The 57,671-nt window shown below is 43.6% G+C and carries 57 protein-coding genes, 1 tRNA gene and 3 pseudogenes (1 of these 61 only partly in view); 35 read left to right on the top strand and 26 right to left on the bottom strand.

The genetic code is table 11. The features are described 5' to 3' along the window. The 10 genes from CRENPOLYSF2_RS10270 to metG all read right to left on the bottom strand — a co-directional run. Positions 1-394 carry the beginning of a glycosyltransferase gene (locus tag CRENPOLYSF2_RS10270; protein ID WP_087143851.1) on the bottom strand. It extends 719 nt beyond the left edge of the window, so only the first 394 of its 1,113 coding nucleotides appear in the window; it begins with the start codon at positions 392-394; its stop codon lies beyond the left edge, outside the window. Then, entirely contained in the window at positions 394-1,527 is a 1,134-nt protein-coding gene (locus CRENPOLYSF2_RS10265; RefSeq protein WP_176371094.1) for an O-antigen ligase family protein, read from the bottom strand. The genes CRENPOLYSF2_RS10270 and CRENPOLYSF2_RS10265 overlap by 1 nt, the downstream gene beginning before the upstream one ends. 221 nt (positions 1,528-1,748) lie before the next feature. Next, the gene (locus CRENPOLYSF2_RS10260) at positions 1,749-2,999 is read right to left on the bottom strand and encodes a glycosyltransferase (protein WP_087143849.1); all 1,251 of its coding nucleotides are present in this window, start codon (positions 2,997-2,999) and stop codon (positions 1,749-1,751) included. 606 nt (positions 3,000-3,605) lie between these two features. Beyond that, entirely contained in the window at positions 3,606-4,196 is a 591-nt protein-coding gene (locus CRENPOLYSF2_RS10255) for an acyltransferase (RefSeq protein ID WP_087143848.1), read from the bottom strand. A 46-nt stretch (positions 4,197-4,242) separates the two neighbouring features. Beyond that, on the bottom strand, positions 4,243-5,703 hold the full coding sequence (locus CRENPOLYSF2_RS10250; RefSeq protein ID WP_087143847.1) for a lipopolysaccharide biosynthesis protein: 1,461 nt from the start codon (positions 5,701-5,703) through the stop codon (positions 4,243-4,245). Between the two features lie 187 nt (positions 5,704-5,890). Further along, a tRNA-Met gene (locus CRENPOLYSF2_RS10245) sits at positions 5,891-5,967 on the bottom strand. 52 nt (positions 5,968-6,019) lie between these two features. Continuing rightward, positions 6,020-7,111, bottom strand: coding sequence for a redox-regulated ATPase YchF (gene ychF / locus CRENPOLYSF2_RS10240; protein WP_087143846.1), 1,092 nt, complete (start codon positions 7,109-7,111; stop codon positions 6,020-6,022). A 103-nt stretch (positions 7,112-7,214) separates the two neighbouring features. Beyond that, positions 7,215-7,637, bottom strand: a complete 423-nt coding sequence (locus CRENPOLYSF2_RS10235) for a protein YgfX (RefSeq protein ID WP_087143845.1) — start codon at positions 7,635-7,637, stop codon at positions 7,215-7,217. 30 nt (positions 7,638-7,667) lie between these two features. Then, a complete protein-coding gene (locus CRENPOLYSF2_RS10230) occupies positions 7,668-8,681 on the bottom strand; it encodes a Gfo/Idh/MocA family protein (RefSeq protein ID WP_087143878.1) in 1,014 nt (337 codons plus the stop codon). Between the two features lie 75 nt (positions 8,682-8,756). Beyond that, positions 8,757-10,784, bottom strand: a complete 2,028-nt coding sequence (gene metG / locus CRENPOLYSF2_RS10225) for a methionine--tRNA ligase (RefSeq protein WP_087143844.1) — start codon at positions 10,782-10,784, stop codon at positions 8,757-8,759. A 263-nt stretch (positions 10,785-11,047) separates the two neighbouring features. Here metG and CRENPOLYSF2_RS10220 point away from each other — a divergent pair, with 263 nt between their 5' ends. From CRENPOLYSF2_RS10220 to CRENPOLYSF2_RS10150, 17 genes and pseudogenes are all read left to right on the top strand, one after another. Beyond that, complete coding sequence (locus CRENPOLYSF2_RS10220; protein WP_087143843.1) at positions 11,048-11,605, top strand: Uma2 family endonuclease; 558 nt, start codon at positions 11,048-11,050, stop codon at positions 11,603-11,605. A 531-nt stretch (positions 11,606-12,136) separates the two neighbouring features. Beyond that, entirely contained in the window at positions 12,137-12,817 is a 681-nt protein-coding gene (locus tag CRENPOLYSF2_RS10215; RefSeq protein WP_087143842.1) for a tectonin domain-containing protein, read from the top strand. 162 nt (positions 12,818-12,979) lie between these two features. Continuing rightward, on the top strand, positions 12,980-14,071 hold the full coding sequence (apbC, locus tag CRENPOLYSF2_RS10210) for an iron-sulfur cluster carrier protein ApbC (protein ID WP_087143841.1): 1,092 nt from the start codon (positions 12,980-12,982) through the stop codon (positions 14,069-14,071). 32 nt (positions 14,072-14,103) lie between these two features. Beyond that, on the top strand, positions 14,104-14,538 hold the full coding sequence (locus CRENPOLYSF2_RS10205) for a DUF29 domain-containing protein (protein ID WP_176371093.1): 435 nt from the start codon (positions 14,104-14,106) through the stop codon (positions 14,536-14,538). Positions 14,539-14,546: 8 nt separating this feature from the next. Then, positions 14,547-15,656 carry an agmatine deiminase family protein gene (locus CRENPOLYSF2_RS10200; protein WP_087143840.1) on the top strand — a complete coding sequence of 370 codons (1,110 nt, stop codon included), beginning with the start codon at positions 14,547-14,549 and terminating at the stop codon, positions 15,654-15,656. Between the two features lie 79 nt (positions 15,657-15,735). Next, positions 15,736-16,005, top strand: a complete 270-nt coding sequence (locus tag CRENPOLYSF2_RS10195) for an AbrB/MazE/SpoVT family DNA-binding domain-containing protein (protein WP_087143839.1) — start codon at positions 15,736-15,738, stop codon at positions 16,003-16,005. Beyond that, positions 16,005-16,352 (top strand): type II toxin-antitoxin system PemK/MazF family toxin, encoded by a 348-nt coding sequence (locus CRENPOLYSF2_RS10190; RefSeq protein ID WP_087143838.1) that lies wholly within the window; start codon positions 16,005-16,007, stop codon positions 16,350-16,352. The genes CRENPOLYSF2_RS10195 and CRENPOLYSF2_RS10190 overlap by 1 nt, the downstream gene beginning before the upstream one ends. Before the next feature lie 199 nt (positions 16,353-16,551). Beyond that, positions 16,552-17,115 (top strand): DUF5625 family protein, encoded by a 564-nt coding sequence (locus CRENPOLYSF2_RS10185; RefSeq protein ID WP_087143837.1) that lies wholly within the window; start codon positions 16,552-16,554, stop codon positions 17,113-17,115. A gap of 17 nt (positions 17,116-17,132) precedes the next feature. Further along, on the top strand, positions 17,133-18,167 hold the full coding sequence (locus tag CRENPOLYSF2_RS18550; protein ID WP_140396843.1) for a calcium-binding protein: 1,035 nt from the start codon (positions 17,133-17,135) through the stop codon (positions 18,165-18,167). 47 nt (positions 18,168-18,214) lie between these two features. Next, a pseudogene (locus CRENPOLYSF2_RS19220) lies at positions 18,215-18,562 on the top strand (dCTP deaminase); the annotation flags it as partial. A 9-nt stretch (positions 18,563-18,571) separates the two neighbouring features. Then, positions 18,572-19,675: pseudogene (locus CRENPOLYSF2_RS19215) on the top strand (hypothetical protein); the annotation flags it as partial. Beyond that, positions 19,676-19,900: pseudogene (locus CRENPOLYSF2_RS19210) on the top strand (dCTP deaminase); the annotation flags it as partial. Between the two features lie 11 nt (positions 19,901-19,911). Then, entirely contained in the window at positions 19,912-20,463 is a 552-nt protein-coding gene (rsxB, locus tag CRENPOLYSF2_RS10170) for an electron transport complex subunit RsxB (RefSeq protein WP_245807973.1), read from the top strand. Beyond that, a complete protein-coding gene (gene nth, locus CRENPOLYSF2_RS10165) occupies positions 20,460-21,095 on the top strand; it encodes an endonuclease III (protein ID WP_087143834.1) in 636 nt (211 codons plus the stop codon). Before rsxB ends, nth begins: the two co-directional genes overlap by 4 nt. 148 nt (positions 21,096-21,243) lie before the next feature. Then, on the top strand, positions 21,244-21,882 hold the full coding sequence (locus CRENPOLYSF2_RS19205) for a hypothetical protein (protein ID WP_245807972.1): 639 nt from the start codon (positions 21,244-21,246) through the stop codon (positions 21,880-21,882). Positions 21,883-21,975: 93 nt separating this feature from the next. Beyond that, complete coding sequence (locus tag CRENPOLYSF2_RS10155; protein ID WP_087143833.1) at positions 21,976-22,827, top strand: HvfB family MNIO-type RiPP peptide maturase; 852 nt, start codon at positions 21,976-21,978, stop codon at positions 22,825-22,827. Then, positions 22,808-23,608, top strand: coding sequence for an HvfC family RiPP maturation protein (locus CRENPOLYSF2_RS10150; RefSeq protein ID WP_087143832.1), 801 nt, complete (start codon positions 22,808-22,810; stop codon positions 23,606-23,608). Before CRENPOLYSF2_RS10155 ends, CRENPOLYSF2_RS10150 begins: the two co-directional genes overlap by 20 nt. A 21-nt stretch (positions 23,609-23,629) precedes the next feature. Here the strand turns inward: CRENPOLYSF2_RS10150 and CRENPOLYSF2_RS10145 are convergent, their stop codons facing one another. Beyond that, positions 23,630-24,124, bottom strand: coding sequence for a hypothetical protein (locus CRENPOLYSF2_RS10145; protein WP_176371092.1), 495 nt, complete (start codon positions 24,122-24,124; stop codon positions 23,630-23,632). A 214-nt stretch (positions 24,125-24,338) separates the two neighbouring features. Between CRENPOLYSF2_RS10145 and purE the strand changes: the two genes are divergently transcribed. Beyond that, positions 24,339-24,836, top strand: a complete 498-nt coding sequence (gene purE / locus CRENPOLYSF2_RS10140) for a 5-(carboxyamino)imidazole ribonucleotide mutase (protein WP_087143831.1) — start codon at positions 24,339-24,341, stop codon at positions 24,834-24,836. Continuing rightward, entirely contained in the window at positions 24,833-25,927 is a 1,095-nt protein-coding gene (locus CRENPOLYSF2_RS10135; RefSeq protein WP_087143830.1) for a 5-(carboxyamino)imidazole ribonucleotide synthase, read from the top strand. Before purE ends, CRENPOLYSF2_RS10135 begins: the two co-directional genes overlap by 4 nt. Positions 25,928-26,055: 128 nt before the next feature. Here the strand turns inward: CRENPOLYSF2_RS10135 and CRENPOLYSF2_RS10130 are convergent, their stop codons facing one another. Both CRENPOLYSF2_RS10130 and mobB read right to left on the bottom strand, forming a co-directional pair. Continuing rightward, entirely contained in the window at positions 26,056-26,829 is a 774-nt protein-coding gene (locus tag CRENPOLYSF2_RS10130) for a metal-dependent hydrolase (RefSeq protein WP_087143829.1), read from the bottom strand. A 284-nt stretch (positions 26,830-27,113) separates the two neighbouring features. Beyond that, positions 27,114-27,641: a molybdopterin-guanine dinucleotide biosynthesis protein B gene (gene mobB, locus CRENPOLYSF2_RS10125; protein ID WP_087143828.1), complete on the bottom strand. Its 528-nt coding sequence runs from the start codon at positions 27,639-27,641 to the stop codon at positions 27,114-27,116. A 105-nt stretch (positions 27,642-27,746) separates the two neighbouring features. Here mobB and CRENPOLYSF2_RS10120 point away from each other — a divergent pair, with 105 nt between their 5' ends. From CRENPOLYSF2_RS10120 to rpoS, 3 genes are read left to right on the top strand one after another with little or no spacing between them, the layout of a single operon-like run. After that, complete coding sequence (locus CRENPOLYSF2_RS10120; RefSeq protein ID WP_087143827.1) at positions 27,747-28,250, top strand: DnaJ domain-containing protein; 504 nt, start codon at positions 27,747-27,749, stop codon at positions 28,248-28,250. Between the two features lie 47 nt (positions 28,251-28,297). Beyond that, on the top strand, positions 28,298-29,263 hold the full coding sequence (locus CRENPOLYSF2_RS19200) for a murein hydrolase activator EnvC family protein (RefSeq protein WP_245807971.1): 966 nt from the start codon (positions 28,298-28,300) through the stop codon (positions 29,261-29,263). Positions 29,264-29,308: 45 nt separating this feature from the next. Continuing rightward, complete coding sequence (gene rpoS / locus CRENPOLYSF2_RS10110) at positions 29,309-30,274, top strand: RNA polymerase sigma factor RpoS (RefSeq protein ID WP_087143826.1); 966 nt, start codon at positions 29,309-29,311, stop codon at positions 30,272-30,274. Positions 30,275-30,401: 127 nt separating this feature from the next. On the opposite strand, the gene CRENPOLYSF2_RS10105 is transcribed toward rpoS, so the two are convergent. Both CRENPOLYSF2_RS10105 and CRENPOLYSF2_RS10100 read right to left on the bottom strand, forming a co-directional pair. Continuing rightward, the gene (locus CRENPOLYSF2_RS10105; protein ID WP_087143825.1) at positions 30,402-31,265 is read right to left on the bottom strand and encodes a carbon-nitrogen hydrolase family protein; all 864 of its coding nucleotides are present in this window, start codon (positions 31,263-31,265) and stop codon (positions 30,402-30,404) included. Beyond that, entirely contained in the window at positions 31,255-31,854 is a 600-nt protein-coding gene (locus CRENPOLYSF2_RS10100) for a GNAT family N-acetyltransferase (protein ID WP_087143824.1), read from the bottom strand. The genes CRENPOLYSF2_RS10105 and CRENPOLYSF2_RS10100 overlap by 11 nt, the downstream gene beginning before the upstream one ends. Before the next feature lie 367 nt (positions 31,855-32,221). On the opposite strand from CRENPOLYSF2_RS10100, the gene CRENPOLYSF2_RS10095 reads away from it, so the two are divergent. Further along, entirely contained in the window at positions 32,222-32,671 is a 450-nt protein-coding gene (locus tag CRENPOLYSF2_RS10095; RefSeq protein ID WP_087143823.1) for a hypothetical protein, read from the top strand. A gap of 83 nt (positions 32,672-32,754) precedes the next feature. On the opposite strand, the gene CRENPOLYSF2_RS10090 is transcribed toward CRENPOLYSF2_RS10095, so the two are convergent. The 6 genes from CRENPOLYSF2_RS10090 to CRENPOLYSF2_RS10065 all read right to left on the bottom strand — a co-directional run bounded on the left by CRENPOLYSF2_RS10090 (position 32,755) and on the right by CRENPOLYSF2_RS10065 (position 38,748). After that, positions 32,755-33,852 carry a GNAT family N-acetyltransferase/peptidase C39 family protein gene (locus tag CRENPOLYSF2_RS10090; RefSeq protein WP_087143822.1) on the bottom strand — a complete coding sequence of 366 codons (1,098 nt, stop codon included), beginning with the start codon at positions 33,850-33,852 and terminating at the stop codon, positions 32,755-32,757. Beyond that, entirely contained in the window at positions 33,849-34,949 is a 1,101-nt protein-coding gene (locus CRENPOLYSF2_RS10085) for a DUF2817 domain-containing protein (protein ID WP_087143821.1), read from the bottom strand. Before CRENPOLYSF2_RS10085 ends, CRENPOLYSF2_RS10090 begins: the two co-directional genes overlap by 4 nt. Before the next feature lie 3 nt (positions 34,950-34,952). Next, positions 34,953-36,626, bottom strand: coding sequence for a formate--tetrahydrofolate ligase (locus CRENPOLYSF2_RS10080; RefSeq protein ID WP_087143820.1), 1,674 nt, complete (start codon positions 36,624-36,626; stop codon positions 34,953-34,955). A gap of 616 nt (positions 36,627-37,242) precedes the next feature. Further along, positions 37,243-37,650 carry a type II toxin-antitoxin system VapC family toxin gene (locus CRENPOLYSF2_RS10075; protein WP_087143819.1) on the bottom strand — a complete coding sequence of 136 codons (408 nt, stop codon included), beginning with the start codon at positions 37,648-37,650 and terminating at the stop codon, positions 37,243-37,245. After that, complete coding sequence (locus CRENPOLYSF2_RS10070) at positions 37,650-37,874, bottom strand: AbrB/MazE/SpoVT family DNA-binding domain-containing protein (RefSeq protein ID WP_217884093.1); 225 nt, start codon at positions 37,872-37,874, stop codon at positions 37,650-37,652. The genes CRENPOLYSF2_RS10075 and CRENPOLYSF2_RS10070 overlap by 1 nt, the downstream gene beginning before the upstream one ends. A 151-nt stretch (positions 37,875-38,025) precedes the next feature. After that, complete coding sequence (locus tag CRENPOLYSF2_RS10065) at positions 38,026-38,748, bottom strand: TSUP family transporter (protein WP_087143817.1); 723 nt, start codon at positions 38,746-38,748, stop codon at positions 38,026-38,028. A gap of 305 nt (positions 38,749-39,053) precedes the next feature. On the opposite strand from CRENPOLYSF2_RS10065, the gene CRENPOLYSF2_RS10060 reads away from it, so the two are divergent. Beyond that, positions 39,054-39,539, top strand: a complete 486-nt coding sequence (locus CRENPOLYSF2_RS10060; protein WP_087143816.1) for an AMIN-like domain-containing (lipo)protein — start codon at positions 39,054-39,056, stop codon at positions 39,537-39,539. Between the two features lie 198 nt (positions 39,540-39,737). Beyond that, positions 39,738-39,875 carry a hypothetical protein gene (locus CRENPOLYSF2_RS18835; protein WP_176371091.1) on the top strand — a complete coding sequence of 46 codons (138 nt, stop codon included), beginning with the start codon at positions 39,738-39,740 and terminating at the stop codon, positions 39,873-39,875. Between the two features lie 69 nt (positions 39,876-39,944). On the opposite strand, the gene CRENPOLYSF2_RS10055 is transcribed toward CRENPOLYSF2_RS18835, so the two are convergent. Beyond that, on the bottom strand, positions 39,945-40,370 hold the full coding sequence (locus CRENPOLYSF2_RS10055; RefSeq protein ID WP_245807970.1) for a hypothetical protein: 426 nt from the start codon (positions 40,368-40,370) through the stop codon (positions 39,945-39,947). Between the two features lie 322 nt (positions 40,371-40,692). Between CRENPOLYSF2_RS10055 and CRENPOLYSF2_RS10050 the strand changes: the two genes are divergently transcribed. Together CRENPOLYSF2_RS10050 and CRENPOLYSF2_RS10045 are read left to right on the top strand one after the other, a co-directional pair. Then, positions 40,693-41,397, top strand: a complete 705-nt coding sequence (locus CRENPOLYSF2_RS10050; RefSeq protein WP_087143815.1) for a phosphatase PAP2 family protein — start codon at positions 40,693-40,695, stop codon at positions 41,395-41,397. A 151-nt stretch (positions 41,398-41,548) separates the two neighbouring features. Further along, on the top strand, positions 41,549-41,953 hold the full coding sequence (locus tag CRENPOLYSF2_RS10045) for a DUF4332 domain-containing protein (protein ID WP_087143814.1): 405 nt from the start codon (positions 41,549-41,551) through the stop codon (positions 41,951-41,953). Positions 41,954-42,031: 78 nt separating this feature from the next. Here the strand turns inward: CRENPOLYSF2_RS10045 and CRENPOLYSF2_RS10040 are convergent, their stop codons facing one another. Next, positions 42,032-42,568, bottom strand: a complete 537-nt coding sequence (locus CRENPOLYSF2_RS10040; protein ID WP_087143813.1) for a hypothetical protein — start codon at positions 42,566-42,568, stop codon at positions 42,032-42,034. A gap of 139 nt (positions 42,569-42,707) precedes the next feature. Here CRENPOLYSF2_RS10040 and CRENPOLYSF2_RS10035 point away from each other — a divergent pair, with 139 nt between their 5' ends. From CRENPOLYSF2_RS10035 to CRENPOLYSF2_RS10020, 4 genes are all read left to right on the top strand, one after another. Next, complete coding sequence (locus CRENPOLYSF2_RS10035; RefSeq protein WP_087143873.1) at positions 42,708-44,312, top strand: NAD(P)/FAD-dependent oxidoreductase; 1,605 nt, start codon at positions 42,708-42,710, stop codon at positions 44,310-44,312. Between the two features lie 147 nt (positions 44,313-44,459). Further along, positions 44,460-45,005 (top strand): ATP-dependent protease subunit HslV, encoded by a 546-nt coding sequence (hslV, locus tag CRENPOLYSF2_RS10030; RefSeq protein WP_087143812.1) that lies wholly within the window; start codon positions 44,460-44,462, stop codon positions 45,003-45,005. 5 nt (positions 45,006-45,010) lie between these two features. Beyond that, a complete protein-coding gene (gene hslU / locus CRENPOLYSF2_RS10025; RefSeq protein WP_087143811.1) occupies positions 45,011-46,336 on the top strand; it encodes an ATP-dependent protease ATPase subunit HslU in 1,326 nt (441 codons plus the stop codon). Positions 46,337-46,500: 164 nt separating this feature from the next. Continuing rightward, on the top strand, positions 46,501-48,510 hold the full coding sequence (locus tag CRENPOLYSF2_RS10020; protein WP_087143810.1) for an acyltransferase family protein: 2,010 nt from the start codon (positions 46,501-46,503) through the stop codon (positions 48,508-48,510). Between the two features lie 105 nt (positions 48,511-48,615). Here CRENPOLYSF2_RS10020 and CRENPOLYSF2_RS18830 read toward each other — a convergent pair whose 3' ends face one another. The 3 genes from CRENPOLYSF2_RS18830 to accA all read right to left on the bottom strand — a co-directional run bounded on the left by CRENPOLYSF2_RS18830 (position 48,616) and on the right by accA (position 51,755). Continuing rightward, positions 48,616-49,107 carry a hypothetical protein gene (locus CRENPOLYSF2_RS18830; RefSeq protein WP_087143809.1) on the bottom strand — a complete coding sequence of 164 codons (492 nt, stop codon included), beginning with the start codon at positions 49,105-49,107 and terminating at the stop codon, positions 48,616-48,618. A gap of 359 nt (positions 49,108-49,466) precedes the next feature. After that, positions 49,467-50,483, bottom strand: a complete 1,017-nt coding sequence (truD, locus tag CRENPOLYSF2_RS10005; protein ID WP_087143807.1) for a tRNA pseudouridine(13) synthase TruD — start codon at positions 50,481-50,483, stop codon at positions 49,467-49,469. A gap of 303 nt (positions 50,484-50,786) precedes the next feature. Further along, the gene (accA, locus tag CRENPOLYSF2_RS10000; RefSeq protein ID WP_087143806.1) at positions 50,787-51,755 is read right to left on the bottom strand and encodes an acetyl-CoA carboxylase carboxyl transferase subunit alpha; all 969 of its coding nucleotides are present in this window, start codon (positions 51,753-51,755) and stop codon (positions 50,787-50,789) included. Positions 51,756-52,034: 279 nt separating this feature from the next. Between accA and gnd the strand changes: the two genes are divergently transcribed. The 4 genes from gnd to CRENPOLYSF2_RS09980 all read left to right on the top strand — a co-directional run bounded on the left by gnd (position 52,035) and on the right by CRENPOLYSF2_RS09980 (position 57,568). Then, positions 52,035-53,018, top strand: coding sequence for a phosphogluconate dehydrogenase (NAD(+)-dependent, decarboxylating) (gnd, locus tag CRENPOLYSF2_RS09995; protein ID WP_087143805.1), 984 nt, complete (start codon positions 52,035-52,037; stop codon positions 53,016-53,018). A 199-nt stretch (positions 53,019-53,217) separates the two neighbouring features. Beyond that, positions 53,218-54,849 (top strand): glucose-6-phosphate isomerase, encoded by a 1,632-nt coding sequence (locus CRENPOLYSF2_RS09990; protein ID WP_087143804.1) that lies wholly within the window; start codon positions 53,218-53,220, stop codon positions 54,847-54,849. 47 nt (positions 54,850-54,896) lie between these two features. Continuing rightward, positions 54,897-56,441, top strand: a complete 1,545-nt coding sequence (gene zwf / locus CRENPOLYSF2_RS09985; RefSeq protein ID WP_087143803.1) for a glucose-6-phosphate dehydrogenase — start codon at positions 54,897-54,899, stop codon at positions 56,439-56,441. Next, positions 56,438-57,568, top strand: coding sequence for a glucose-6-phosphate dehydrogenase assembly protein OpcA (locus CRENPOLYSF2_RS09980; protein ID WP_176371090.1), 1,131 nt, complete (start codon positions 56,438-56,440; stop codon positions 57,566-57,568). Before zwf ends, CRENPOLYSF2_RS09980 begins: the two co-directional genes overlap by 4 nt. Positions 57,569-57,671: the final 103 nt, after the last annotated feature.

Here is a 57,671-nt window from a genome sequence, read left to right as displayed (position 1 = left end):
ACCAGCGATGCAAACAGGACGCATTAGGAAAATCAAATACATCACCGCCCCATACCGATAATACCAAGGGATGAAAGCCACTCAACGCACCCAATAAACCATAACTGGTGGCAAAATGCGCGTGTACAATATCGGGTTTAAAGTCTTTAATGGCTTGTTTAAGCATGGGCAGCGCCTGTAAATAACGCAATTTCTGATAACTGCCGTGCTTGGTTCGTATAATCTGGGTGTCAATACCCAATGAAATAAGCTTAACATTGGGGTAGTCCGCATAAGTATCTGGTGGACAAGCATTTAAACCAAACAAACACACCTCAACACCCGATGCCGCCAGTGAGCGCACCCACTTAATGGTGTGCGGATTCAGTGAAGCCGACAATAGCAAAACGCGCATTATGTTATTTCCATTGTGTTTTTATGTGGCAGAGATTCATTCTCAACAAACCACGCCATTGGATAGGGATTATACCAAAGATTGATTAAAGCCAATGCCATGCCAAACATAATCCACATAGGTAAATGGTATATAACAGAACTTGCCGAAATACAGGCCACACTAAAAATAGCAAAAGAAACCAACAAAGCCCCTGCCTGATATTTAAAAAAATCGGATGTCGTTGTTATATAAATAAAAAATAATTTAAAACACATTGTCAGATACCATGCAACAAAGCACAGGAAAAATCCCACACCTGATTCAACCAGTATCTCTATCCAAAAATTATGCATGGCAGAGATTTCACCTTCAGCACCATTACCGCCTTTGCTTTCCTGAACCGCTTGATTACCACCACCACCAACCCCAAGTCCACCGCTAGCGTACAGCGCATCCAGACCATTTTTTATTAAACCTTGTCTGATTGACACACTATTATCGTCTTTTTTACTGTCGTTACTGGCATAATCCATTAACACATCAGCCGTATACGCAAACTCCACAACCCGCATATTATCAGACCTTTTTAGTTTATCGATACTGGCGACCAATAAAAAAGAGGCCAGTATGCCAAACACAGCTAACACTAAAATGCGTCTAAAATCGGTGAGCGCCCAATACAAAACAATGCCAAAGACTGCGCCAATAAAAGCCCCGCGTGAGCCCGCCATAATAATAATCATCAATACCAGAGAAGTTCCCAGTATTTTAACCAGCAGACGAGGATAAAAAAGAAAAAAAGGTAAAATTGTTGCCATCACTACCGCCAAGTTGTTTGGATTGCCATGAAATGCAGTTGGCATATTTTTAAAATATGCCACAGTATCTGCTTCAAATAATTCAAAATCCGTTGCCTTTCTGTCAAATAGGGACGCATATTCTGAAAATGGCGAGGTCGGCAATCTAAAAGGAGTAAAAACTTCCAAAATGGCAATAACAACTTCTGCTAAAAAAACCCACTTGAGTGCATCATAGATCGATTGGTAGCTTTCTTCCGAAACAACACGCCCAACAATGACATAGACAATGGCAACACCAAGAATGATATAAACAAGATACTGCAACGTGTAGGACGGTTCAATTGACCACATCAAACCTAATGTATACCAACAAATCATCACTAAAAAAAAGTATGACGAAAGTATTTTGGGCTTGATAAAAAGTTGTTGTACACCACATAAATATAATATAACCGAAGTGCCGATTAGGAGCACCAGGCAAATATGAAACAAGTACATGTGTGAATAGCCACAACCAGATCCGAGCACCGCAGAGACCAAAAATAAATTAACCAGTGAATCCAATTGCCTTTTCATTGAATAAACAAGCTGTCAACGGCATTGATTTCAGCCTTCAATCGCTCATCCCATGACCATAATTTTGTAGCAGCGGTATTTTTTACGCCTTCAATAAGTTTTGCACGTAACTTATTGTCCTGAATGACATTAAACATATCTTTTGCCATTGCCGTTAAAAGAGTGTCATCTATATCGTAAATAAAACCATTGATGCCAGAACTTATCCAATCACCTGTATCGCCATTGTTAAGTGTAAATATAATTTTATTAGCAGATATCGCCTCAAGAAGTGGATTTCCGACGTTAGATGAATCATAGGTACTGATAAAATAATCCGCACACTCAAGATAATTTTTTACTACTGAATTTGAAACCGAACCCATAAAAAGAATATTCTCCGATAAACCTAAGTGTTTAGCCAAATCCTCAAGATTTTTTCTTTCCTGTCCCTCACCTAGAATCAAGCATTTAAATTTTTTTATGTTATGGCTATTTTTTAAAATAGAAAGTGTTTTTATCGTTTTATCAACACCTTTACAAGGAACGAGCCTAGAGACTGATATAAAAATGGGTTCTTCAGCTAATTGCAACGCATGCTTTATTTGTTGCACTTGCTCAGTTTCAGGCGTATGTCGATCCACCCCGTTTACCCAAAATTTTAAAGCACTTAAATTTCTTGATTTAATTTTTGTTAATATTTTATCTCCCTGCGTACCATCATTAGTCATGATACAGAGTTGAGAGGGTAACCAGAGTGCTAGAAATGTGTCGATATTGAAAAAAATTCGACGATATTGCTTAGCATTAAGCATTTCTTTTATATAAAAAACACCTTGGAACCTTGATATTTTCTTGGCATCTTGAGTCAACCTTAACAGCCTTAGCACATTCATTGCTAAAACGCCTTGCATTTCATAACCATAAACCACATCAACTTTTGTGGTTCGCAAGATTTTAGCGCCGTGCCACGCCAATTTAAATATAACCAATAAACTGATTAACCGTGTTAGCAGCAATAAAGGCACGCGCGAAGAAATGCGATCACGCAGCCCTTGCAATGGCCATTTAAAGCGATAGGCTTTTACGCCTGCACATTCAATGATATTTTCATAAAAATAATTGCCATGCCGTGACTCATCACGGCCAACGACATAATGTACATTCCAGCCAGCGTCAGCATAGGCTTCAGGGGTTTTTCTGATTACTTGTATGGATTTATCTTTAAAATCCAACGCGGAAAGAAACAATATGGTTTTTTTATTCATTTTTTAGCAGGTGGAATGACAGATTTTTTAAAGCCACAAGGGAGGTAAAAATTTTAAACTTGCACAGAAAAACTTATCATGTGCCAAGCTAGCATACAAAACAACAATACCAATCGATAAATTAATATTGAGCATTTTATGTTCTGCGTTTTATTTTAAAAAGTAGCTGAAATCAGCTATCAACTAAACTGGGATAAAATGTAAACTGGGTTGAGTATTATTATTTTTGTCGCGCTTTTAAGTTGATTTCTCTGAAAGCAATCATTTTTTTACTAAAACTGTTAGCTTCAGGCGCTTAAACCATCCCCATTAAATTTAAGTTATTTTTTGGCTTATTTCGACGCGTTAGCTGTGTCCTCGAGCATTTTTTTATAGCCCATATAACGATAAGTCTGGGTAAATCTAGCAACTTTAGTTGCGGTCAAATAACTTTGACCACTTTAGCAAGATTACTCGCTAACACGCAATAACCTCAACAAACGACTGATCAACCACCGCATATCGCAACCATGGTGTGATCACCTACTTGTATGGGCGCATCTGCGCTAGCAAAAATATAATTGCCCAATAAAGTATATCGGCAATAATAAATTTTCTTAAGCTGCGTCATACGCCTTCTGAATCGTTTAGTTTTTTGATGATTTTTGCAGGATTGCCGGCAATAAGCACATTACCTTCAGGAAAGCTTTTGGTGACCACAGATCCTGCCCCCACAACAGTGTGATCGCCCAGTATAACACCTGGCAAAATAACAGCATTCATGCCTATCCATGAATCTGCACCAATCACTACGTCTTTGCCGCGTTCGTGGGTTTTAAGATCCCCAATCCGGTGATTGGCAGTAATAATGCCAACGTTAGGTGCAATAAAGCAACCGCGCTTTAAGGTAATATGGCCACTAAAATTTTGAAAATATGTGCCTGGCGATTGAAAATTACCCAGATCATCGGGATGAAAAGTAATATTTTTTGGGTTGGAAATACAGGCGGTATACCCACATGGCCACGGGATATGGCGATTAAAACCCAGTATTTTTTGCCGCCAGATAGCACGTAAAACCCATCTTAAACCTATAAATGAATTATCAAAATGCCGACCTGTCAGGTATTTTCCATCATAAAAAAATTTTGCACCGCCTAGCAACACCGGCAAGATGAGTGCTTGATTAGCTTTAACTATGTTATGTAAATTAAACATTCCGTTGCTCCTTAAGCGTATCAACAGCCTCAAATAAGTAATTATTTTATAACGCCAATAATAACTGATAAAAAGATAGCAAGTATTTTTCAAAGTTATTAAAAATACTTATAACTGTCTGTGCAATAGAAAAATGCCCGCCATCCACCAGAAACCATAATAACGCCGCGTATTTTAAACACAGCGCTAAAACTATCGCTACTACTATTATCGGTACGGCGGCCTTTAACTCGTCATACAAACGCCGTACCGACACCTGAGAAATACGACAAAAAACCCCCAGACAAACCCAATAGAAAATAAAACCGGACAGCGCATAGCCTTCCGAAGCATATCCGTTAAATTGTACAGCACCCACGTACAGCAATGACACGCGCAGCATTAACCCAAACAACGTTAATACTAAAGCAGTGCGCTGATTAGCCGTAACGTGTAACGACATGGAAATAGGTGCAGCAAGAAATTGCAACACGAACCACGGGGTCATCCATGCCACCAGTTCACCGGCTCTTGCCCAGTGCAGACCAAACACAAAACCAAACACCGTGGGCGAAACAATGCCGATAAAAATCATCGGCCCAATGCCCACCTTAGCAAGCTTGCCAATGACATTGGCAGTAAAATCACCCAATGTGCCGTTTCTGTGCTCCTCTACCGCACGCGAAAAATACACTTGAGAAATGGATGCACCAATCAAGCTCATCGGCACTTGCATAACACGCATGGCCAGCATCAGGTAACCGGCTTCGGCATGGGTGGCCAAACTGGCAATTAAAATAATGGGGATTTGAATACCGGCTGAATTCGCTAAAGCTTCACACGCTGAATACTTAGGAAAGCGCGAATATTCACAAGCCACTGACTTTATCTGTGCATAACTGACATGTGCTAAAACCGCTTTATCGTCGTTGTAAGCACGTTTTGCTAAGCCTAAAACACCTGCACCATTGGTTACAATGTGCCCGACAATTAAACCTAACGCACCAAAACCGTACCAGCCCAAAGTGGCCTGCGTACTTACGCCGCAGAGCGCTTGTTCTATACGAGTACGGGCAATGCGAGTAAAGGCTTTTTTACGGGTTGCCCAAAACTGAAAAATCCCGTAACCACTGGTTGCCATAATAGCAATCGGCAATAACCACAGGTATTGCGCCAATAAAGGCGCTTGCATGAGCGTTGCGATTTCGGCAGAAAATAACGTGACCAGCACAATTGCCAATAGGCTTACCCCGCCCAGACACAGCACAGACAAGGCCAGTAGATTAGCGGCAATTTCATCACGTTCTGGTAAAGGAATAGCAATCTCATAGCGAAAACACGCGACAATTGAAATCATCCCGAACAACGCGACAAACACCGCCAGCACACCAAAATCAGCCGGAGAATAAAGCCGCGTCAATAACGGCAATGCCAATACATTAAGCGCTTGCGCCATTGCAGTACCGCCCACTAACGCCAATACGCTACGCGCAAAACTGCTGTTAAGTAGGGTTTTTAATGGTTGCATGCCGTGTCGATACAAAAATGTCCACAATAGGTTGTTAACTTACGCCGCTAAAACACAGGTTGAAATACGCCAACCTTATTTAACCAAAGCGTATTACATACCCAGATTTATAATGTTATTACTGATTGTGTGATTGTATACAAAAACTATAAAACGTGAGATAGATACAGTGTATTAATATCTAGAATGGTGGCGATGGGTGGATTTGAACCACCGACCCCGGGGTTATGAATCCCGTGCTCTAACCAACTGAGCTACATCGCCATAGACAGGCCTTTATGAAGAACCGGAATTATAAATAGCCACTCTTAATTTGTCAAACATTGAATCTAAAATGCATGACATCGCCATCTTTTACAATATAGTCTTTGCCTTCTAAACGCCACTTTCCGGCATCTTTTGCGCCTTGCTCACCTTTGTAACTTAAAAAATCTTGATAAGCGATAACTTCCGCACGAATAAAGCCGCGTTCAAAATCGGTGTGGATTACGCCGGCCGATTGCGGTGCGGTTGCACCCACCGGAATTGTCCATGCTCGAACTTCTTTAACACCGGCGGTAAAATAAGTCGCCAAGTTTAATAAGCTATAACCGGCTCTGACAACGCGATTTAACCCTGGCTCTGCAAGCCCCAAATCATCTAAAAATTCTTTCTTCTCATCATCATCTAACTGGGCAATTTCCGCTTCTATCGCGGCACAAATAGGCACAACCATCGCGCCTTCTTGTGCGGCATGGGCTTGTACTTTATCCAGCAAAGGATTATTTTCAAAGCCATCATCTTGCACATTAGCAATGTACATAACCGGTTTAATCGTCAACAAACACAAATCTCGCACCAGCAATTTTTCTTCATCGCTTAAATCTAACGCGCGTGCAGGCTGTCCTGCATCCAACTGGGTAAAAATACGTTCAAGTACAGATTTTTTCAGTAACTCGTCTTTATTACCCGATTTAGATAATTTGGTGGCGCGTAATAAGGCTTTTTCAACCGAAGCCATATCGGCTAATGCCAATTCAGTATTAATTACTTCTATATCAGAAATAGGGTCGATTTTTCCAGCAACGTGGATAACATTATCATCATCAAAACAACGTACCACATGCGCAATAGCATCGGTTTCGCGGATATTAGCCAAAAATTGATTCCCTAAACCCTCACCTTTAGACGCACCGGCCACTAAACCTGCAATATCAACAAACTCAATTGTGGTGGGCAAAATACGTTCTGGCTTCACAATTTCCGAAAGCGCCTCTAATCGGCTATCAGGTACGGGTACAACGCCAACATTTGGATCAATCGTGCAAAACGGGTAGTTTTCTGCCGCAATTTTCGCTTTAGTGAGCGCATTAAATAAGGTCGATTTGCCAACATTCGGTAAACCAACAATTCCGCAATACAATGCCATAGAGTTCTCTGGGTGACGTTCATGATAAAAAACAGGGGGCAGCGAGATTATTCAGCTGATTAAGGCGGTGGATTATACAAGTTATACCTGTAATCTAAAAAGTTCATTTTGTGCGTGTGATTTTTAATCGCACCACACATTGCCGAAAATCGTCATTTGTCAGTGCGTCATTAAATAAGGCTAAATAGCCTTTTTTCGCCGAGTTATAGCGAAAATGCAAAAAAATAGCAAAAGGTGTTAATACCGTTGAATCAAGAATCTGGATGGCTTCAAATTGGCCATTAACCAATATTTGCCAGCCGAAAAAATCGCTGTGCCGAATAGTCCAGCACTCATGGGCTAGACGTTTACTGATAAATAGATAATAACCCGCCACCGCCAAAGCCAAGCCAGTTTTAACAACAAGCGGCAAGGCATTTATCAAACACGCAATGACTGCAAGTATATGCACCACAACAAGACCGTACTTTAATCGCTGAGAAGGTACAATTGCCAGTGTCAACTGCGCTTGGATTTTTTTTGGCATCTGACTATCACTCTGTTTAACAGCAAGCGTTTACATTATCTCAATGCGTCGGCCTTGCGCCGATGATTGCATTGCAGCGACCAAAATTTTGCAATTGTCTTTAGCATCTTGTAATGACAGCGCGGGAGTTTTGCCGTTTAACACGCAATCACTAAAATGCTCAATTTCCAGTGTGAAATGGTTTTGTGCAACCATGCGTTCCTCAGCTTGCCGACCATCTTCTGTCCACCAAGAGATAACCGGCACATCACCAGGCAATTGCCAGACCACATGGCATTTTATGCCACCTTTCGTGCCGGTAATTTCGTATTCGCAGCGCCGTGCCCGTTCAAAACTGAAATCAAAATGTGCGAACTTTCCTGCACCGTAATCAATAATGCCAGAACTGCCCATATCTGCGCCGCTTTCGGTGTAGCTTGACATCATAGTTACCGCACTTGGCAACTGATCAAAAAACATTCTGGCAGAATGAATGGCATAACACCCAATATCCCATAACGCACCACCACCATTTTCAATATTTTCGGTCAATCGGTACATACGTGCTGGTCGCATCATAAACGAATAACTGGCGCGTACCGTGCGTATCTCGCCAATTAGACCGACACGTATCAAATCCAAAACCCGTTTATGTTGCGAATGAAAGCGATACATAAAGCCTTCCATCACCGTTACATTATGCTGTTTGGCAGCGGCTTCTATTGCATCAATATCCGCAACCGACAGCGCCATCGGCTTTTCACACAAAACGTGCTTGCCTTTGGCAATCGCTTTTAATGTCCATTCAGCGTGTTCATGATTACCCAACGGCAAGTAAACCGCATCGACATCCGCATCGTCCAGCAAAGCGTCGAGATTGTCGTAAGTACAAACGTTTTGGGATTGCGGGGCATATTTAGCTAAAGTTTCAGCCGCAGCGCCTGGCCGACGACTGGCGATAGCCACTAACACGGAATTGCTGGCTTCTACAATAGCAGGCAATAAACGCTCGTTAACCCGCGCCGCACCCAAAATACCCCAACGCAATTTTTTATCTTGATTCATGGCTGTACCCGTTTCCATTTAATTATTGGTATCACTATAAATTTTCGTGACTTTCGTGGACAATACTTATAAAAATCAATTAACGCGCAAACCAGCTACTGCACCCGCATCAGGGCTTAACAACCAAATATCTTTTTCACCAGGCCCTGCCGCCAACACCATACCTTCTGATAGTCCAAAGCGCATTTTACGCGGCGCTAAATTGGCCACCACCAAGGTCAATTTACCCTCCAAATCAGCCGGTTCATACGCCGAACGAATACCCGATAAAATATTACGGGTTTCATCGCCAATATCCACGGTCAGTTGCAACAACTTATCGGAGCCTTCCACGTAACTGGCTTTAACAATCTTGGCAAGTCTCAAATCCAGCTTGGCAAAATCGTTAAATTCAATCGTCGGCGCTATCGGCTCAAAGCGCTTTTCAACAGCCGCGTGCTTATCCACAGTTTTTTCCAGGCTTTCTTTAGAATCTTCGATAATTGCCGCAATTTTGTCGGCTTCAACACGGATCATGAGCGGTGTAAAATCGTTAAGCGTGTGATTCAACAACGGCTGTAGCTCCGCTACCCAACCGGTTATTTCTGCATTTAAAAACAATTCGGCACCGGCTGCCAAACGTGGCGTAACCGGTTTTAAATACACCGCCAACAAACGGAACAAGTTGATGCCCATTGTGCAGACATCCTGTAATTCGGCATCCCTGCCCTGTTCTTTGGCTATCAACCAAGGTTTTTTCTCATCAATATACTGGTTGGCTTTATCGGCCAACGCCATGATCTCACGCATAGCCTTGCCGAATTCACGGGTTTCATAAAGCTCGGCGATTTGCACGTTAGCATTAACAAAGTCTTGGAATAAAGTCGGCTCAGAACAGGTCGCCGACAATTGGTTGGCAAAACGTTTAGCGATAAAGCCACTGCATCGGCTGGCAATATTCACGACTTTGCCGACCAAATCGGAATTAACCCGCTGGCTGAAATCGTCAAAATTAAGGTCGATGTCATCCACGCCCGCACTCAGCTTAGCGGCGAAATAATAGCGCAGGTATTCAGGGTTTAAATGATCCAGATAAGTACGTGCTTTAATAAACGTGCCGCGTGACTTGGACATTTTCTCGCCGTTCACCGTTAAAAAGCCATGTGCAAAAACCGCACTGGGTGTTCTAAAATCAGCACCTTGTAACATCGCTGGCCAAAATAAAGCGTGGAAGTAAATAATGTCTTTACCGATAAAATGGTATAGCTCAGCCGTACTGTCTTTCGCCCAGAAGCTGTCAAAATCCAGTCCCTGCCTATCGCACAGATTTTTAAAGCTGGCCATGTAACCTATCGGCGCATCCAGCCACACGTAAAAATATTTGCCCGGTGCATCAGGAATTTCAAAGCCAAAATACGGCGCATCGCGGGAAATATCCCATTGTTGCAAACCACCGTCCAGCCATTCACCCATTTTGTTGCGTACTTCGGGCTGCAAATGGCCAGTTGCGGTCGTCCAGTCTCTGAGCATCTCAGTAAAATCGGCCAAATTGAAAAAGTAATGTACCGAATCTTTCTCAACCGGCTTTGCACCAGAAATAGCCGATACCGCATTTTTTAATTCAGTCGGCGAATAAGTCGCACCGCACACTTCACAACCATCACCGTATTGATCCAACGCCCCACACTTGGGACATTCGCCTTTGATAAAACGATCCGACAAAAACATGTTTTTAACCGGATCATACGCCTGGGTAATAGTGCGTGAGCTAATATGCCCTGCATCGCGCAAACGTTGGTAGATTAATGCCGAAAAATCTTTGTTTTCTGGTGAATGCGTGCTGTGGTAATTGTCGAAGGCCACATCAAAGGCGGTGAAATCAGCCAGATGCTCTTTGCCCACCTGGGCGATCAAGTCTTCTGGACTAATGCCCAAGCTATCGGCTTTTAACATGATGGGCGTGCCGTGAGTGTCGTCGGCACAGACAAAGTGGCATTGGTGGCCGCGTTGTTTTTGAAAGCGTACCCAAATATCGGTCTGGATGTATTCGACCAAATGGCCAAGGTGGATGGGGCCGTTGGCATACGGCAAGGCGCTGGTGACGAGTATCTTTCTGTTGGACATAATAGCGATTATTGGCAATAAAAAATGTGGCTATTATGGCATAGACGATCGGTTACCGCCTTAGCCATGATGGCAAGTGTTCAATGGCTTGCTCATATACTATGCTGTGGCAATACAGGCAAAGAAGAGAACTCAATAACTAATAGAACGGCTATTGGTTTAAACATTACAATATCGAGTCTTAATGCGCTAAACAAGCGCTTGTTGTTAGGCTTGTTTTTGGCATAGAATTCTATCTTTAACCTAATGCAGTGAAGTGACCTATGGCTTATGCAGCGATTGTTGACCCCATGACAGCTGATGACTTTTTGAAATGGGAGGCTGAGCAGACTGAAAGACACGAATTTATTGATGGCGGAATCTTTGCGATGGTTGGGGTAACGCGCCAACACGCAACAGTGGCAGGTAATGTATTTGCACTACTTAAGCAGCATCTTAAAGCCACCCCGTGCCGTGTTTACATGGCCGACATGAAAGTAAAACTGCAAACAGTCAATACGTTTTTTTACCCTGATGTGTTTGTCACTTGTTCAGAAAAAGACCACCAAGCTGAGCTGTTTATGTCTGAGCCCCGTTTGATTGTTGAGGTGTTATCGGAGTCAACCGAAGCCTATGACCGTGGGGATAAGTTTGAGAAATATCGGCAGTTTGCGTCATTGCAGGAATATGTACTGATTAACCCGATTAAACGCAAAGTGGATAGCTTTCGCCTGGATAAAACGGGCCATTGGGTATTGTATGAATTTATTGGCCATGCGCCGATTGAATTTAGCAGTGTTGATCTGTTGCTAGACAGTGCGGTACTTTATGAAGATGTTTGAGGGTAACGGGATTCAGAAATAAATGGAGTAGGCATCAGAGCTGGGCTGCTGCCCCACAATTTAACACTTGCACAGTCATAAGCCTGCCTCAATGTAGATACTATTGTTGATACAGTAGAAATGTATAACCAACTTGGCTTTAGGACAGAAGAACCTTGGCTTTATGTCAAGGTAATAATACCTTCTTAACATGTGAGCTATTTCACAGACTTTGTATCAAAGTAATGTTAGAATCAAAGCATCTTCAATATCAATGTTGCTAATAACAATACCTTCGCTAGTTTTGGTCTAAATTCGATGAAGGTCAGCTTAGGCGGATATAGTAAAATCAAGAGCTTGGATATTTCTGAGGCCTCTTTCAACTGATTCTATCCGTTTGACGAAGGGTGTTGTAATAACGCTGTCTTTATTGAAGAATATTGGAGTCTTTTATAAGTTAACTAAGTTTTATATTTTGTTTTTCTATAGTGACTTTTAATCTCTCCCCCTCGCGTTGCTTTAATTATTCTCAGTATTCTGAGGAGGTAAAAAGTGTTTAAATTAATCAAAATCAACATTGCTTTGGCCATTCTTTTATTTATGTCATCATCCGCTTTCGGGTGGGTACAAACACCAGGAGCTGCTAGAGATGTAACAGATGGCTGGGTGATTGGAACGGGTACTGTAAGTGGGGGTTATAAGATCTACCGCTGGAATGGGGCGGGGTGGAGTCAAATGCCGGGTGGCGCGGTGCGCATTGGCGGCACTTACAACACCCCGTGGGTTGTCAATAATCTAAATCAAATCTACCGCTGGAATGGTTCAGGTTGGCAATCAATACCTGGCGCTGCCAAAGATGTGGCCGATGGCTGGGTACTTGGAACAGATACAACAGGCGGTGGCTACGGCATCTACCGTTGGAATGGAACAAGCTGGAACCACATGCCGGGTGGTGCGGTGCGTATTGGCGGCACTTACAGCACCCCGTGGGTTGTCAATAATCTAAATCAAATCTACCGCTGGAATGGTTCAGGTTGGCAACTGATGCCTGGTGCTGGCAAAGATATTGCCGATGGCTGGGTAATTGGAACAGGTGCTGAAAGTGGGGGTTATGGCATCTACCGTTGGAATGGAACGGGATGGACTAAAATTCCTGGTGGTGCTACGAGTATCGGAACCGCTGGCGGCACTCCATGGATTGTTAACAGCACCAAGAAAATTTATCGTTATTAGTTAAGGTGTAGGGTTGGTTGGGTTGCTTTATTAGCAACCCAACCAATAATAAACGCACATACCATTCATTAAGATTACCATTGCCAAACCGCCCACGCAGCAAAATTCCTGTAGAATAACGCCATCTAAAAAGCAGCGACTAACAGGTTTATTTAAGCAAACATGGCACACTTCGAAAAATCCCAAATAGAAAACCTCCTCAAATCCGTTATCGACCCAAATCATGGTTTAGACTTGGTCTCAGCAAAATCCGTTAAAGCGATTACCCTTGATGGTGCAAACGTCAGCGTGCGCCTGGAACTGGGCTACCCCGCCAACAGCACTATTGAGGCATTAACCGAAGCCGTTAAACAACAGTTGAAAACACTGCCAGATATTGGCAGTGTGTTTGTCGATATTAACGTTAAGATACTGTCCCACGCTGTGCAGCAAGCCTTAAAACCGCAGCCGAATGTAAAGAACATTATTGCTGTGGCCTCCGGCAAAGGCGGTGTCGGCAAATCGACTACGGCGGTGAATATTGCCCTGGCACTGATGGCAGAAGGTGCCACCGTAGGTATTCTGGATGCCGACATTTACGGCCCCAGTATCCCGACCATGTTGGGTATCAGCAATTACCCCACCAGTTTGGACAAAAAAACCATGATGCCCAATATGGCGCATGGCCTGCAAACCATGTCGATTGGTTATATGGTTCCGGCTGAACAGGCGATGATTTGGCGCGGCCCGATGGTCACTAATGCCTTGCTGCAATTGCTCAAGGAAACCAACTGGAGCGATGTCGATTACCTGATTATCGACTTGCCGCCCGGCACCGGTGATATTCAATTAACCTTGTCGCAACAAATTCCCGTCAGTGGTGCGATTATCGTCACCACCCCACAAGATATTGCCCTGATTGACGCACAACGCGGTTTGGCGATGTTCCAGAAAGTCAACGTGCCGGTATTGGGTATCGTAGAAAACATGAGCCTGCATATTTGCAGCAACTGCGGCCATGAAGAGGCTATTTTTGGTTCTGGCGGCGGTGCAGCAATGGCTGAGATTAACAAGGTTGAACTGTTAGGTTCGTTGCCATTGGATAGATCGATTCGTGAATATGCGGATTCTGGTGTGCCAACTGTAATCGCTGATCCTGATAGCCGTGCGGCGCAGATTTATAAGGAAATTGCACGTAAGACGGCGGCAAAATTAGCATTAAGGGCTAAGGATTTTACGACTAGATTCCCTACTATTGTGGTGCAGAATACCTAAAATATTTCTCTTGAAATCAAGTGGAGATTGTTATGAATTGGCAAGAACTCTCAGCGACATCGCATTATAAAACCGCGATTGCTATTCATCATGAATTACAACAAGGCCATCAAGAAGAGGCCAATAAAGGCTTACAGGCGTTAATAAACGCTTTGTCACGTTCAGAAAAACGGGTCTTAAAAAGCCAACTCATTCGATTAATGAAGCACATTATTAAATGGCAAACGCAGCCGGATTACCGTACAAGAAGCTGGATAGCCAGCATTCATAATGCCCGAGTTGAAATTAAAGATATTCAAGAAGAAACACCCAGCTTGAGTAATAAAATTATCGAGCAATTGTGGAATGATTGTTTAGCGTCAGCGATTGTAGAAGCTGAGGATGAAATGCGGCAGGATACAAAAATCGAAGCATTATCCTGGCAAGCCATTTTTGAACATAGCTATTGTTTAAACGAAAAAACATAAGAGCCTTCATGATCACAAGAAGAAAATTCGTGCAGACCAGCCTTTTACTGTCAGGGGGTTTATTGATTCGCCCAACTAGCGCTGCGACATCGTTAACATCAGCATCAACTGCAAATGACTGGTTTATGCCCGACGAATCTGAACCTCATACGCGAACATGGATGGCGTTTGGTGCCAGCCAAGCAATATGGGGCAAAAAACTGTTACCCGAAGTACAGCGTAATTTAGCTTTAATTGCACGCACTATCGCGCAATTTGAGCCGGTTTCTATGCTGGTCAGAAAAAGCGATTATGCACTGGCACGTAAGTTAGTGGGGGCATCGGTCACTCTTGTTATCGCACCTATGGACGATTTATGGATGCGTGATACAGGCGCGGTATTCGTCGTTACCGAAAAAGGTGATAAAGCGGCCATCAAATTCAATTTTAACGGTTGGGGCAACAAACAAGAACACACACAAGATATGCACATCGCCAGCTTTGTAGCCACACAAGCAGCGACCAAAATACTATCGACTAAATTGGTATTGGAAGGCGGCGGTATTGAGGTTGATGGCCAAGGTACCGCCATTATTACTGAAAGTTGTGTGCTCAATGCAAACCGTAATCCTGGTATTTCTAAAGTCAGCTGCGAAGCAGAGTTAAAACGCTTACTGGGTTTAGAAAAAATCATCTGGTTACCCGGCATTAAAGGCAAGGATATTACCGATGGCCATACAGATTTTTATGCACGCTTTGCTAAACCTGGCGTTGTAGTCGCGGGTTATGATGCAGATCCGCAATCTTTTGACCACGCCGTCACTAAAAAGCACCTTAACATCTTAAAAACCGCCACCGATGCTAACGGAAAACGCTTACACGTTGTAGTCATTGAAGGTCCAGCCACCATACGCCCAACGTATGAATCTAATGATTTTGCGGCGGGCTATATCAATTTTTACGTTTGTAACGGTGCAGTTATTGCGCCTGAATTTGGCGATAAAAAAGCAGATAATGCTGCCAAAACCAAATTGCAAACCTTATTCCCTAACCGAAAAATTGTACAGCTTAATATTGACGGCATTGCGGCGGGTGGCGGCGGTATTCATTGCACCACACAACAAGAGCCCAAAATTTAACAGACTGCTCACAAAACCTGTGTTTGATTGCAGCATAAAATTATACTAAAATGTAACTTTTACACAGGAAGTCTCTATTATGCCTACTGCAACGCTCCGTACTGTAGGTGGCTCGGTTGTTATGGCCATACCTAAACGATTGCTTGAATTGGTTCAGTTACAGGCCGGTTCTAAAGTTGAAATCCATGTTGAGCAAGGCCGCCTAGTCGTGATTCCGCAAACCAAAAAACGCTATACACTGGCCGAACTGGTCGCACAATGCGATCCATCGATACCTTTATCGACAGACGAACAAGACTGGCTTGACAGCTCTGCCTGTGGACTTGAATACGGCGCAGAAAAACACTGATGCGTATTCCAGCGCGAGGCGAAATATGGCTGGTTAATCTCAATCCGACCATAGGACAGGAACAACAAGGTACACGTCCCATTTTTGTGGTCTCAGAGCGGGAATTTAACAGCTTAGGTCTGTGTGTTATTTGTCCTATCACGCAAGGTGGACAACCATCACGCAACGCAGGTTTTGCTGTTTCCTTGCTAGGCATGAGTACTAAAACACAAGGTGTTGTGATGTGCAATCAACCAAGAACACTGGATATAAAAGCACGTAACGGCCACTTTGTTGAAAACTCGCCGGATTATCTTATTGATGAGGTAATGGCGCGTTTGCAGCCTATTTTTGAACACGGTATTTAAGAACCATTTAAGATTTAAGAAAGACTCTATGCTCTCAATATTTAGCCACAATTTAGCGTAAGCGTCTCAGAATTAAAGAAAGTTCCAAAGGAAATTGGCCCGTAAGACGGCGGCTAAATTGGCGTTAAGGGCTAAGGATTTTACGACGTGTTTTCCTAATATTGTCGTACAAAATACCTAAATAACCATAGGAATATAAATGCAAACACTTACCGTAAAGATTACTATGCACGCTTTTAATCAAAGTATGCAAAGTGCGGCCAATAAAAATACTATTATCATATTGATTTTGTTTATATGTTTAACTGGATGTTCATTTTTTACTTATAAAATAATAGATACCCCCATAGCCCTGCATAAAGCAGGTAATGTAATTGAAACTGATTTTAAAATAGAACAAGACGATAAAATAAGCCTTAAGTTACGCTTTTTTGTTAATGACCAACCTGGCGATCGTAATCGCTTGCTAGACTTTCTAGGGCGCGAAGCAGGAATCGGTTTTTCCGTTCCACAAACTGTTACTGTTCCGTTAAAAATAAAAATCATTAAATATACGGATGTTAAAAAATCAGTAATTTTAAATAAAACCTACACCACTACCGGATTGGTAAGCTCTGGAGAAACAACATTGGATCGACTAATTGACAAATTAAGCATTACATCAGGAAATTATCGAATACGAATAGAAACCATTAAAGATTTTCCTCAGTTAATTGATACAAAAGTCCAGTTCAAGCTTTATTACATTCGCGCCCCAAAATAACTATAAAAAAATAGAAAATGATAACACTTACAATAAAAATTGCTTCTAGCGGAACTATATATGACGGAAATGGCCAATCGGGAACTGGGTATATGTGGTTATCTTTAGACAAAGATGGAGCTAATGGCCCAGTAGCACCCGTTTCCATGGGTTACGGACTAGACGAAGGCTCGTTACTTCCAAGAGGCCAAATTTATACTGACGACGATCAAACGTATGCCTCAACATACTACACTGGCACAATAAGTATTAGTGCCACTCAATATGATCAACTAATTAATTTCAGAACAGCTCCTTCAAATTATGGATTCAATTCTTCTATCTACTCTGCTTGGAATAGTTGTATAGATTTTACATGGAAAGCATTGGAGGTTATCGGATTTAACCAAAGCGGATTTGAAGGAGATTTTTGGCCGACATGGAATGCTGATAACGCAGATTATGCTCTTTATACCTATCTATTTGGTGGATCAACCGGCTGGCAAGAAAGCTTATCATCACGCAGTGGTTATGATGTGATTTATGGCAGCAATGCCAATGATAATCTTCAAGCTCAAAGTAAAACCGATGCCATGTACGGAGGGTATGGCAATGACATTCTTACAGGCAACGCGGGCGCTGAGTATTTATCAGGAGGTGTTGGTGATGATACTTTAAAAGGCGGCGTAGGAACTGACACGCTAGTTGGTGGCACAGGCGCTGACAAACTACAGGGTGGTTTAGGTAATGATATTTTGACCGGTGGCACTGGAAAAGACATTTTCCAATTAACCACCCTTTCCAAAGACACAATCAAAGATTTTTCAATCGTCGATGACACGATTCAGCTTGAAAATAGCCTGTTTATCAAATTAACCGTAACCGGTATTTTAAGTGTGGCTAATTTTAAAATAGGTACAACCGCTGCCGATGCGAATGATTATGTTATTTACACCAGCAGCACTGGTGCTTTGTCTTACGATGCGGATGGCAATGGCGTGGGGGCAGCGGTGCAAATCGCAATATTAGGTACAAACTTAGCCATGACCAATGCAGATTTTGTTGTCATCTAATCTTTCCGCTTCGAAATAACCATTCAAAAACATATAAGTAACAACACATGAGCATCAAATCAGATAAATGGATACGCCGCATGGCGCAGCAAGGCATGATTGAACCGTTTGAAAGCGGCCAGGTACGAGATTCAGAAAAAGGAAAAGTAATTTCCTACGGCACATCCAGCTATGGCTACGATGTGCGCTGTTCCGATGAATTCAAAATTTTCACCAACATCAACTCGGCTATCGTAGACCCCAAAAACTTCGATCCCAACAGCTTTGTTGATGTGAAATCCGATGTTTGTATCATTCCACCCAATTCCTTTGCCTTGGCCAGAACCGTGGAATTCTTTCGTATTCCGCGTGATGTACTCACGATTTGCTTAGGTAAGAGCACGTATGCACGTTGCTTTAGTGGCAACACCCGCGTGGCCTTGCTGGATGGCACAGCGCCCACCCTGGAAGAAATGGCCAAACGCGCCGAACAGGGTGAAGTATTCTGGGGTTACAGCATCGGCCAATACGGGCAAATAATTGCCGCACTGATCGAAGCCCCACGCTACATTGGCCGTGACCAATTAATTGAAATTGAACTGGACTCAGGCGAAACCATTACTTGCACCCCTGATCATAAATTTTTAAACCGTGATGGCCGCATGGTCGAAGCCAGTAACTTGCGCCCAGGTTCATCATTAATGCCGCTTTATCGCAGTGTAAGACGCGGTTATGAAATGATCTACCAAACCTCCAATAACCGCATGTACCCAACCCATCGTTTGGCTGATGAATGGAATTTGCGCCACGGTGTCTATAACGACGAAATGGGCACACATCGCCACCATATCGACAACGAACGCCGCAACAATTACCCGTGGAACATTACCCGCATGGAAGCCAGTGAACATTTGCGCTACCACAACCAGCGTAATTACGGTGACGGTTTCGACGCACAAGAGCACGGTGATGCCATTAAAGCGGGGCTGCAACGTTTGGCACAACAACCACAATGGCGGGAAAACTTCAGCCAAGTGCAACAGCAACGCGCCTTAAATTTCTGGCATGACGAAAAATATGCCGCCATGCGGGAAAAAATCCTGGCACAACGCCAAAATCCGAGCGATGCTACCCGCTTTGCCCATTCACAAGCCACCTTAGCACGGTACGCTGATCCTCAAGCACGGGCACAACATTCAGAACTCATGCAACAAGCTTGGCGTAATGATGACACTCGACGCTTGAGGCAAGCGGAAATTGCCCGCCACATTAATTGCCGCGATGAAATTACTGCGGAAGTGGTGCGCGAGGCATTAGATAAAACCGGCTCCATACGCGGTGCAGCCAATTACCTACACTGTGACCGTAGCGTTTTTCGACGTTTTCCTGAGCAATTGGACAGCTTTCGTGGCACGGCAACACGTAACCACAAAGTTACTGCCGTTCGTCAGTTGGCAGGTGATCACGATGTCTATTGCTTAACAGTGCCAGAAGCCGGTAATTTTGCGCTAGAAGCCGGAGTTTTCGTTGCTAATTGCGGAATAATCGTCAATGTAACGCCTTTAGAGCCCGAATGGGAAGGCCATGTCACCCTGGAGTTTTCCAACACCACTACCCTACCCGCTAAAATATACGCCAACGAAGGCGTAGCGCAAATGCTGTTTTTCGGTAGTGATGAAGTTTGCGAAACTTCCTACAAAGATCGGGGCGGTAAATACCAGGGGCAAACCGGCGTGACCTTACCCAAAGCGTGATTGGATCATTTGTGCCTGATATTACCGTAGACCAAATCGATGCCCTGCTACCACAAACCCAATGTGGCCAATGCAGCTATAAAGGCTGCCGCCCTTATGCAGAAGCCATTGCAACCGGCGAGGCTGATATTAACCAATGTCCGCCAGGCGGTGATAAGGGCGTGCAAGCCATCGCCAATTTACTGGGGATGCCTGCTAAGCCACTGAACACGCAATTTGGCCAGCATAAACCCAAAAGCGTCGCCTTTATTATTGAAGCGGATTGTATTGGCTGTGTTAAGTGCATAACCGCCTGCCCTGTTGATGCCATATTGGGTGCGGCTAAATTTATGCACACTGTCATAACGAACGAATGCACCGGCTGCGAATTGTGCATAGAGCCATGCCCAATGGATTGCATCATCATGCTGCCCATAGAGGAAAAACCCGAACAAAAAACTGCCAAAAAACTGCATGCAAAGCAACGTTACGAGACACGCAACCTTCGCAAAGACAACGAAGCTTTAGAAAAAACTGAACGCATGCGGGCAAAAAAAGCCGCTTTGCTGAATTTAAAACCATGAACGCCGCCAAGCGCCTGGAAATATTTGAGCGTTTGGCAGAAGCTATGCCAGAACCGACCACAGAACTTAACTACAACACACCGTTTGAGTTATTAATTGCTGTGGTGCTATCAGCACAAGCCACCGATGTGGGCGTTAACAAGGCGACCGCGAAATTGTTCCCCGTTGCCAACACACCAGAAGCGATTTTAAAACTGGGTCTTGATGGTTTGAAAACCTATATCAAAACCATCGGCCTGTATAATAGCAAGGGCAAACACATCATCACCTTGTGCCAGCAACTATTGAATAACCACGCAGGACAAGTGCCCGATACGCGGGAGGCTTTGGAAAAGCTAGCCGGCGTGGGGCGCAAAACCGCCAATGTGATTTTAAACACCGCGTTTGGCCAACACACAATTGCTGTCGATACCCATATCTTCCGCGTCTCTAATCGTATGGGTATTGCGCCAGGCAAAAACGTGCTGGAAGTGGAGCGTAAATTGGAGAAATTTGTCCCTAAACAACATAAAAAAAACGCACACCATTTACTAATACTGCATGGCCGTTATACTTGCGTAGCAAGAAAACCCAAATGTCCAAATTGTATTATTGCAAATCTTTGTGAATTTAAAGACAAAACAATAATCTAGCGTCTGGACACCCGTATTTAGAACTTTTATACTACAGTTAGGGTATCGAAGTGAGCAGGAAGGATATTTTGTGCATAAAGGAACATTAATTACTGTTTGATGCTCTACGTACACTCAATTTTTACAATAAATAAAAAGGACAGCCTCTATGAAAAAATTAAACAAATCACCCTTAGCAGCAAGCATTAGCGCAGCATTTATTGCAACAATAGCTGCAACTGCAGTACACGCTGAAGCCAATCCCTTTGGCATGACTGAGCTGTCTTCTGGTTATATGCAAGTTGCCGAAGCCAAAGCCGATGAAATGAAATGCGGTGCGAGCATGAAAATGCCTGCTACACCGGCTACAAAAATGTCAGAAGGTACTTGCGCTGGCAGCAAAACAGCTGCACCGGCTGCTAAAGCTAAAGACGGTGCATGTGGCGAAGCAAAATGCGGCGCTATGATGAAAGACGGTAAAATGAAAGACGGCCTGGAAAAAGTCTGTGGTGCCATGATGAAAGGCAAAGAAGGCGCTTGTGGCGCTACCGCTGCGGGTGCGGCTACAAAAATGCCTGATGGTAAATGTGGCGCTCAATGTGGTGATGCCATGAAAGCCTGCCCCGATAAGAAAACCACAGAAGGCGCTTGTGGCGCAAAAATGAAAGGCTGTGAAGAAGGCATGCAAGGTTGTACTGACATGATAAAAGGCAAGGACGGTGCGTGTGGAGCTAATATGAAAGCACCTGCTGTAGCGGCTCCAGCAGCACCTGCCGCTGCTGCACCTGTAGTGCCAGAAAAAAAGTAATTGTTAACGCAAGACATAACCGTCAAGCTTAGCGCTTAGTTAAAAGGAGGGTGTAACAGCCCTCCCCTTTAAAAATCACATCAAGGTGTTCTCATGGACACAACCCGCTATTCCCTTTGTGGTGCCGGTTTAGGTTTACGGCGTTCTCTGTTAAATCAGCTAGTGAGTGATCCCCCCGCAGACATCGGTTTTTACGAAGTTGCGCCAGAAAACTGGATTCCTATTGGCGGTAAATTAGGCAAACAGTTTCGATCTATGACCGAACGCTTCGACTTCGTCTGTCACGGTTTATCCTTATCGCTAGGCAGCACCGACCCATTAGATGAAAATTTTGTCCGCGCGGTTAAGCAATTTCTAGCCGAGCATCAGATTAAACTTTACAGCGAACACTTAAGCTATTGCAGTAAAGACGGCCATTTGTATGACCTGATGCCCATCCCGTTTACAGCAGAAGCTGTCAGCCACGTTGCGGGGCGCATCAAACGCGTACAAGACATACTGGAGCAAAAAATCGCTATCGAAAACGTGTCGTATTACGCCGTCCCCAGCCATGAAATGACCGAGATTGATTTTTTCAACGCGGTAGTGGCCGAAGCCGATTGCAATATTTTGCTCGATTTGAACAATATTTACGTCAATAGTGTCAATCACGGTTACAAAGCTGAGGCCTTCTTAAAAGCCATCCCAGCACAGCGCATTGCCTATGCCCATATCGCAGGACATTATGTCGAAGCCAAAGATTTTTTAGTGGATACTCACGGTGCGGCGGTGGTCGATCCGGTCTGGGCATTATTGAAAAAAGCTTACCAGTTGTACGGTGTATTCCCGACACTGCTGGAGCGCGATTTTAATATTCCTGCAATGGATGAGCTATTACAAGAAGTCAACATCATCAACAACCTACAAAGCACCTGGACAAGACAGCATGAAAAACAGCTCGCCTAAGGTGGATTTTAAAGCCAAACAACAGGAATTTACCGCCTATATCCGCAATCCAAGCAGCAATCCGATTCCTTTAGGCCTCAAGAAAAACCGGATGCTGATGTATCGGGAGCTGTTTTTTAATAATGTTGAGGGTTTTCTGGTCGGTAATTTTCCGGTTATTCGGCGCTTACTGAATGATGAACAATGGTTAGCCTTGGCACAGGATTTTTTTGCTAACCATCACAGCACAACGCCATATTTTGTTGAAATACCAGAAGAGTTTATTAATTATTTACAAAACGAGCGGCACAACTTAGAAGATTTACCGTTTTTGCTGGAACTGGCACATTACGAATGGGTGGAAATGGCAGTATCCATCGCCAAAACTAGCATAATAGCCAATGCCGATGATTTAACCGACATCTTGAATAAAATATTACAAGTATCGCCACTGGCATGGCCGTTGGCGTATAGCTTTCCGGTACACAAAATTTCACCGCAGTTTATTCCATTGACAGCACCCACCCAACCAAGCTTTCTGGTGGTGTACCGCGATAAAAACGATGACGTACATTTTTTAGAAATTACCCCAGTCACCTATCGCTTATTGGAAATTGCGCAAGAAAATAACGGTGCAACAGTAGAGGCTTGCTTATTGCAGGTGGCACAAGAATCGCCAACTATCGCTGCCGAACAGATTATTAACACAGGTTTACAGATTCTGCACGAGTTGGCCAAGAAGAATATTGTGGCCATAACAGAACAAGTCTGTCAGGTTTTTAACCCCGACAGATTTGCTTAATGTATTATAAATTCGTACAGATTACTCTTTTAAACCGCCCTGTCCTTTGTAAGTAAAGCTTGGCTCAGCAGGCTTTGCTTTACCTTCTAAACATTTATACGCAGCACTTTTAAACTTAATAGCTAACGATTGGGGATCTTCATGCTCACCAACAAATTTTTCTGCTTCTTCGTCAGTTAAAGTTTTAGAGACTTCTTTGGTGATACATTCGCAATCTTTGGTAGCGCGCACCTCATCTTCCTCTTTATTAACAGAATTTTTAGTCTCACGCTCAACACATTGCGCGGTAAAATCGTGTTCAAATTTTAAGCGTTCCACTTCTGTCACAACCGTATCCGGCTTGACATCAAAGGTTTCGTATTCTTTTTTAGCCTCAGGTATAGCTTCAGGCTGTGCAACCGAAGTTTTTGCAGATGCAGGTGCGGGTGCTTTATCATCCGAACAACCGCTAACGCCTAACGTTATCACAGCACTGGTTAACACTATCATCAGCGATTTTTTTATCAATTTATTCATAGTTTTTCAGTATTGTAGTCATAAGATTTTTAAAATAAAACTGACGCTTATTGTATTACAACCCGAACCCAGGTACGCCATTCAATTGCTAAAATATTCCATAAAGCCACTGGTTTAAAGCATTTCACCCGCACTTTCAGCAAAAACTTAACAAACATACCCTGCCATTTATGCGATAATTTGGCGTTTTTACCGTTATCGTAAGGCTTAACAAATGACAGCACTGGTTGGCATTATTATGGGCTCCACATCAGATTGGGAGACAATGCGCTTTGCCGCTGAAACACTGGAGCAACTGGGTGTGCCACACAGCGTTGAAGTGGTTTCCGCACACCGCACTCCTGACAAATTATTTCACTATGCAGAAAGCGCACACAGCAAAGGTCTGGAAGTGATTATTGCAGGAGCCGGCGGCGCGGCGCATTTACCCGGTATGACCGCCGCCAAAACCACCCTGCCCGTTTTGGGCGTGCCAATTCAATCCAAAGCCTTAAACGGTATGGACTCGTTATTGTCTATCGTACAAATGCCGGCAGGGATTCCGGTGGGCACGCTGGCTATTGGCAAAGCCGGTGCTATCAATGCAGCCTTGCTGGCCACTGCCATTATCAGCAATAAACACCAACAATATCGCGCCGCCTTAGAAAATTTTCGTGCCACACAAACCGAAAATGTATTGGCACATGCTGATCCACGAGACGAGGTTTTATGATAGTTGGCATATTAGGGGCTGGGCAACTGGCCAGAATGATTGCTTTAGCAGGTTACCCTTTAGGTTTAAAATTTATCTTTCTTGACCCGTCCAAAGATGCCTGCGCCAATGGTTTAGGTGAGCATCTGTATGGCAACTATAACGACCCAAAATTATTGGAACAACTCGCCCAACGTGCCGATGTAGTCACTTATGAGTTTGAAAACGTCCCTGCCGATGTAGCCGGTTTTTTAGCCACGCACACCCAAGTACACCCGTCCCCTAAAGCCTTGGCGGTGGCACAAGATCGCTTGATTGAAAAAACCTTCTTCAATGACATAGACATCCCTACCTCACGGTATGCGCCAGTGGATAGCCTTGAAGAATTGCAAGCCGCCATGCCAACTATTGGCTGGCCTGCGATTTTAAAAAGCCGTACCCAAGGCTATGACGGCAAAGGCCAATCAGTATTAAAATCCGCCGATGATTTACCCGCTGCCTGGCAACTATTGGAAGGCGTACCAGCGATTGTTGAAGCATTTGTAGCGTTTAATCGCGAAATTTCTATTATCGCCGCACGTAATATTGCGGGCGACGTGGTGTTTTATCCCTTATCCGAAAACCTGCACCAAGGCGGTATTTTGCGGGTAGCAACGTGCTGCGAGCATGATCCGATGCAGCAACAAGCAGAAAGCTATGCGACGCGCTTACTCACCGCACTGGATTATGTCGGCGTGTTAGCGCTGGAATTATTTGAAGTGAATGGCCAGCTGATTGCCAATGAGTTTGCCCCGCGTGTTCATAACTCTGGCCACTGGACGATAGAAGGCGCAGAAACCAGTCAGTTTGAAAATCATTTACGGGCTATCGTTAACTTACCTTTGGGCGCAACGACTGCGGTGGGTAAATCAGCGATGGTTAATTTTATTGGTGGCTTGCCAGAAAGCGACAAGATAGCCGGTATTGCCCACGCACACTTACACTTATACGACAAAACACCCAGAAAAGGCCGTAAAGTGGCTCATGCTACCGCGCGGACTAAATCGTCCGAACATTTGGCGGAGATTGTTAAGCAATTAGTAGTATTGGCAGGTAAGGTAGACAACTCATAGGCATCATCGTAAAAACAGCATTGCCTGATAAAAGCCAACTTGTAACTGACTTTTATCAGGTGTAGCGTAAAACGCCTTCCTTCAGATGGGGATATAAGCGACCACACTTGGGTGAAACAGCCACAGCGTCATTTGCTGCGCTTAATGTTTTTAACCAACTTACTATTATCATCAGAATATTCCAAAAAATTCACAAACCAACGATTATCTCTAGGTAGCCATTTTTTTTGAAAATCCTGTTTTGCCAAAGCGCGGTTAAACAACATCCAATAATCTTTTACCGGTGGTGCATAATGTATTAAGCCTGCCGATATTAGCGCCATGAGGAAACTGGCTGCCAAATTTTCTCGGCTAAATAATTTAAGCGCCGTGCCAAAAGATTTTTTCATGCGTTTATTATGTAGATCTACGCTGTATAACTCATCCAGTGTTAAGTGTACCAAATAACCAATACTGATAAACGCCCCTGAATTCCACGCCATACGCGATGTATTGTGAAACACATAAAAAGCCGCATTAACTGCCAGCAAGCCCATAAAAACCACCGCCAGCAAAGAATGAAACGTACCACGGTGAATCGTCAGGCTGATAAACAATCTAAAAATCAGATGGCGAATGCCAAAATACACCGCCAACCAAATCGCAAATAGCTCAACAAAACTATATTGAGTCGCTAAATTAAACACCATCGCAAACGCGCAATACATTGACAAAAAGTAAAAAATCATCGTCAGTGGTGTTGATTTATCAGAATCAATATCCGGCAATAATCCTCCCAAAATACCCAATAAAAAATAGCTACCGGTTTCCCAAGGTTTAGCCAATTGCAACGTCAACAAGCTGATACTTGCCACGCCACTCATGGTAGTGGCAACGATTAAGTGAGTTTTAAAATTAGCCATATTAAAGCGGTAGTGAGCATGTTAAATACGACATTCGAGATAAATTTCAGTTGTCTTGGCGGGAAAATGGATAATTTTGTGCCGTAGCGTAAGGCGTTCATAATTGCCTTACATTACTTGCTATTGTAAAAGCTTTAGCCTCGATTTGCGTAGTTGAAACCTCGCCCACACAGATCAAAAATCTTTTAATTAACGCACTTTTAATAGTGATTAATTATAGACGGCCTGAAGTTAAAGCTTCATTTAATTTCCTCTCGGCTTACAAAACCTAGAGTCATCAGCCTTTAAATCATACCCACTCGGATTTGCTTCACAATAAATGCCGCTACTTGTTCTGGCTGATTAATATTTAATTGCACTAAAGACGCTGGAATAGCTAACTCGCAATCAGAAGCTATTGCAATAATATTGGCATCATTTAAATACAATAAAGGATGACCAAGCTCTGCGCGATGCAACTCAATCTTAGGAAACGTCTCTAACTTAAAACCTTCCACCAACATTAAATCCAACGCAGATTGATCAAATAGTTTCAGTTGATCATCTAATCTAGGTTCTTGTTCTGAGCTAATCTCAGTGATAATCGCGCGGCGATATTTAGATACTATCATAACCGGCGAAGCGCCAGCTTGCCGTAAACGGTAGCTGTCTTTGCCGGGCACATCAATATCAAAATTATGGTGAGCGTGCTTAATTAAGCCAACTCGTAAACCGTATTGCTTAAGTAGTGGAATAATTTGACTCAGTAAGGTGGTTTTGCCAACACCACTGTAAGCTGCAAAGCCTAAAATCGGCACAAGTGCGTGTTGCATGGTTAATACGATCTCATGGCAGTTACGTTGCCTGATATTCTAAGGTATTATTGTGCAAATCACGAGGACGCTGACCTTACTTAACCCATACCAGAGAAAGCAGCTATGCCTATTGTTCTGTTATTAGCACTAATACTCAGTTTTTTTACCGTGCGCTCGTTGGTAAAAGACCATCCTGCGCTTATTGCCAAGCACCTTAAAACCCTGCTGTACTGCCTGGCGGGTGGTGCATTGGCATTGTTAATGCTGACAGGACGTTTAAATTGGTTGTTTGCCTTAGTAGGGGTTACGATTGCCTCTGCATTTCGGTTAGCGCCGTTACTGTTACGCTACGCGCCACAACTGCATAACTTATGGTGGCAATTTAAAGCAGGCAAACCCAGCTCAAAACACCAGCAATCACAGCAACAAAATTATACGCATGCGTCCAAAAGCACTATGTCTGCCGAAGAAGCATACCAAGTGCTGGGGTTAAAAAACAACGCAACCGAGCAAGAAATTATTAGCGCCCACCGTAAACTAATACAAAAAATACATCCCGATCGCGGCGGCTCCGATTATTTGGCGGCGCAAATCAATTTAGCCAAAAAAATGCTCTTAAACAAATAAACCTTATGCGTATGTTTCTCAACTGGCCGCTTGTTATCCAAAGTGCGTTGCTCAGCATTTTTTTACAAGCGTGCGTAGAAAATCCAAGCTATGCCCCTGTCACTAACACGGGGCAATCGCTCTCAAATAATCAATTACCTCAATCTGAATTCACTATTGCACAAGACACTTCGGCGACTACTATTGAAAATCGTCTGTCAGAAACCACCCACATTCCCACTGAATCCAGTCGCTACCAAAATTTAGCAGCGGTAATCAACGAAAACCCTGCGCCAAGTAATAAAAAAATTACACACTCAAATGGCTATTATCAGCTTGCCAAAAAAAACACTATTTTATCCAAGCAACATTACCCGCAATTGGCCAGATGGCATAAGTCACCCACACCTCATGCAATACAAACAAGCCATACAATAAAACGACTTACGCATAATACCGCTGACACAGCGCCTATTTTAAAAAAAAACCTCAGCAGACACAGCGCATCAAACACAGATAAAAAAATAAAATATTCTTTTATTTCAGTACCTAATAATAAATCAACGCCTTTCTCAATCAAAAATCATACCCGCCAGCACGTTGCAAGCGTTATTAAATCCGAAGCGCTTAAAACAGCAACTATTTCAATTGATAACAAAAAGATGTTAAAGTTAGCATTTAAATGGCCTCTTAAAGGAGTAGTTGTAAAAAATTTCCAGCAATCTAAAAACAAGGGTATCGATATAGCTGGAAAAATTGGCCAACGAGTCTACGCCGCTGAAGCTGGCAAAGTTATTTATGGTGGCCCGTGGCTGGTCGGATTTGGTAATCTATTGATTATAAAACATAATCACATCTATTTAAGTGCGTATGCCAATAACAGTCAACTGCTTGTTAAAGAAGGACAAAGTGTAAATAAAGGTCAGATTATTGCACAAGTAGGCAGAACGCTATCCCAAAAAGCTGCCTTACATTTTGAAATACGAAAAAATGGAAAATCCGTAAACCCACTTAGACTTTTACCTCGCTTGTAATATAAGCGTCGCGCTAACTTAGACCGAATAGACCTGGAAGTAAAAATGATTGAAGAACTGATTGAGCCTTCTGATGACGATATGTTTGTAGCATTTGATGACCTAGCTTTTGATGATGATCTTGAAGTTGATCCCATTGAAGCACTGGATGTTAATACAATTAAGGCTCGAAATGACAGCAGTTTTGATGCGATGCGGATTTATTTTACCGAGCTAAGTCGCTCTAAACTACTGACAGCAGAACAGGAAAGAAGTTTCGGCAAAAGAGCCCTAGAAGGTGACAGCCAAGCCAGAAAAGTCATGATTGAAAGCAACTTACGCTTGGTTGTGAAAATTTCTCGGCGTTATTTAAACAGGGGCTTACCGCTGTTGGATTTAATTGAAGAAGGCAATTTAGGCTTGATTCGCGCCGTTGAAAAATTTGATCCAGACCGTGGTTTTAGATTTTCGACTTATGCCACCTGGTGGATAAGACAAACCATTGAGCGGGCAATTATGAATCAAACCCGCACTATCCGTTTGCCTATTCATATTGTTAAAGAAATGAATACCTATTTAAAAGCACAGCGGCATTTAGCGCAAATTTTAGATCATGACCCGACTTCTGAAGAAATTGCAGCACACCTTAACAAGCCAGTCAGTAAAGTTGAACAAATGCTTAAGCTTAACGAGCGCGTTACCTCTATTGATATTCCAACCAGCAAAGACCATGACCAACCCTTAGTTGACTCGATTTCTGATTTGGAAACCTCAACACCGACCGATAAAATACAGGTTGAAGACATACGCGGCAACATTGCCATGTGGGTATTTCAGTTACCCGAAAAACAACGTGAAGTTATCTGTCGGCGTTATGGCTTATGTGGTTATGAAGATTCTACCTTAGAACAAGTTGCCCAAGAATTGTCAGTAACACGCGAGCGCGTTCGGCAAATTCAGATGGATGGTTTAAAACGCTTGAAAGAAATTCTTGAATTTAATGGCTATTCTTTCGAATCCATTTTCAATTAAATGTAAACAACAGCACGGTTACAAAGTTAAGCAACAAGCTTTTTTACTTGAGAAGTTAGGATGAGAAAAAACCAATGGTTTAACGCCTCATCCTAAGCTTCTGGCTTTGAATGCCGTCCTATTTTGCCTAGACAAAAGCGTTTTGCAAAGGCCAATCGCGGTAATTAAACACTTGGCCTTGTTGTCTTACAGTTTGTATACTCTCCAGACAAATATCCGTGATAAGCCAACGCACCGCATTAAAATCTCCTGTAGCCAACACGCCATTATCAGGAAAGCATCGATCTACCGGCGTATAAACACCCGCTGCACCAACATTTACATCCACTGCTTCAGACCATTGTGCATTACCCACTAAAGGCGATTGCACCACATAACATTGATTTTCTAAAGCTCTGGCTTGACAGCCAATTTTAACGCGATAATAACCCGCCAGCGTGTCTGTACAACTGGGTACTAAAATCAAGTTAGCCCCCATCTCCACTTGTTTTCTGGCCAGCAACGGAAACTCGCTGTCATAACAAATATTAATAGCCATTTTACCGTATGCCGTATCAAAGCATTTTAACGCTGTGCCCGCTTGAATAAACCAGTGTTCATTCTCAAAACGCGTCATCATCAGCTTATCTTGATAATCAACACAGCCATCAGGCATTAATAAATAACCCCGATTGCGGTAAATACCAGGGGCAATCTGCACCGGAAACGTACCCGCTTGAATAATACACTGGTGTTGCATCGCCAAACGTTTAAATAATGCAAGATAATCGTTATGCACCGATTGCATAGCCACCAGCTGTTTACTCAATGATGAATAAATATCCTGACCAAATAACGAAGCCAATTCCATACTGGCATATTCGGGAAATACCAGTATTTTTGCACCTTGTTGTGTGGCTTCGGTTACCCAGCGCAGCACTTTGTTTTGGTATTGTTGCCAGTTAGTTAAAAAACTGATGTCATATTGAGCTGAGGCGATTTTAATGTGCATGTTTCAACCAAAAAGTCATAGGTTTTGCGGTTTCTTCCGTCTCGTCCAAATCTTTCCAAACATAGCTTGTTTTCAACTCTGGATGCTTAAAATAGCCGCGCTTATTCCAAAATTTATCGAGTGGCATGTAATCGTTAGGCCGACGCGGGTGATCAACAGGGCGCTCAACACAGCAAAAAGTCAGGTGTTTAAAGCCACCCAATTCTGCCGCATGGGCTTCGCGTTCTTCAAAAAAACGCACGCCCAATCCCAGGCCACGATACGCTTTATTAAGTACTGATTCACTGCAATAAAATACCTCATCGACAGCGTAAGCATTGTCAATAAACGGTTTTTTCAGCTCGTCGGTTTCAAATTTCATCGGAATAGCGGTGGACGCACCCACAATTTTGTCATCATCGAATGCCAAAACAATCACACTGTCGGGATGATCTATATAGGTTTGCAGGTATTTTTTTTCGTAGTCTAACGTACCGTCGTACAAATAAGGAAAGTCGCGGAATACCTCAATACGAAGGCGAGCAAGTTCAGGGATAAACGGCAATAATGCAGCACCGCTTTTTCTTTCGACACGTATGGCTTGAGTCATAAAGTGTAATTACCTCAGGAAAATCGGACTATTTTAACTGAAGCCACACAATTTTGGCAGCAAGGTTTACAGGTGAGGCCTGTATTTTTTAAGTAACCAAGATAAACCTCACAGAGAGATGATAAATAATAATACAAATAAAAATCAGTATCTTATATTAAAAATAGCGTACCACATATAAAGCCAATAGCGCCGTTTCATCTCACATTACTGAACTATAATTAAATCGCTCACTATCGCGAAAAATAAAATACAGAGACTATTAAGAACACAGGACTCTTGTATGTTTAAAAGACGTAAGTGAGCTACTTCAAGCATATGCGCCTTTACAGGGCAATGTTTCTCAACATTATGAGGCTGATATTTTATGAAAAAAAATTTGTGTATTAAAACGTTACTGGCGATCACTACCTTGTGTTTATCCACAACAGGTGTATTGGCCGCCGCTAATTTAAACGGCACCTGGAAGGGTATTGTTAACAAAGTGACAGATACCGCGTGCGCTGTACCTACTACAGCTGTGGTCAGCTTAAGTCAGTGTGGCGCAGCCAGCAATCTATTTAAAGGCACACTAAAAATGGGCACTAACACCATTAAAATCGTCGGTAGACTTGACTCTGAAAATAACTTTCGCGTTCAAGGCAGTGAATTTTCTCTCACATCGGCCAACATACAAACAGCTCTGATGATTGGAAAATTCATACCGGCAAGCTCTAAAATTCGCATCAACGAATTTCAATTTATAACATCTAAATCTGCTCTCACAGGCGGAAGTGGCTTAAATGAAATGTATGATGTCATTACCTTGTCAAAATAACGCCTTCAGCATGCTATAAGCAAAACAAAGCCTCAGCATTTTCGGATGCTGGGGCTTTTTTACACGCCATCATGCACATGAGATCACGACCCAATAATCACCGCTGTCCGTAACCGGTTCTTGCCAAAGCACGACATCCGCTCAAAAGCCTCTCGTGCTATCGGAATAAACTGACAATCCAGCTCATTTTGCCTACCCTCGTCAGGATCGGAATCGTGCATATATAAGCAATCATCATCAAAACCGCTCATCACCACCCAATGCGGGGCTTTTTTCTTATCTAAAGAAAAGGTACTGATTAAAATCAGCGGGATAGCACCGGCTTTAAAAACACTGATTAACTCATCTTGGGTGATATTGGCATAATGCACCGTAATGCCCTGCTCTACCGCCTCGCGCTTAAAGCAGCTATCCACCAGCTCAACCACCTGTTTTTTTTCATCATTGCGCACGCCATCAATAAACAACGTACCGACTTGGTTAATCCACACGTCTACCTGAAAGCCTCGACGCTTAGCCGCCAATGCCAAACCGAGTGGATGACAGCCGCCGTGCCCCGATGTCATAAAAATAGTGGTCGCTTCACGCCACAGATTAATTTCCTCTTCGCGTGAGGGTTGGTATGTTCTATCCAAACCGTGCATAGCCATCATTAACGCCGCAGGCCCACAGGTAAACGGTGTAGTTTGCCGTAACCAATGCACCGACCGATGTTGCAATACCCCAGGGTAACGTCGGATGCGTTTTTGATAACGCAAAGCATCCTTGTGATCTTCGTAATAATCGCGGTAAATACCGAATTTTTGAAAACCCAAGGCTTCGTACAATTGAATCGCAGGCGGATTATCAACACTGACTTCAAGGCGTAAGTAAAGCCTACCGCTATCACTGGCCGCTTGCTCGCCTGCCAGTATCAGCTGTTTAGCTATGCCCTGCCCCCTGTATTGTTGCAACACCGCCAGCGAGTAAACTCTAGCCAGCCGTGTACCAGGATGATAAATAATTAAGATATACCCAACGATACACGTAGCCATCTCCGCCACCAGTAAAGCCCGGTGCTCAGTAACCACCCAGTGGCGAAAACTGCGCCGACTAAGCTTATCCGTGTCAAAACAAGCATTTTCCAATGCGACTAAGCCTTCAATATCACCCAACAATGCTGGGCGAATTAAAGCTGTCATACACTCAAGCCACGTAATGCCTGGGTAAATACTTGCCGCGCACGAAACAATACCATCTCTTGCCAAGCTGGATCATTTGGGCAAAAATGCTGCCGCATCCGTTGACCGTGCGCCAATTGCGCGGCTTGATTAGTTTTTTGTGCCCACAATTGGTGATCTCGTAGTAACACATCAAACAATTGATCGGTAGGGTAAGTGCCAAACTCTAAGGTAATGTAACAACTGAATTCATTCATAATGCTGTGCCATATATAATCCTGCAAACCAGTTTTCGCTACCGAACTTGATGTGCCGAGTGCCGGTAAGGTCACGCAGTCGCCGTACCATCGCTTTGCTATCTGTGTAGCTGGGCTTTCCGGCGGGTGGTCACAAATAATTTCACCGTAGCCGTAAGCCCCCAAGCCACTGTGTAAGTCGATAACGGCGAGATTACGTTGTTGCAAGTCATAATGCTGAATAAGCTCCTCAGAGGCTAAACGGCCATGTGCGGGTTTGCTACCGCCGTAAAAAGGCCCAGAAGGATCATGATACTGCCCCCCACTGATAGCTTTTTCAAAAGCAACTCGCCCGTGTTTAGCTTCAAACTCACTGAACAAGCGCAATCTTTCGGCGCTATCATCGCAAAACAAGGCGGCTCGAAGCGCATCGTAATCAGGATTTTCTGGCAGTGACTGAGAAAAATCTACTGCATTGCGATTAAGATCAACCCCCTCTTCATCACAACGTCGTTGCCAAGCGTAACCCCACGGTGTCAGCGCATGAATTAACAACACCGCAACATACGGTGGCAAAATAAAATGCCCTGCCTTAAGTAACCGTAAAAAATCAATCTCTATTGCACTGCCGGTAGAGCCTTCAATGCCGTGCGTGCCGGCAATTATCACCAATACATTGGGCGCATCCACCGAGCCTATCCACACCGTATCAGTAATCAGTGTCTCACCGTCAGGCCCCACGCCCTCACAAGGATAGGCACGCCGTTGCTTAGGCAAGGTTAAGCGTTCAACTTGGGTTAGCCAATGCTGGCGCCCCAGTACGTAACTGGCAGGGAAAACACCTGTATAAATTTCTGCAACAGGTAAATTTATAGTAAACATAACTTAGAACAGTCCGGTAATTTTGCCCGTATCGTCAATATCAATACGCTCTGCGGCAGGTTGTTTGGGTAAGCCTGGCATAGTCATCATATCGCCTGCCACGGCGACAATAAAACCTGCACCATTCGCCAGCCTTACTTCACTGATTTCAAGCGTATGGCCAGATGGTGCGCCTTTTAATGCCGGATTAGTAGAAAACGACATTTGGGTTTTGGCAATACACACAGGAAACTTACCATAGTTTTCATCCCACACCTTAAGCTGGGCTTTAATTTTAGCATTAGCCGATATACCTGCCGCCCCGTAAAGCTTGGTGGCGATGGTTTCAATCTTATCCCATGCGCTTATATTGTCATCGTAAACAAACGTACAACCTGGCGCACGGTTATCGACAACAGTAATAATCTCTTGCGCCAGGCTTTGGGCACCCGCGCCGCCTTCTGCCCAATGTTTGGAGATGACACAATTTGCCCCCAATACTTTGCACTTGGCTTCCAGCAATGCCAGCTCAGCTTCAGTATCAAAAGTAAAGTGATTAACACACACCACACACGGTAAACCGTAATGCTGAGTAATATTATTATAATGCCGCTCCAGATTTTGGAAACCTTTTTCCACCGCCGCCACATTCTCAAGGTTTAAGTCTTCCTTGTTAACACCGCCGTGGAATTTTAACGCCCGAATGGTTGCAACCAACACTACTGCCGACGGCTTTAAATCTGCCATTCGGCATTTAATATCAATAAATTTTTCCGCCCCTAAATCGGCACCAAAACCGGCTTCGGTGACCACATAATCGGCAATTTTTAATGCGGTTTTGGTCGCGGTCACCGTGTTACAACCGTGAGCAATATTAGCAAACGGCCCGCCGTGGATAATAGCGATATTGTTTTCCAAAGTTTGCACTAGATTGGGCTTAATGGCATCTTTTAATAACGCCGCCATCGCACCTTGCGCCTGCAAATCACTGGCATATACCGGTGTGATTTTATCGGACTTATAACCAATAACGATCTTGCCCAAACGCACTTTAAGATCAGAGCGACTGGTCGCCAAACATAAAATCGCCATCACTTCGGAGGCAACCACAATATCATAACCATCTTCACGCAAATAGCCATTGGCGGCACCACCCATACCAACCACAATACTACGTAAAGCACGGTCATTCATATCGACCACGCGCTTCCATTGAATACGGCGTGGATCAATATCCAACGCATTACCGTGGTGGATATGATTGTCAATCAAAGCCGCCAGTAAGTTATGCGCTACACCGATGGCATGAAAGTCGCCCGTAAAATGCAGATTAATGTCTTCCATTGGCACCACTTGCGAATAACCACCGCCAGCAGCTCCGCCTTTAACACCAAAGCACGGGCCAAGCGATGGCTCGCGTAAACACATGATGGCTTTTTTACCAAGGCGATTTAAAGCATCACCCAAACCCACAGTGGTGGTGGTTTTGCCTTCTCCTGCCGGTGTCGGACTGATCGCGGTTACCAATATCAATTTGCCATCGGGCTTATCGGCTAAGCTGGCCACATATTCCAAAGACAATTTGGCTTTGTAATGACCGTAAGGATCTAAGTGTTCAGCATCAATGCCATATTGCTTTTTAGCTAGGCCGATAATCGGCTGCATACTTGCGTGTTGGGCGATTTCTATGTCAGACATGGTTTATACACATTTAATGGAAATAGTGAATGCGCTCAATGGTTATTTCTTCCCTATCAGATAGTCATCCAATGCACGGTAGGCAGAAAAATCGCATCATAACTGAGTCAATAGACGTTATGATTGAGCGCAGGTGCAATAATAATATGATCCTGTGGATCTTTATGATGTTCAGGTAAAGCAGCAACCTTGTCATCCAACGAATATCCCAATCTAGTACTTAGTCAATTTTATTTTGGCGAGTGTGAATTTTAAAAAACCATTCGTGGTGAGCTTGTCGAACCATGAACCACAAGTCTTTCGACAAGCTCAGGACGAACGGAGTATTTTATAGTACTCGACTAAGTACTAGGCTTTAAAAACCTCGTAGGTCTTTACAACATAAGACAGAACAAAATTGTAGGGTAGATTCGCCGCTAAGCAATCCGCCACAATACGTCTATTGAATATTGAAAGAGTGTTGATTGGCGGTTTTCTGGCGCGAAACCACCCTACAAGCTCTTTGCAATACCCGACAAAATAAAGTTGACTAAGTACTCGCCATTCAAGTTTGATTATTATCGATTGCACGAAATGAGTTGAATGTAATACTTGACCGTGCCGCACAAACAAAACTTTAAAATTTTATCCAATGCTCAATAAACCGAGTCAAGGTCTTTTTAATATACACGACATTCGGCAAGCCTTCAAAATGAGCATCACACGTAAGCAAGTCTGCATCATAGGCCAGTGCGGTGGCGTAAACAATGGCATCGGCGGTGGCAAGATGATATTGGCCTTGTAATTCGGTTGCTTGCAGGGCGATTTTGGTATCCAGCGCCACCACAAAACAACTTTGCGTATAAGCAATCACTTGGTCGGCCTCCGCCTCACCTACTTCACGGGTGAGCCATGTTCCAAGCTCCACCTGAATTAAACTGGGCACAATACACTGGCTCGCGTCAGGAAATTCGCTGGCAATCGCATGTTTAAGCGAACTACCAATCAGCCATTCTATCCATATTGAGGTATCAACAACACGCATCAAGATTTGTGGTGACGCTCTCTAACATGACTAATATCTGCACCTTCTGCAATGCCTTGCAGATCAATCAGGCTAGGAACAGGTATCATCAACATGCCTTTACCTTTGGGTATAAAAGCAAATTCCTGACCCGATTGCCAATCCTGATCTTCACAGACCGCTTTAGGGATAGCAATTTGATATTTGCTGGATAGCGTGGCGGTAGCAGGTGGCTTCATACTCATAATCATGGATGCTATTAATGTAAAAACATTACCAATCTGGACTAGGTAAACGATATTTTGGCCTAATAAGCCAAATCTTCAGCGTATTTTACCCAACTGACCTGTGTTTAGGAAATCATAGCGCGTTATTTTGACGCTTTCTACCCTAACGTCAAAAGGATTTAGCCAGCAACATAACGCCCGAAATAAGCAAAAACACCGCAAATAATTGGCTGTATTGGGCATTATCAATTTGCTTGTACAGCATTTCTTCAGTCAATAAAAATATCACGGTTCCTACCTGCATCAAGCTGACTTTGTCAAAATAGGACACACTAAATTCATTACCGCCCCATAATAAAGTCAACAATTGACACGTCGCCATGGTCGCAAGACTCGCGGCAGTGGTTACACGGGTTTTATCTTTAGGGTATTGTTTGCTATGCATAATAACGGTCAGCATCGAACCACCCAAATTACTCATACCATGCACCAAACCCATGATCATTAAATAAGGGCGCTCATAAGCCACGATTGATTTGACCGTACGTTCCAAAAAAGGTGAGAAGCTTTTTAAGGCCACCAGCACCAACAAAACACCCACGAAGGGGGTAATGTTGAGCTTAGTGGAAGTCACCAACGCTAAAAACAACACGACCAAGGGTGCGCTGTAAATCAGTATGTTTTTATAAAAAGCCACATCCAGCGCGTGATGATGTCTGAGTACCTGCAAGGTGCTGATGGTCAGTGAAATCGGCAATAACACACCCAATACATCAACAAAGCCATAGCCCAGCAACAATAATATCGGCGTACCGAATAATAATACGCCTACGCCAAAAATGGATTGAATAACAGATACAACAATAACAGTGAGTAGTATATCAACAGGCATTAAATTTTAATTAAAGTTTAAATGTAATTGTGGGATTTGGGGCATTTTGAACAGGGTAAAAAAATGCTACAAGATCATGCTTGATGCTTGCTAAGTATTGACAAAAATGTGCAATAGTTCACTGACATACTGTTTAAATAAGCCTATGCTGACCTAGCCCCTAATGTTTGAGCTTCTTAGTTTTCAAGACGATAACATGGTGGTTTTCACCTATTAATGCTGTCTTATTGCAGTTAAGCTTGTGCTGTTATGTAGACGACAAAAACAACTGCACCGTCCACCATGTCCACTAACAAGAGGCTTTTATGAAGACCAATATCTCTGGCTATTTCGGATTACTAACTGTGTTAATAAGCCTGTCCAATACCACCTTAGCTGCGCCATGCACAGCCTACAACACTATCACAAAGGTAACCAACACCAGTATCGGAAATTACGACTATGTTATTTTTAGCATTAAAAAATCGTCTGCTCCGGCTTACACCGTTAACAGTGTTACTCCGCCATTTTACTTTGACCCCAGTGGTAACGCCGTATCAGTGAATGGCAGTGCATTTAAAAAAATTCAGTTCACCGGTGTAGAATGGATGTGCTCTATCCCTGAAGTTTTCCAACTACCCAAAATACAAATCAAAGACATTAAACGCACCGGTCAATTTGAAGGCGTGATCAGCTACACTGTCGGTTACAGCAATATACCCCTGACACCACCGTCACAGTATATAACAACTTATAACTACAATGCGCCAGGGCCATTGTGGAAGGTGGTTATGAAATTCAAAAAAAATTAAATTTTTATCGCTTACGTACTTTGCATCACTGCTAGCAGTTAAAAAACACCCCTCTCTTGCTGGGCAAGGCAAGAGAGGGGCAATCAAATCACACACTTTTCAGCACAGTCACCTTATCGTTGGCAGTTGCCCGCGCAAATCGCGCTGGAACTTTATCGTACAATCCGCTTCAAACCAGAGACTACTTTTGGAGTAAACATGAAATATAAAGATTTTTTTATCGGTATGACTGTGATTGTTATTTTATATGCCGCTGGACGTTATTTATACCAAGGCCAAGAAGAATCTAATGCCTTTTACACAAAAGGCCATGCTGCCATAAAACACCACCGATAATACAGAATAAACTGAATAGCGATTCTGTAAAGTTGCGATAATTTTCGTTACATAAATTTTATCATTAACTTACAAAGACTTATATAATTTTAATGCTTCTGATAATAATGCAGTTGCTTGTTTAACATCGCCTGTTTTAGAGCTAATTTGGCCCTGAATAACAATTGCATTAGCTCGTTTTACAATGTCATCATTGCCGGTAATCAGCACACCTGAAATACGCGCCGCCTTAATTTGTAAGTTAGATGCCGCAAAATCGCTGTTATTCACATCAGCTATAGCACGTTCAATATGGGCAATGGTTTCATTAAGGCTAGGTAATGAACTGTTCACTGCATCTTCTGCATACGCTACCGAAGCAGACGCTCCTAAAGACATGGCTATCATCACAATTAATGCCGATTTTTTAATACAATTCATAATTTTTATAAAACCCTGAGTATAATTACCAGATAAAGTCTGGAAATAAATCATTGAAAAACGGATGCTTTTCAACTGCGATCATACAGTATTAACTGTAAAAGATAACGCCTTATTTAAAACATTTCTGCATGAGCACAATATACTTTTATCTTTAAAAATAACTAAATGAGGGGCTGTGTAAATTATTCTCTGCCACTTTGCCCTTATTTTTAAAAATACTTACGTTTTTCATACCAAGACACTTAATGCACTCGTGCCAAGTATCCATTTACAGTATCAGTTTTTTAGCTTACGCCGTAGCTAACAATAGGTATTTGTGCATATTGTCATAGCAAAGAATTTAATTGACTATAGCGCCAATCTTCCTATTTATGATTCTAGCATAGGCATCATTATGAATGTTTTTGATTTTAAAATAATATCTTATCTTAACCAATTTTCTCAGCACTCAGAAGTGATTGACAAGACTATTGAATTTTTATCAGGTGATCATTTATTAAAAGGCGGCGTTTTAATCACAATAATTTGGTGGGCATGGTTTAAAGACAAAGACACTTATTTACATAATCGCACACATATTATTTCTACTTTATTAAGCTGTATCATTGCCATTGCCATAGCACGCTTTTTGCAATTAACATTAGCGTTTCGTGCCAGACCTATGCATGAAGAAAGCTTACATTTTGTAGTGCCGCACGGTGTAATACAAACCAACTTAGATGGCTGGAGTTCATTTCCCAGCGATCACACGGCCTTATTTTTCGCGTTAGCAACAGGGATATGTTTTATCTCAAAAAAAATGGGTGCATTCGCACTTTTTTACACAACGGTATTTATTGCTTTGCCACGCATCTACTTGGGATTACATTACCCAACGGATATTATCGTCGGCGCGATTATAGGCATTAATACTGCTTTAATAATGAACACTTACTGCAACAATACAAAATACCTACACGCCATCGAGCAGTGGTCGTATTCAAAACCAGCTATTTTCTACCCGGTATTTTTTCTTCTAACGTATCAGATTGTTGATTTATTTGACAGCGTTAGAAAACTGGCAGAAAACGTGGCGAAATTTATTCATATTGTCATTTAAGGCGCTTTAAGCCCGTATGTTACCTTGTGCATCTGTCTATTAAATTTGCGACTTCTCTGTAAAATTAAGTTACTATTGAACCTCGCTGTATGGGTCTTCCCATACAAGCAACGCATTCAACGTTTATTTTATCAACAAGGAACTACACAACATGGCACAAATAGATATTATTGAAGGTATTGGCCCGCAATACGCCGAAAAACTTAAAGCAGCCGGCATTGCTTCAACAGATAAATTACTGGAAATGGGCGCGACAGCAAAAGGTCGCACCGAATTAACGTCACAAACCGGTATTAGCGCAAAATTAATCCTAACGTGGGTTAATCACGCGGATTTGTTTCGCATTAATGGTGTAGATGAGCATTTTGCAGAATTACTAGAGGCTGCTGGCGTAGATACCGTACCTGAGTTGGCACAAAGAAAAGCCGACAACCTACAGCTGGCACTGGCTAAAACCAATGAAGAAAAAAAGCTGGCTAAAACCACACCATCACTCATCCAAGTAACTGAATGGGTTACACAAGCAAAAACTTTGCCTAAAGTTGTTCAGCATTAAGAAACTACGCCACTATTAAATCAAAGCATTAACACAGTTGTTGGGTGCAGTAACCACTACGCGCATCCAGCAACTTTATTAGTACTTATCTGGCGAAGTTTTTGCTAACTTTAACTCCACTGTCATCACCGCCTGGTTCAACACCCCCAGATTTTTTTCCTCCACAATTTGTATGCCCATTACATAGAATATCGGCATCCACAACGGATTAATCAACAAACCACCCAGTACGCTTTTAAGCGTTCGCTTAACATTTTTTAGAATATTGTAAGATTGGCTCAACGGCGGCATGGGGTATTCAATGAATACTGTGGTAATAGGTTTTAAACTTGATTTATCAGTGTGCTCAATCAGCGCCACAGACTCACGCAGCTTGCGCTCCATATTATGGTAATTTCTACGTGCCAAGCTGGAGGTAGTTGCAAACACCAGTGCAACCAAGGGCAATAGAATATTCGGCGGTGCAACCGGTGCAAACGAGGCTGATAACATGACAATACACAGCCCCAGCATTAAAATATCTTCACCGTGCTCCACATCACGATCAATACCGGCAACGATTGCAGCTACCGGATCATCACAAGATTCATGTAAATAATGTGCTTTTTTGGCCATAAAATTCTCCTTGCCTTTACATCCCAGTTATAACCTGTATTGATCAAAAGTCAAATAGGCCTGACGCAAGCAAAAACCATTTTTGCAGTACAATACCCAACCATACAAAATGCGTTATGCGCGTTACCGGATTATTTACATGCTCAGAATCACCGAACTTAGACTGCCGCTCAACCATACCGATGCTGAACTTAAATCAGCTATTCTCACCAAACTCAACATTACAACCGACAATCTGGTGTCTTACAGCGTGTTTCGCCGCGCCTTTGATGCCCGCAAAAAACACGACATCAAACTCATCTACACCATAGATTTGCTGACCGACAATGAAGACGACATCTTAAAAAATCTGGAAACTGATCCACAAGTATCACTAACACCGAACACCTCCTACCATGAAGTTGGCCGCGCACCCGCCAATTTAAAAACCAGACCAATCGTAATAGGTACTGGCCCTTGCGGTTTATTTGCCGGCTTGATCCTCGCGCAAATGGGTTTTAATCCTATTATTCTGGAACGGGGCAAAGCGGTGCGTGAACGCACCAAAGATACCTTCGGCCTGTGGCGCAAAGGCATTTTTAATGCGGAATCCAACGTGCAATTTGGTGAAGGCGGTGCCGGCACTTTTTCGGATGGCAAACTGTACACGCAAATCAAAGATCCCAAACACTATGGTCGCAAAGTATTAACTGAATTCGTGAAGGCTGGGGCTCCAGCAGAAATTCTGTACGTCAGCAAACCGCATATTGGTACGTTCAAATTGGTATCGATGGTGGAAGAAATGCGTGCCAATATAGTCGCCTTGGGTGGTGAAATCCGCTTTTCCAGTCGCGTCGATGATGTCTTGATTGAAAATAGCCAAGTGCAAGGTGTGCAATTGTCCAGTGGTGAAATCATCCACAGCACCCATGTGGTATTAGCGGTCGGCCACAGCGCCCGTGATACCTTCAAAATGCTTTATGAGCGCGGTGTGTATGTAGAAGCCAAGCCATTTTCCATCGGCTTTCGTATCGAACACCCGCAATCGATTATTGACCGCTGCCAGTTTGGCGATAACGCTGGCCATTCGATACTCGGTGCTGCTGATTACAAACTGGCGCATCATTGCAGCAATGGCCGTTCGGTATACAGCTTTTGTATGTGCCCTGGCGGTACGGTGGTTGCGGCCACCTCCGAAGCAGGCCATGTGGTCACTAACGGTATGAGCCAATATTCACGTAATGAACGCAATGCCAACAGCGCTATTGTCGTTGGCATAACACCGGACGATTATCCTGGCAATCCGCTGGCAGGTATTGATTTACAACGTCGTCTGGAAGCCCATGCCTTTATCTTAGGCGGTGGCACGTATGCAGCCCCTGGACAACGCGTAGGCGACTTTCTGGCACAACGTCCTTCGACAGCATTAGGTCAGGTACAGCCTTCCTACACACCCGGCGTACACTTATGCGATTTAAGCTCCGCCCTGCCCGATTACGCTATCGAAGCCATACGTGAAGCCTTGCCAGTGTTCGACAAGAAAATAAAAGGCTTCGCCATGCCCGATGCGCTGCTAACCGGCGTAGAAACGCGCACCTCATCGCCCATACGCATCAAGCGTAATGAACTGTATCAAAGCCTGAATACCAAAGGCCTGTATCCTGCTGGCGAAGGTGCGGGTTATGCGGGGGGAATTTTGTCAGCTGCGGTGGATGGCATTAAAGTTGCCGAAGCGGTGGCTACCGATATAATCAATAGGCGCTAAAAGAAAAGAACACGCATCTTTTGCTTGAGTTCTAAAAAATAGCACCCATATTGATAGAACGGCACGGCCGCATGTCATTTTTCCCACAATTCAGCTAAGACCCTGTAGAATTAACGCAGGTATTTAGCAACTTCAGGATATAAAAAAGTGTTTAGAGGAACAACCATACTCTCTGTGCGCAGAGGCGATAAAGTAGTGATTGGCGGCGACGGCCAAGTCACCTTAGGCAATACCGTCATGAAAGGCAATGCCCGCAAAGTTCGTCGTTTATACAACGACAAAGTCATCGCAGGCTTTGCAGGCGCTACCGCCGATGCCTTCACTTTATTTGAGCATTTTGAAGGGAAGCTGGAAAAGCATCGCGGCAATCTGACCCGTGCCGCCGTAGAAATGGCCAAAGACTGGCGTACCGACCGTGCGCTACGCAAATTAGAAGCCTTACTGACCATTGCCGATTCCAAAACCTCGTTGATTATTTCCGGCACTGGCGATGTCATCGAACCCGAAAATAACTTAATGGCCATCGGCTCCGGCGGTGCATTTGCCCAGGCTGCCGCGCGTGCGTTGCTGGAAAATACTAATTTAAGTGCGCGAGAAATTGTCGAGCGTTCCTTGAATATCGCTGCCGATATTTGTATTTACACCAACCACAATCTTCGCATAGAAGAACTAGACGCAGAACCTAGCGAGTAAACCGCATGACACACATGACCCCCAAAGAAATAGTAAGCGAACTGGACAAACACATTGTTGGCCAGGCCAGCGCCAAACGCTCGGTTGCCATTGCGCTAAGAAACCGCTGGCGCAGACAACAGGTTGATCCTGCCTTGCGTGATGAAATCACCCCTAAAAATATCCTGATGATTGGACCCACCGGCGTGGGTAAAACTGAAATTGCACGTAGATTGGCACGTCTGGCCAACGCGCCGTTCATTAAAATTGAAGCTACCAAGTTTACCGAAGTGGGCTATGTAGGCCGTGATGTGGAATCCATTATCCGCGATTTGATCGATAGCGCCGTTAAAATGACCCGCATTACAGAGATGGAAAAAGTGCAGACCCGCGCCCAGGATGCCGCAGAAGATCGTGTACTGGATATTTTATTGCCGCGTGCCGATGGCGGTATGTTATCGGAAACCGAATCAGCCACCCGCCAAAAAATGCGCAAAAAACTGCGCGAAGGCGATTTGAACGACAAAGAGATCGACGTGGAAGTGCATGTGTCGCCCGTAGGCGTAGAAATCATGGCACCACCGGGCATGGAAGAAATGACCAGCCAGTTGCAAGGCATGTTTCAGAACATGGGTTCTGGCAAAACCCGCTCGCGTAAGATGAAGATCAGTAAAGCCTTGAAGGTGTTGCAGGAAGAAGAAGCTGGCAAGTTGCTCAATGATGAAGAAATTAAGCTAAAAGCCGTGGATGCGGTCGAGCAAAACGGTATTGTGTTTCTGGATGAAATCGACAAGATTTGTAAACGCGGCGATCATGGCGGCGGTGGCGGCGAAGTGTCCCGCGAAGGCGTACAACGTGATTTATTGCCTTTAGTTGAAGGCAGCACTGTCAGTACCAAATACGGCGCTATTAAAACCGATCACATTTTGTTTATTGCTTCAGGTGCGTTTCATGTCGCCAAGCCGTCAGATTTGATTCCTGAATTGCAAGGCCGTTTCCCGATTCGCGTTGAATTGAGTGCGCTATCCGCTGATGATTTCGTGCGTATTTTAACCGAGCCTAATGCGTCTTTAACTGAACAATACCGTGCCCTTTTAGCCACCGAAGGTTTGGATTTAAGTTTTACCGAAGACGGTATCAAGCGCATTGCCGAAATGGGCTTTCAAGTTAACGAGACCACCGAAAACATCGGTGCCAGACGTTTGCACACCATGCTGGAAAAATTGCTGGAAGAAATTTCCTACAATGCACCGGATTTAATGGACAAAACCGTGATTGTTGATGCGGCCTATGTTAATCAACATCTGACCACGCTGGTTGAGGATGAGGATTTGAGTCGGTATATTTTATAGCTGTACAGCGTACTATGTTGGGGCTACAACCCCACTCCAAAATTTTCTGTACCTATTTATTGGGTTGCCAGCGCACTTGGCAATCCAACTTACCTAATTAAATTGAGTCTAATGTGTTTATCTGGGTAACGATACCGCCGCAGTCTCGTTAAGCATTTAAAAACATGCCTAAAACAGTAACACCTATCCCACATAGCCACTATCGTTCGGATATTGATGGCTTACGCGCTTTAGCCATTTTATTAGTGATTATTTTTCACGCCTTTCCTAAATTTTTGAGAGGTGGCTTTATTGGCGTGGATATTTTTTTTGTAATATCGGGTTATTTAATAACAGGTATTATTATTAAAGAACAGCAACAAGGCTGTTTTAGTTTATTACATTTTTACAGTCGGCGTATTCACCGCATTTTTCCATCGCTTATTGTTGTTCTGATTTTTTGCTTAGTGGTCGGTTGGTTTATTTTACTGCCGAATGAATATGAAACATTAGGAAAACACATTGCTGCCGGATCAGTTTATATTTCTAACTTTGTATTGCAAAGTGAATCCGGTTATTTTGATAACCAGGCAGAATATAAACCCTTATTACATCTTTGGTCACTCAGTATTGAAGAACAATTTTATTGTTTTTTTCCTTTATTGCTCATGCTGTGTCAACGCTTTAGATTAAACCCTCTCTACAGCATATTAACATGCTTGATTATTAGTTTTTTTCTTAATATTGCAAATATAAAATTACAGCCAACACAGGTATTTTTTTACCCGCATACCAGAGCATGGGAATTGTTAATTGGCAGTGCTGTTTCTTGCTTAAAGACTTATTATGCTGAAAATACTGTATCGCTCATTAAAAAATATTTTTCAACCTATAACATTAAGTTTTTTGCTAATATAGTATCTTGGTTTGGCTTAATACTAATAGTATTCGCTTGGTATACTTTTGACAGTAAAAAAATACTTTTCCCATCAGGGTGGGCATTAATACCAACAATAGGTGCTAGTTGTTTAATTATCGCCGGACAAAACACCTGGTTTAATAGTCGTATCTTAAGCAATAAAATCGCTGTTTCTATCGGCCTTATCAGTTACCCCTTGTATTTATGGCATTGGGTTTTATTAAGCTTTATACATATAACTGAAATAGATGCACCCAATGCGCGACTAAAAATAACTATCATAGTGATTAGTATTTTTTTGGCCTGGGTAAGCTATTATTTTGTGGAAAGAAAAATACGTTTTCAAAAAAATAAAATACTCAGTGCGGCATTGTTAATAACGCTATTATTTATAGGCTATTTAGGTCGCTGCATCCAACAACATAAAATTAACGTGATTAATTATAAAGATAATACCAGCGTTAATAATGCACTTTCAATTAAAAAACCAGTATTATCAACACAGTGTCATGCAAAATTCCCCCATGCCGATTTTTGCCAAATACAACACAGTGAAAATTTGCCAACGGCATTATTAGTAGGCGATAGCCATGCTAATCACTTGTATGACGGATTAATAACAAAAACCAACGTAACAGGTGGTAACTTATTAAATTTAGCCGTAGGTGATTGCTTTCCTTTTTTTGATAATCCTGACTATTTTAATAAAAACTGTCGTCCGCTTATTAATCAAGCCTTAGAAATGGCAATTTCCACACCCTCGATAAAAACTATTATATTGGCGAGTCGCGCTTTAACAGAACTAAATCAACAAAGCTTTATAGCTAAAAAACAACTGTCTCATTATGTCAATATACCGCCACACGTTTTAATAGACAGTGATCCTTATTTAATTTTTCAAAAGGGTATGAAAAACACATTGCAGCGATTAACGAAGACCGGTAAAACTATTGTTTTCGTACTTGATACCCCAGATTTAGAATTTGAACCTGCGGCGTGTATTAATCGCCCTTGGCGATTAAGTGGTTTGACAACAAAAATACCCTGCGCTATTTCACGTTCGCGTGTCACTCATCGTCGGCAAAAATACTTGGCTATTATTAGGCAAGTATTAAATGAGTTTCCTAGTGTAAAGGTATGGGATACGCTGCCAAGTTTATGTGACGATAATTATTGTTGGGCTAGTAAAGAAGGCCAAATACTGTATCACGATAGTAATCATTTAAATACTGCTGGCGCAGTCTATGTTAGCAAACATTTTACGCTGGAGGATTAGCCTGGCCATTTCAGGTACTTTTTATAAAACATCTGTAATGAGCTATTATTTCTCGCGTCTTATGGCAATGGTTAACAAAATAGCAAGTTATTATAACAAATCGCCTTACGAAGCATCATTAGACTGTATTAAACTATTTTCGTTAAATTGCAATTCAAGGTGAGATTGATCACACACCATATTATTTAAAAACAAACCATAATGTACCGCAATATCAGTGGCGTGTTTATGCGCTAATCTTCTGAGAGCTAGCTGAGATAAGCCATCATCTTTTGCAATCCAACACATAGCAAGATCAATACGCTGCTCATCTTGTGATACTTTAAATTGTTCGTCACTGAATTTTTCAATAAGTCCCTGAGAAAATGCATCCTCAAGCAAAGACCATAAACTTTGAATAAGCGGATCTTTTAACTGCGTTTGAAGCTGCTTGTATTTTTGCACCATCATTTGTTTATTTTGTTCATCCGCCGCTTGGCGCTCTTTTAATTCTTCTGCCATCTCCTCTAGTACGGTTTGCTTGTGTCGATTAATAATAACCCACGCAGTAACAGCTGCAGCGAGTATGAGCGTAAATGATAATGTTAAATTTGACATTGGTTTCTGTTATTGCTGAAAGATGTTGTTTCTATAAAATAACGAAATTGTCACCCATACTGTGCGCGCAATACACTCAGCATATTACATTAAAATTGAAACTCCGCTTAATTTTATTGTACCAAAGTACAAAGCAAAAAGTAAACAGATTACAAAAAAACAAGCCATTGAAATAAAAAGTAATTTATGTAAATATGTAAAAAATAAACCCATATCAATAGAAAAATTAACTAATCTTTGTAAAGATAAATAGCTTAAGACAAGCAGCCTACCAATAGGCTGTGATAGAAAACAGGGCGCTGGTGTTAAAACAACTATAGACTCAGGTATTGATACCGTCAAGCAACACAACTATCCTATTATTTGAAAACAATAATTTCCCGTAACAACGCTGTTGCATAACAGCCAGCAGGTAAGGTAAATTCAAGCACTAATAGCGTGTTACTGACAAACTGCCAGTGTAAATCGGCCACATTAATACGCAGAGCGCGACGATCCATCTCCACACCACAGGCGATTAAACCCTGAACAAGCGCAGGATAGCTGTCGATTACTGCCTGTTCCACCGCATTTAAGTTATACGCTGGCTTGGCTATACCACACAATACAGCGGTCGGATGTATGCTTTGCTCAGCCAGCCGACCCACAATTTCCGCATCCGGATGTTCCGATTTAAAACTGCTGTGCGAACCATCAATCATATACACGGTATCGGGCAGCGCCTGATCCCAGCTAGCATCGGCCACACGAGCCGCCAAAATCTGATTAAACAAAAAAGACCGCGCGGCCGAAAGATACAGACTGTGTTGCTCACGCCCCACTTTTACACCCTGAAACATTGCTAACGCCTTATTAACATTATGGCCATCATGGCCAAAACGCTGTAAGCCGTAATAATTAGCAATACCGTGGGCTTTTATAGCTTCCAGTTGCTGCTCAGTTTTTGCCTGATCACCGTGCCAATCGCGCACAGTAATCTTAAAGCGGTTACCTGATAGCGCACCACGCTTTAACTTGCGTGCATGACGAATAACGTGTAATACGTTAATATTATCCGAGTGTAATTGTGTCCAATCTGGATCAACTTTGCCTGGTAGCCAGACACTAAACCATTGTGTCGTTACTGCATGGCGATCTTTGAGCCCAGCATAACCAATATCGCGTTGCCGAACACCGGCAAACTTCGCCAGTTGCCGCGCAATAAACTCGGTATTTTCGCCCGTTTTTTCAATGCGCAAAAACGCATGTTCGCCGTTGCCCGATGGCTCGAAAGACAGGTTTTCTATAACAATAAAATCTTCTGGTCTGCTACGAATACTTCCCGTAGCAAAAGGTGACCCATAAATACAAGGCCAGAGCGGTAAGTCAATATTCATTTATTTTCACATACGATAAAATAGCGATAAGCCTCTAAAAAATTTATATTTTTAAATTCAGTCAGTTGCAAATAGGCTTTAGGCTACCAACTAAAGGGGTTATCCACTTATACTGGTGTAGGTTGGGGTGACGCTAGGAACTCAACACATGATGCGCCGTATCGTTGGGGTTCGTTACCTCACCCCAACCTACAAAAGGAATACGCGGGGCCGCTATTGCGCCCTATAACCCTAGCCAAAACCACCTAACAGCTAAGGGTGGGCAAAAAAAGCTTTGCCCACCTGAGTTTTAAAAGCACTGGTTTATTTACTTATTTCATCAGTGAACGCACCAAAACTCATCAAACGTTGGTAACGTTTTTCCACCGTTTCTTCAATCGGCGCTTGCTGCAAATCAGCTAAATGCCTCAGTAACACTTCTTTTAAATTTAAAGCTGTTGCTTTAAAATCTCGATGCGCACCACCCAAAGGCTCTCTAACCACTTCGTCCAGCAAACCTAGCTCACGAATACGATCAGAGGTAATGCCCATTGCTTCGGCGGCTAATTGCGATTTATCAGCACTCTTCCACAAAATAGACGCACAACCTTCCGGCGAAATTACCGAATAGGTGCTGTATTCCAGCATAATCAATCGATCACCCACGCCTATCGCTAACGCACCACCCGAACCACCTTCACCAATAATCGTACAAATTACCGGCGTTTTAAGGGTGGCCATTTCAAACAAATTACGGGCAATTGCCTCACTTTGGCCACGCTCTTCCGCACCAATACCAGGGTAAGCGCCCGGCGTATCAATTAAACAGATAATCGGGATGCTAAACCGCTCGGCCAGCTTCATAATTCGCAGTGCTTTACGATAACCTTCAGGACGCGGCATACCGAAATTACGGTAAATTTTTTCTTTGGTATCGCGGCCTTTCTGATGACCAATCAGCATCACCGACTGCTCACCTAAACGCGCTAACCCGCAAACAATAGCAGGGTCGTCGGCATAGGTGCGATCGCCATGCAACTCATGGAAATCATCAAAAATCTGCTCGACATAATCAAGCGTATAAGGTCGTCCAGGATGCCGTGATAATTGCGAAATTTGCCAATCAGACAGATTACCAAATACCGCTTCTTTTTGCGCCTGACTTTTTTCCTCTAACTGCCTCAGTGCATCTGAAATATTAATGTCATTGTTAAACTCCACTTTGCGAAGTTCTTCAATTTTCGCTTCTAGTTCGGCGATAGGTTGTTCGAAATCAAGAAATTTTAAATCCATATAGGCCAGACGTGAAAGTGAAGTAAACGCTTAATTCTATAGAAATTCAGTCATAAATTCCAGAGCATCTTAAATCTACACTGAACTTTTGCTACTTTATAGCCACTTATAACGCGTGCCTACTTTAAAAATACAACATACTGGCATAATCATTGCTTTATTTCTTATAATGCCCTGTGTTGGATTTAATCACCTAAAATACACACTACTTTGGTGCGCGGTGCAAAAAAGCGCACCACTTTAAAGCAATCACTACTTACTTAATCTAAAGAGAACAATATGCAAATAGGAATGATCGGTCTGGGAAAAATGGGCGCAAACATGGCCAGACGATTAATGAAAGGCGGCCACACCTGTGTCGGCTTTGATGTCAATGCAAGCAATGTAGACACCTTTAAAGCAGAAGGCGGACTGGGTGCATCCAGCTTAAAAGAGTTGGTTGAAACCCTGCAAGCCCCACGTATTGTATGGTGCATGGTACCGGCGGGCGAGTTAACCGAAAGCACGGTCACTGCCCTGTCAGAATTATTGGATGAAGGCGATATTATTATTGATGGCGGCAACTCTTTTTACAAAGATGACGCACGCCGCGCAAAAACCTTAGCGGCACAAGGTATTCATTACATGGACGTTGGCACCAGTGGCGGCGTGTGGGGCGTGGAAAGAGGTTATTGCCTGATGATTGGTGGCTCAAAACCCCAAGTTGAATTACTCGACCCTATCTTTAAAACTTTAGCACCGGGCAAAGGCGACATCGATCCCACGCCTGGCCGCGACAATTTTACCGGCACAGCCGAGCAGGGCTATTTACATTGCGGGCCAGCAGGTTCTGGGCACTTTGTAAAAATGATACATAACGGCATTGAATACGGCATGATGATGGCCTACGCCGAAGGTTTCGACATTATGCGTAACGCCGATTCCGAAAACTTACCTGAAAATTTACGTTATGACCTTGATCTGCCAGAAATTGCCGAAGTATGGCGACGCGGCAGTGTGGTCGGCTCCTGGTTACTGGATTTAACCGCTATTGCCTTGGTTGAAAACCCCGACTTATCAAACTATACCGGCTATGTAGAAGACTCCGGCGAAGGTCGCTGGACAGTACAAGCCGCGATTGAAGAGGCTGTTCCGGCACACGTATTAACCGCCGCGTTGTATTCACGCTTCCGTTCGCGCCAGCAAAATACGTTCTCAGACAAAATGATTTCCGCCATGCGTAAGCAGTTTGGTGGCCATATTGAAAAAACGAAACCCTCTTAAACAAGCGCTTATCGATAAAAACCCTAGCCCTTTTGCTTACCTAAATTGCGCTAAGTGCAATTTAGGTAGTTCGCTCACGGTGTTTAAAAATAACATCGACAGGATTTAAGCGTCCTGAAATATGCCAAAGCGTATGCTTGACTGCTTATAAAGCGCACGAGCTTACACGATATGCCCACCAATCTAACACGGAATAATTATGAATAATCAAGAACTTTGGCAGCGCTATCAAGATTTATTGTATTTTAACGACGATTTAGGGCTGTATTTAGATGTCAGCCGTATGCACTTTAAAGACGATTTTCTCGACAGCTTACAGCCTAAATTTGTACACGCCTTTCACGCTATGGATGCACTGGAAAAGGGCGCGATTGCTAACCCCGATGAAAATCGCCAAGTGGGACATTATTGGTTACGCGACCCAGAGCTTGCCCCCAAAGCACTTCAGCCAGAAATTATTGACACCTTAGCGCACATTGAAAACTTTGTTAAACAAGTGCATTCAGGTGAAATTCGCCCACCGCATGCGCCTAAATTTACCGATATTATTTCCATAGGTATTGGTGGCTCGGCACTGGGGCCTAAGTTTGTCGACAAAGCCTTAACCTCAGAAGCACCGCCACTCAACATCCAATTTATCGACAACACCGATCCCGATGGCATGGATCATATTCTCAACGGCTTAAAAGATCGCTTAGCCAGTACCATGATTATCGTCATCAGCAAATCCGGTGGCACGTCTGAAACCCGTAACGGCTTATTGGAAACCAAACACGCTTACCAACAACAAGGCTTAGATTTCCCGCGCTATGCAGTGGCTATCACACTGGCAGGTAGCCAAATGGATGTGCTGGAAAACTGTGACAATTGGCTGGCAAAATTTGCCATGTTAGATTGGGTTGGCGGCCGCACTTCCGAAATGTCCTCGGTGGGCTTGCTGTCTGCCGCATTATTGGGCATTGATATTCGCGCCATGCTGGCTGGTGCTAAAGCGATGGACAGCGCCACCCGTGTACCGGACATTAAAAACAATCCAGCGGCGCTGCTATCGTTGTGTTGGTATCACGCTTGCCACGGCGACAATCAAAAAAACATGGTACTTTTGCCATATAAAGACAGCTTGGTATTATTCTCGCGTTACCTGCAACAATTGATTATGGAATCGCTGGGCAAAGAAAAAGATTTAGACGGCAATATTGTCCATGAAGGCATTACCGTTTACGGCAATAAAGGCTCAACCGACCAGCACGCCTACGTGCAACAGCTGCGCGAAGGGGTCGATGATTTTTTCGTTACGTTCATTGAAGTCTTAGAAGACCGCACCGGCCCGTCAATTGAAATAGAACCCGACATTACCACCGGCGACTTCCTGTCCGGCGCACTGCAAGGCACACGCCAAGCCCTGTACGATAAACAACGCGAATCCATTACCATCAGCGTACCCAGAGTGGATGCCCGCTGTATTGGCGCGTTAATCGCGCTGTATGAACGTGCCGTGGGTTTTTATGCGTCGTTGGTTAATATCAATGCCTATCACCAACCAGGCGTGGAAGCGGGCAAAAAAGCCGCGACCGACTTCTTGGTTTTACAAAGACACATTTTAACGGTGTTAAAAACCGCCCAGCACCCACTCACATTAGCGGCATTAGCCGCACAAATAGGCGCACCCGATCAAATTGAAACCGTCTACAAAGTGATTAGGCATTTAGCCATGAACCCACGCGGTTTGGTATTACACGGCAAATTGCACAAGCCCAGTGACTTGACTGTCAGCTTAACAGCACATGCTGCGCGTAACATTACCGCCGCCCCGCTGGCCGAAATGGCGTAACCTATATCTCAATAAGCCGCCCACCCCTTTCATTTTGGAGACTTTACGTGCTAGACACAAAAACCGATAACCCGCTCACCGCTGGCACCAATATCACCCACGCCCCCCAACCCTGCACACTGGTTATTTTTGGCGGCGGCGGTGATTTAACCCGTCGCAAATTGTTACCGGCGGTTTATAACCAAGCGCTAGAAGGCGAACTACCGGCTAATTTTGCCGTCTTAGGCTTGTCTATTGAAAAAATGGACGATGTGAAATACCGTGAATTTGCCCGTAAAGGCATTGAACAATTTTCCAGAAAACCCTTGGACAAAGCCTTTTGGGGCGATTTTGAAAAACGCTTCCATTACCTGCAAGGCTCTTTCGATAACCCCGAATTCTATGTGCAACTCAAACAACGCCTGGATGAAATCGACAGCCAATTCAGCATTCCAGGCAATCACGTCTTTTATCTAGCCATTCCGCCTGCTTTAATTGAAACCTGCGTGTGCCAACTCAAAGCCGCAGGCTTGGTGATGCCGGTAGACGATAACAGCCCATTCTCGCGCATTATTGTAGAAAAACCCATCGGCAGAGATTTGGCTAGCGCCCACAAAATTAATGCCACGTTATGCAGTAATTTCGACGAACAACAAATTTACCGTATTGATCATTATCTGGGCAAAGAAACTGTCCAAAATATTCTGGCCATGCGTTTTAGTAACGTTATTTTTGAACCGCTGTGGAATTCACGCTATATCGACCACGTTCAAATCACCGTGGCGGAAGAAGAAGGCGTAGGTACACGCGCCGGTTATTACGACACCGCTGGCGCATTACGCGACATGATTCAAAACCATATTTTGCAATTACTGTCATTGATTGCGATGGAGCCGCCGTGGAGCATGGATGCCGATGTCATTCGCGACCACCGCCAAAATGTGCTCAATTGTTTACGCGCCATCACTCCCGAAAATTTTGATCAACATGTGGTACGCGCCCAATATGGCGCTGGCTTTCATCACGGTGAAGATGTGCCAGGCTATCGACGCGAAGCAGGGGTGTCTCAAGACTCTACCACCGAAACTTACGTGGCACTGAAAGTGTTCATTGACAACTGGCGTTGGGCGGGCGTGCCTTTTTACATCCGTACCGGTAAACGCATGCCCAAACGCACCAGCGAAATTGCTATTCAGTTTAAAAGCGTGCCGCCAATTTTATTTAACAGCAACCACGATCAACCTTTAGAACCCAATGTACTGGCACTGAGCATTCAACCCAATGAAGGTTTGTCGCTGCGTATTGCCACCAAATTACCAGGTACTAAATTGCGCGTGTTTCCGGTCAAAATGGATTTCCGTTATGGCTCAACTTTTGGCGAACAATCGCCAGAAGCCTACGAACGCTTATTACTGGATGTCATGGCCGGTGATGCCACGTTGTTTATGCGCCGTGATGCGGTCGAATCCTCATGGGCATGGGTCGATAATATCCTGAATATTTGGGCAAGCAGCCGTACCCGCTGGCTGCCCGAATACAGCGCCGGTACGTGGGGGCCTTTGGAAGCGGATCGCCTGATTGAATCCGATAACCGTCAATGGCGGCTGTTATGATTAAAACCATCGACACCCCAAAAATTATCAATCAACCCTTAAAACCGGTACGTATCGCCCAGATTGAAGCCGAACTGGGCATGTTATGGGCGCAATTTAACCGTGACAGCGGTGGTGGCCACACCGTGATGCGGGCGTGTATGTCCAATCTGATTATTTATTGTGACACTGCCGAAGAAGCGGCGGTTGTCAGTCAGGAAATCACTGCGATTGTTGACGTGCATCCGGCACGGGTATTGTTGTTAGTAGCCGATGGGCAACCCAAAGAAGGCACACTTGACGCACAAATCACCATCTATTACACCGCGCTGGAAGATGGCTGGCAGGTGTGCGCCGAGCGTATTGATGTCACCTCGTCACTCGCCGCCGCTGAACGCTTACCCTCGGTTGCACGGGCACAACTGATCGGTGATTTACCCACAGCATTGTGGTGGGTATCCAGACGACCGCCCCCCGATGTCGGTTACGTGTTTTTTCAACTGGCTGAATTGGCCGATCAAATTATCTACGACAACATGGGCTGGACCAATCCTACCCAAGGCATATCAACTATGACCCGCTGGGTAGCGGCTCAGCAAAATGAACAAGTGGTTTATAATCTGGCTTGGCGACGCTTTGCTGTGTGGCGCAAGCTGCTAGGCCAAATGCTCGACCCAAAAATTGCGCCTGGCGCATTGGAAGGTTTGCGTGTTATCGAAATAAATCACGGCCCGCACGCATTGCCTATGACCTGGCTGATGGTTGGCTGGTTAGCCAGTCAGTTAAAATGGCGACCTATCGACGGCAAACGCCTGTCTAACTCAGAATTGGTGTGGAAATTTCACAACAGCCATCACGAAATTAAAATTACCGCCAAACGTTTACCGGAAGGCGAACCGCTGCTGTATAAACTGCTGTTGGATTGGAGCACGCCCAAACAAGACAACACACTGTGTTTTGAGCGGCTGGATAATGAGCGAATTGGTATTGTAGAATCCTTGCCAAGCTTACCTGCGCGCGTTTTTGCCGCCCAAGTACCGGATCGAGCCACCTTGGTATCGGCACAATTAGCACACCGCAATCGTGACAAAATATTTGAAAGCGCATTAAAATCGGCCAATGCCATGACAGCCGTTTTTCAGTTGTAAACTTACAAAAAACTGCGCAGTAACAACCGCTGCGCTTCGGAAAGGGTATAATTAAAAGCGGGGAAAATTGATAGGGTGCATTAGTATAAATGTAATCCGCTGA

The organism is Crenothrix polyspora (genome assembly GCF_900163755.1).
Classification (GTDB): Bacteria; Pseudomonadota; Gammaproteobacteria; order Methylococcales; family Methylomonadaceae; genus Crenothrix; species Crenothrix polyspora.
Note: the sequence above shows the minus strand (reverse complement) of the source record. Positions and strands in the feature narration are given on the sequence as shown.

Bases quoted from the DNA above. Each gene is read 5' to 3' on its own strand.
- CRENPOLYSF2_RS10150 (WP_087143832.1), top strand. From the start codon at position 22,808: ATGAAAAACAGCTCGCCTAAGGTGGATTTTAAAGCCAAACAACAGGAA.
- CRENPOLYSF2_RS10250 (WP_087143847.1), bottom strand. From the start codon at position 5,703: ATGCAACCATTAAAAACCCTACTTAACAGCAGTTTTGCGCGTAGCGTA.
- apbC (WP_087143841.1), top strand. From the start codon at position 12,980: ATGGCACACTTCGAAAAATCCCAAATAGAAAACCTCCTCAAATCCGTT.
- CRENPOLYSF2_RS09980 (WP_176371090.1), top strand. From the start codon at position 56,438: ATGATTAAAACCATCGACACCCCAAAAATTATCAATCAACCCTTAAAA.
- CRENPOLYSF2_RS10050 (WP_087143815.1), top strand. From the start codon at position 40,693: ATGAATGTTTTTGATTTTAAAATAATATCTTATCTTAACCAATTTTCT.
- CRENPOLYSF2_RS19205 (WP_245807972.1), top strand. From the start codon at position 21,244: ATGAAAAAATTAAACAAATCACCCTTAGCAGCAAGCATTAGCGCAGCA.
- truD (WP_087143807.1), bottom strand. From the start codon at position 50,483: ATGAATATTGACTTACCGCTCTGGCCTTGTATTTATGGGTCACCTTTT.
- CRENPOLYSF2_RS10040 (WP_087143813.1), bottom strand. From the start codon at position 42,568: ATGGCCAAAAAAGCACATTATTTACATGAATCTTGTGATGATCCGGTA.
- CRENPOLYSF2_RS10195 (WP_087143839.1), top strand. From the start codon at position 15,736: ATGCCTACTGCAACGCTCCGTACTGTAGGTGGCTCGGTTGTTATGGCC.
- CRENPOLYSF2_RS10135 (WP_087143830.1), top strand. From the start codon at position 24,833: ATGATAGTTGGCATATTAGGGGCTGGGCAACTGGCCAGAATGATTGCT.
- metG (WP_087143844.1), bottom strand. From the start codon at position 10,784: ATGTCCAACAGAAAGATACTCGTCACCAGCGCCTTGCCGTATGCCAAC.
- CRENPOLYSF2_RS10155 (WP_087143833.1), top strand. From the start codon at position 21,976: ATGGACACAACCCGCTATTCCCTTTGTGGTGCCGGTTTAGGTTTACGG.
- CRENPOLYSF2_RS10035 (WP_087143873.1), top strand. From the start codon at position 42,708: ATGCTCAGAATCACCGAACTTAGACTGCCGCTCAACCATACCGATGCT.
- CRENPOLYSF2_RS10260 (WP_087143849.1), bottom strand. From the start codon at position 2,999: ATGAATAAAAAAACCATATTGTTTCTTTCCGCGTTGGATTTTAAAGAT.
- CRENPOLYSF2_RS10120 (WP_087143827.1), top strand. From the start codon at position 27,747: ATGCCTATTGTTCTGTTATTAGCACTAATACTCAGTTTTTTTACCGTG.
- CRENPOLYSF2_RS10230 (WP_087143878.1), bottom strand. From the start codon at position 8,681: ATGAATCAAGATAAAAAATTGCGTTGGGGTATTTTGGGTGCGGCGCGG.
- ychF (WP_087143846.1), bottom strand. From the start codon at position 7,111: ATGGCATTGTATTGCGGAATTGTTGGTTTACCGAATGTTGGCAAATCG.
- CRENPOLYSF2_RS10265 (WP_176371094.1), bottom strand. From the start codon at position 1,527: ATGTGGTCAATTGAACCGTCCTACACGTTGCAGTATCTTGTTTATATC.
- CRENPOLYSF2_RS10200 (WP_087143840.1), top strand. From the start codon at position 14,547: ATGATCACAAGAAGAAAATTCGTGCAGACCAGCCTTTTACTGTCAGGG.
- CRENPOLYSF2_RS09990 (WP_087143804.1), top strand. From the start codon at position 53,218: ATGAATAATCAAGAACTTTGGCAGCGCTATCAAGATTTATTGTATTTT.
- rpoS (WP_087143826.1), top strand. From the start codon at position 29,309: ATGATTGAAGAACTGATTGAGCCTTCTGATGACGATATGTTTGTAGCA.
- CRENPOLYSF2_RS10130 (WP_087143829.1), bottom strand. From the start codon at position 26,829: ATGGCTAATTTTAAAACTCACTTAATCGTTGCCACTACCATGAGTGGC.
- CRENPOLYSF2_RS10190 (WP_087143838.1), top strand. From the start codon at position 16,005: ATGCGTATTCCAGCGCGAGGCGAAATATGGCTGGTTAATCTCAATCCG.
- CRENPOLYSF2_RS10090 (WP_087143822.1), bottom strand. From the start codon at position 33,852: ATGACAGCTTTAATTCGCCCAGCATTGTTGGGTGATATTGAAGGCTTA.
- gnd (WP_087143805.1), top strand. From the start codon at position 52,035: ATGCAAATAGGAATGATCGGTCTGGGAAAAATGGGCGCAAACATGGCC.
- CRENPOLYSF2_RS10020 (WP_087143810.1), top strand. From the start codon at position 46,501: ATGCCTAAAACAGTAACACCTATCCCACATAGCCACTATCGTTCGGAT.
- CRENPOLYSF2_RS10255 (WP_087143848.1), bottom strand. From the start codon at position 4,196: ATGTTTAATTTACATAACATAGTTAAAGCTAATCAAGCACTCATCTTG.
- CRENPOLYSF2_RS18830 (WP_087143809.1), bottom strand. From the start codon at position 49,107: ATGTCAAATTTAACATTATCATTTACGCTCATACTCGCTGCAGCTGTT.
- CRENPOLYSF2_RS10060 (WP_087143816.1), top strand. From the start codon at position 39,054: ATGAAGACCAATATCTCTGGCTATTTCGGATTACTAACTGTGTTAATA.
- purE (WP_087143831.1), top strand. From the start codon at position 24,339: ATGACAGCACTGGTTGGCATTATTATGGGCTCCACATCAGATTGGGAG.
- CRENPOLYSF2_RS10085 (WP_087143821.1), bottom strand. From the start codon at position 34,949: ATGTTTACTATAAATTTACCTGTTGCAGAAATTTATACAGGTGTTTTC.
- CRENPOLYSF2_RS10220 (WP_087143843.1), top strand. From the start codon at position 11,048: ATGGCTTATGCAGCGATTGTTGACCCCATGACAGCTGATGACTTTTTG.
- hslU (WP_087143811.1), top strand. From the start codon at position 45,011: ATGACACACATGACCCCCAAAGAAATAGTAAGCGAACTGGACAAACAC.
- CRENPOLYSF2_RS10095 (WP_087143823.1), top strand. From the start codon at position 32,222: ATGAAAAAAAATTTGTGTATTAAAACGTTACTGGCGATCACTACCTTG.
- CRENPOLYSF2_RS10145 (WP_176371092.1), bottom strand. From the start codon at position 24,124: ATGAATAAATTGATAAAAAAATCGCTGATGATAGTGTTAACCAGTGCT.
- nth (WP_087143834.1), top strand. From the start codon at position 20,460: ATGAACGCCGCCAAGCGCCTGGAAATATTTGAGCGTTTGGCAGAAGCT.
- CRENPOLYSF2_RS10105 (WP_087143825.1), bottom strand. From the start codon at position 31,265: ATGCACATTAAAATCGCCTCAGCTCAATATGACATCAGTTTTTTAACT.
- mobB (WP_087143828.1), bottom strand. From the start codon at position 27,641: ATGCAACACGCACTTGTGCCGATTTTAGGCTTTGCAGCTTACAGTGGT.
- CRENPOLYSF2_RS18550 (WP_140396843.1), top strand. From the start codon at position 17,133: ATGATAACACTTACAATAAAAATTGCTTCTAGCGGAACTATATATGAC.
- CRENPOLYSF2_RS10100 (WP_087143824.1), bottom strand. From the start codon at position 31,854: ATGACTCAAGCCATACGTGTCGAAAGAAAAAGCGGTGCTGCATTATTG.
- CRENPOLYSF2_RS10070 (WP_217884093.1), bottom strand. From the start codon at position 37,874: ATGAGTATGAAGCCACCTGCTACCGCCACGCTATCCAGCAAATATCAA.
- CRENPOLYSF2_RS10065 (WP_087143817.1), bottom strand. From the start codon at position 38,748: ATGCCTGTTGATATACTACTCACTGTTATTGTTGTATCTGTTATTCAA.
- CRENPOLYSF2_RS18835 (WP_176371091.1), top strand. From the start codon at position 39,738: ATGAAATATAAAGATTTTTTTATCGGTATGACTGTGATTGTTATTTTA.
- CRENPOLYSF2_RS10235 (WP_087143845.1), bottom strand. From the start codon at position 7,637: ATGCCAAAAAAAATCCAAGCGCAGTTGACACTGGCAATTGTACCTTCT.
- CRENPOLYSF2_RS10075 (WP_087143819.1), bottom strand. From the start codon at position 37,650: ATGCGTGTTGTTGATACCTCAATATGGATAGAATGGCTGATTGGTAGT.
- accA (WP_087143806.1), bottom strand. From the start codon at position 51,755: ATGGATTTAAAATTTCTTGATTTCGAACAACCTATCGCCGAACTAGAA.
- CRENPOLYSF2_RS10205 (WP_176371093.1), top strand. From the start codon at position 14,104: ATGAATTGGCAAGAACTCTCAGCGACATCGCATTATAAAACCGCGATT.
- CRENPOLYSF2_RS10185 (WP_087143837.1), top strand. From the start codon at position 16,552: ATGCAAACACTTACCGTAAAGATTACTATGCACGCTTTTAATCAAAGT.
- CRENPOLYSF2_RS10045 (WP_087143814.1), top strand. From the start codon at position 41,549: ATGGCACAAATAGATATTATTGAAGGTATTGGCCCGCAATACGCCGAA.
- CRENPOLYSF2_RS10080 (WP_087143820.1), bottom strand. From the start codon at position 36,626: ATGTCTGACATAGAAATCGCCCAACACGCAAGTATGCAGCCGATTATC.